The following is a 55889-nucleotide window of genomic DNA, read 5'->3' on the forward strand; positions in this document are numbered from 1 at the left end:
CTGCAGCGTCGCATCGGTGCTGCCATCGTCGACGACGATGATTTCGTAGGATTCATCGGCCAGCGCCACGCGGATTTCCTCAAGCAACGGCTTGAGGTTATTCGCTTCGTTTTTGGCGGGAATCAGTACGGATACAAAAATGTCTTGGCTCATGGAGTCACTCTCGCCTTTATTGAATTTCTTTTATCAGAGGCGAATGAAGGTGTAGTACACCGGCCGACTCGATGCAGGATTCAGCTGTTCAGGGCAATGACGCCAACAATGCCCGGCCCTATGGACGCACTCGCGCGCGACCCCGCATACGGTGCCCGGCCAATTGTAAAAATGGCGTTAATATTTCATGCAGTTTTTGTCCTTTCGCGCAGGGCGGCAACGAATTCGGTTGCCATTGGCGCCTGCCCATCTAAAGTGCACCCACGCAAGTGAAAAACATGAATCGGGTAAGGACGCAGAACCATGAGCGCTGAGCAAGAAACGACTTTCGATGAGCCCCGGCTCAATACCACGGAAATCCGCATCCTGGGCTCGTTGATCGAGAAACAGGCCACCAGCCCGGAAACCTATCCCCTGACCCTCAATGCCCTGGTGATTGCCTGCAACCAGAAAACCAGCCGCGAGCCGGTGATGAACCTCACACAAGGCCAGGTTGGCCAGAGCCTGCGCGCCCTTGAAGGACGCGGCTTCGCCAAACTGGTGATGGGCAGCCGCGCCGACCGCTGGGAGCACAAGGTCGACAAGGCCCTGGAACTGGTGCCCGCGCAGGTCATCCTGACCGGGCTGATGTTCCTGCGCGGCCCGCAGACCGTCAATGAACTGCTGACCCGCAGCGGCCGCATGCATGAGTTCGAAGATGCCGAACAGGTTGTGCATCAACTCGAACGCCTGATTGCCCGGGGCCTGGCCGTGCTGATTCCGCGTCAGGCCGGCCAGCGCGAAGACCGCTATACCCATGCCTTGGGCGACCCGGCGGATATCGAGGCGATCATGGCGGCACGGCACAACCCGGCCGAGCGTGGCGGCGGCGGGGTTTCGGTTGAACGGATCGAAGAACTGGAAGCGCGGATCGCGGCGCTGGAAGAGCGTTTGGCGCGGCTCGAATAGCCGGGATGATTGCCCGGCACAAAACCTGTAGGAGCAGTCGGTCGACGCTCGATTGCTCGCGAAGAACCTGAGGGCGGCGCGTTCATCCAGACAGCATGCGCCGTCATTGACGTCCATCGTCGGAACGCCGCCCGGAGCAAGCTCGCTCCTACAGGGGTTTGACGGTGCCTGTGGTTACTCGCCGTCCCAGTAATCCACCCCATCGGCCTGCCGGGCCACCGCCACAAAACCCGAGGCATTACCCTCGGCATCCACCTTGAAGTCGTCCATCACGGCGTATTTGCCGGAATCGGGGTATTCACAGATCTCCGGTGATTGCTGGGTGCTGATGGCCAGGTAGCGTAACTCGCCGTTGCTGGTATTGATGATCTGGTGCGCCTTTTCAGGCCCGCCCGGTGGGCAGGCGATCACATCCCCGGCGCGGATTGGAAAACGTTCGGACCCCAGGCGGACTTCCCCTTGCCCGGCGACGACGTAGAACATTTCCTCATTGACCCGATGACTGTGAAACGGGCTGCCGCGCATGCCTGGTTCCAGCACATACAAGCGATAACCAAGCTTTTGCGCCCCCAGTTGCTGACCGACACGGGCCAGGCGTTGTTGATAGCGACCGGCGGTTTCACCCGTCGGCGCAAACGCTTCGGGCAGCGGTTCAAGCTCGACCGAATCCAGATTGAGAATGGGCGGATGCATGGAACCTCCTAGCTGCGGGCAAACGCTACTGCCTTGTGGAATTGCTCGTCTGTCGGCCGTACGCCGGTATAGAGCACAAATTGCTCCAGTGCCTGGATCGCGATCACTTCCAGGCCGGTGATGACCCGCTTGCCTTCGGCACGAGCACGCACGATCAACGGTGTTTCCGAGGGAATCGCCACCACATCGAACACAGTTTCCGCTTTTTCGATCACGTCAGGCTCAAAGGCCAGTTGATCGGCCTCCGGTCCTCCCGCCATGCCGATCGGGGTGACGTTGACCAGCATCTGCGGGCGACGATTGCCCAGCTCGGCTTGCCACTCATACCCCAACGACTGCGCCAGCGCCCGCCCGGCGCGCTCGTTGCGGGCCACGATCAGGCCGTGCTCATACCCGCCATCGCGCAGGGCGCTCGCCACGGCCTTGGCCATGCCGCCGCTGCCGCGCAAGGCAAACGTCGAGTCCTTGGGCACCTGGTGTTTTTCCAGCAACCGGGCAACGGCGATGTAATCGGTGTTGTAGGCCTTGAGATGGCCGTCGGTGTTGACGATGGTGTTGATCGATTGAATGGCGGCGGCAGAGGCGTCGAGCTCATCCACCAGGGCGATGCAGGCTTCCTTGAACGGCATCGACACGCCACAGCCACGAATCCGCAGGGCGCGAATGCCGGCAACGGCACCCGGCAGGTCCTGGCTGGCAAAGGCCTTGTAGTAAAAATTCAGGTCCAGCTGTTCATACAGATGATTATGAAAACGCAGACCAAAGTTCCCGGGACGCCCTGAAAGGGACATGCACAGTTGGGTGTCTTTGTTGGGGTTCATCTGCATGGGGAAGCTCCTTCAAATGCACTTTTCGGATGGACGGGATTAGCCCCCCATCGGGTTCTGATCGATCATATAAGCCTGTGCGCAAGGGCTTGAACAGGTCGGTAAGAAAGTCGGTACAGACCTTACACAAAATTTACCCAACGGCCGTGCTGTTTTTCAGAAAAACGCTGTCTTAGAAGTATCCCCGCGACAATCCTTGGGTCTATTGCAGACACAAGCGCCGGGCTGAAGAACCGAGGAGCTATCATGATCCGTAAAGTCCCCACAGTAGCCTTGCTGATCGGCGCCCTTGCTATCGCAGGACAGGCGCAAGCCCATGGTGGTGGTAATTACTGGCAAGGCCCGGCGGTGTTTGGCGCGATTGTCGGTACTGCCATTGTCGGCTCGGCCCTGATCAACGCGAACCGACCGGTCTATGTCGCACCGCAACCGGTCTACTACCAGCCCGCGCCGGCTTATTACGCGCCACCGCCTCCGGTTTACTACCAGCCGGCTCCGGTTTATGTCCAACAACCGGTCTACTACGGCCCGGCTCCGGTTTATTACGGTCCACCCCGTGGCTACTACGGCCCTCCTCGTGGCTACTACGGTCATCACTACGGCCGCTGGTAACGGACTCGTCAGGCCCCGCTGAAACAGCGGGGCTTTTTTTGCCCGTTTGTCGGTGCTGGTCTGGAAAAATCTCGCCAAGGTCGCTATCGGGACAGTACGCGCGGTGGAAATTGGCAAGATGGACTGACCCGTTTTCTGCCGCGCGGCGAAAAACGGTCATATTTTTGTCATGACAGTTCCGCAAGCTCGGGACTGTCCGTCGATAACAGGTTGATAACAACAAGGACGACCACATGCCAACGCAAAATCCGCACCGCATCGTCGGTCTGTGCACCTCCAGCAAGGTCTACAACGCACTGACCGAACTCAAGCACCTGGAAGGTCATCGCAGCGCCAAGTTTCTCTCGCTGCTGACGCAAAACCTGGTGCGCAAGGGCCTGCTCAACGAGCAGGAAGTGGTTCATATGCTCGACCAGGTGGTCAACTGACCGACCAACGGTCGTTTGCCCCTGCTGGCATCAATGACCACTATCGAAAGCGTTGATTACCCCTCGAGGCACCCGGACCTTAAAGTAACTCCACAGATTGATGGAGGTACTTATCATGTCCCAGGTTCAGATCATGTCCGTTATCGGCAGCGCAGTCCCCGCACAGCTCAGAGAGCTGGGCATGCTCGCCTGCTGGTATCTGGTACAGGACGGCGTGCAGATCAGCGGCCCGCTCACTTCGCTGCCCGCTGCCCAAGAGCTGTCGCAACGCATCGGCATCGGCCAGTCCGGCAGGCTCAGCGCTTAAGGCAACTGCACCCGCGGTTTGGTTTCGACGAAAATGGCCCAGCTCGACATGAACAGGGCCGCGATCAACGGCCCGATGACAAAGCCGTTCAAGCCGAAAATCGCCAGGCCACCAAGGGTCGAGATCAGGATCATGTAGTCCGGCATCCTGGTGTCCTTGCCCACCAGCAACGGCCTGAGCAGGTTATCCACCAGCCCGATCACGAAGCCCCCGAACAGCCCCAGCACCACGCCCTGCCAGATCGCCCCGGTGAGCAGGAAAAACACCGCCACCGGCGCCCAGACTATTCCCGCCCCCACCGCCGGCAGCAGCGACAGAAACGCCATCAACACTGCCCAGAGCAACACGCTGGGAATGTCCAGAAACCAGAAGACCAGGCCGCCCAGCACGCCTTGCGTGATGGCCACCAGCAAATTGCCCTTCACCGTAGCCCGCACCACACGATTGAACTTGAGCTGCAAACGGCGTTTTTGCTGTTCCTGCAACGGCACCGCCATGCGCACCTTGCGCGCCAGTTCCGCACCGTCGCGCAGGAAGAAGAACAGCAAGTACAGCATGATGAAGAAACTGACGATGAACTCGAACGTGCCCTGGCCGAAACTGAACGCCTGAGAGGCCAGCACCTGCCCGCCGGTCATCGCGCTTTTAACGATTTTCTCTCGCACCCCATTCAACTCGCCCATGCCGAAGCGATCCAGCAGGTGCTGGAAATACGGCGGCAGGCTGTGCTTGAACTGCGCCACGTACCCGGCAATGTCGAGCTCGCCGCTCTCAATGCTTTTGTAGAGCGCCACGCCCTCCTGAACCAGCAAGGCACTGGTGATGATCACCGGCAGAATCGCAATCACCAGGCAAATGCTCAATGTACACAGCGATGTGAGGTTGCGTTGCCAGCCGAACTTCAGTTGCAGCCGACGCTGCAGTGGCGCAAAGACGATGCCGAGGATCACCGCCCAGAACACCGCGCCGTAGAACGGCAGCAGGATCCAGATGAAGGCCGCGCTGACCAGCACCAGCAAAACCGTCAGCGATTTGTCCTGCAGGATCGTCTCGTTCATGTCCGTTCCGTGCCAGCCTGGACGAAAAACTTCCGCCCTGATGTTTAGTCCGCTGCGTCTCGCGCGAGTGCCATCGGTTTGTTGATCAGGCATAGATCCAGGTCAATAAATCCCTGGCACAGGGCATTTACCCTAGGCGGCTTTTGCGACCGACACCGCCATGAACCTCACCGCGCCAGAACTGCTCGCCCCCGCCGGCACCCTGAAAAACATGCGTTACGCCTTCGCTTACGGCGCCGATGCCGTGTACGCCGGCCAGCCGCGCTACAGCCTGCGGGTGCGCAACAACGAATTCGACCACGCCAACCTGGCCCTTGGCATTCGCGAAGCGCAGGCTCAGGGCAAGCGCTTCTACGTGGTGGTGAACATCGCGCCGCACAACGCCAAGCTCAAGACCTTCCTCAAGGACCTTGAACCGGTGATCGCCATGACCCCGGATGCGCTGATCATGTCCGACCCCGGCCTGATCATGCTGGTGCGCCGGCACTATCCGCAGATGCCGATCCACCTTTCGGTGCAGGCCAACACGGTGAATTGGGCGAGTGTCGAGTTCTGGCAGCAGCAAGGCCTGAGCCGGATCATCCTGTCGCGGGAGCTGTCGCTGGAGGAAATCGCCGAGATTCGCCAGCAAGTGCCTGCCATGGAACTGGAAGTGTTCGTGCACGGCGCATTGTGCATGGCCTATTCCGGGCGTTGCCTGTTGTCGGGCTACATGAACCGGCGCGATGCCAATCAGGGGACATGCACCAATGCCTGTCGCTGGAAATACTCGGCACAGCCGGCTACGGAAAACCAGCTCGGTGAGATCGTCCGGACATTCGAACCCGAGCCGACCCTGGGCATCGGCGCACCCACCGATCAGGTGTTCCTGTTGCAGGAAGCCAACCGTCCCGGCGAACAGATGCCCGCCTTTGAGGACGAGCACGGTACTTACATCATGAACGCCAAGGACCTGCGCGCCGTGCAGCACGTCGAACGCCTGACACACATGGGCGTGCATTCCCTGAAAATCGAAGGCCGGACCAAATCCCACTTCTATTGCGCGCGCACCACCCAGGTTTATCGCCGGGCTATCGACGACGCGGTAGCGGGCCGGGCCTTCGACCGCGGCCTGATGACCGACCTGGAATCCCTCGCCCAGCGCGGCTACACCGAAGGTTTTCTGCGTCGACATGTGCATGACGAGTACCAGAACTACCAGAACGGCAGTTCAGTGTCGGAGCGACAGCAGTTTGTCGGTGAATTGACCGGGCGACGGCAGGATCGCCTGGCCGAAGTCAAGGTGAAGAACCGCTTCGGCCTGGGCGACCACATGGAACTGATGACACCAAAGGGCAACTTCCACTTCGATCTGCATCAGTTGCAAAACGCCAAGGGTGAAGCGATCGACGTTGCACCGGGCGACGGGCACACCGTGTATTTGCCGATACCGGATGCGGTGGATCTGAGTTTTGGCCTGCTAATGCGAGATATCAACATGCCATAACCCCTGTGTCAGGCGAACTCCTCGCGCAGCATCGCCACAAACGCCTCTCGCGCCGGGTGAACCCCGGCGTTTTCGTGCCAGTAAAACAGGTTGTCGACGGCGGTCAGCTCAGGAAATTCAAACCCCGCACACCCCGCGCCTTTGGCGTATTGGTCAAAGATCCCCTTGGGCACCAGCGCCACGCCGGCCCCGGCGCTGACGCAACCGACAATCGCGCCATAACTGGCCAGGCTGACAATCGGCAGTGCCTGTCCCTGTCGCAACAACCAATGCTCCAGCGCCGCCCGGTATGGACAACCCTGGGGCCACATGAACACGGTCTGATCCTGCAAATCGCTGATGTCCCGCAGCGGCCCCAGGGATGTCGAGGCAATCAGCAGCAAATCTTCGCGGTACATCGGCGTGCGCTTGAGGTGCGACCGCTCCACATCCACCGCCACTATTGCGCCGTCGAGCTTGTGATTGAGCGTGTCGTCGAGCAACTGCCCCCAGGAACCGGTGGTCAGCTCCAGTGCTACCTGCGGAAAACGCTTGTGGAATTTCGCCAGCAGACGCGGCAAACGCCCGGTAGCCGACGACTCGATAGCCCCGATGCGCAACGGCCCGGAGGGTTCGGCCGAAGGATCAACCGCGCGTTTGGCCTCGGCGGTGAGGGCGAGAATTTTCAAGGCGTAGGCCAGGAAGGTCTGCCCCGATGGGCTGATGCGCAGCCCTCGCCCCTCGCGTAGAAACAGTGCCACACCCAGTTCGGCCTCAAGGGCCTTGATCCGTGCCGTGATGTTCGACGGCACGCAATGCAACAGCTCGGCTGCACGGGCGATGCTGCCGACCTCGGCCACGGTCTTGAACATGCGAATCTGTGCCAGCTCCATACATCACCAAAAATGAACGGTTTACGCAGTATAAGTCAGTTGTGGCGAACGATGCGCTTTCTGATACTCGACGCATCCACCCACAGGTGCACGACCATGACGCCGCTCAAACCCTCCCCCGTTTCACCCTGGAAAATCATCCTGGCCATGGCGTTTGTCGTGGCCTGCTGGGGATACTCCCCGACCGGCATTCATATCGGCTTGCAGGCCTACGACCCCGTGCACCTGGCACTCCTGCGCTTCCTGCTGGCCTCCGCGTTCATGGCCGTGATCGCGATTTTCAAGGGCATCCGCCTGCCCAGCCTGCGAGACCTGCCGCTGATGTTCGGCCTGGGGTTCTTTGCCGTGAGCCTGCACCACGTGGCGATCAACTTCGGGCAACAGGGTGTCAGCGCCGGCGCTTCGAGCGTCCTGGCCCAGACCACGCCGCTGTTCAGCACGCTGATCGCGCGCTTCGTGCTCAAGGATCAGGTAAGCCTGTGGCGCTGGGGTTGTGTGCTGCTCGGGTTGTCTGGCGTGGTGATTGTGGTGACGGGCGATCATGGCCTGGGCAGCCTCGATGCCCACGGCTTGCTGATCCTGCTCGCGGCGGTGTCCTGGAGTCTCTACTTTGCCCTGCAAAAACATCACACCGGGCGTTACGACGGGCTGACACTGGTGTGTTACACGGTGTGGTCGGGGACGGTGCTGTTGCTGATCTATCTGCCCGGTCTTGTGGATCAGATCACCCTGGCGCCGCTGCACGTGCAGTTTGCGGTGATTGCCCTGGGGATTTTCCCCAGTGCCCTGGCGTACCTGGCCTGGGCCTATGTACTGGCGCATGTCGATTTGAGTCGGGCAACGATGACGCTGTATCTGACACCGCCGACGGCGATGGTGATTGCGTCTTATGCGCTCGGCGAACGGCCGACGTTGATGATCGTGGTCGGCGGGCTGGTGGTGTTGGCGAGTGTGCTGGCGTTGAATCTGGAGCGGCGGGCTGTGGTTGTTCAGGTTGCTCGGGCCTGATCCATGTTTTTTTGCTGCCTGGACTGACGTCTTCGCGAGCAGGCTCGCTCCCACATTGATTGTGTGAACAATACACATCTCCTGTGGGAGCGAGCCTGCTCGCGAAAAACGAAGACTCGGTGCTTCTGAAAAACAGACAACCTCAGCTTGCCGAAAACCGGTCGCGACTATTGGTCAGGTGCAGCCACATGGCCGCCCGCGCCGCGTCCGGGTCCTGGCGCTTGATGGCATTGAGGATCGCCTCGTGTTCGAGGTTGGCCAACTCGCCGAGCTTGCTCAAGTCCACTGCACCACGCTCAGCGGCATTGACCCGGGTGCGCGGGATCATGGCACTGCCCAGGTGCTGCATGATTTCGGTGAAGCACAGGTTGCCGGTGGCTTCGGCAATCAGCAGATGAAAACGCCGGTCCGCTTCGACACAACTGTCGTTGTTGGCCAGCAGGCTTTGATAGTCATCCAGCGCTTCACGCATCTGCACCAGTTGCAGATCGGTACGGCGAGTTGCCGCCAGCGCGGCCGCCTGGGTCTCCAGGCCCATGCGCAACTCCAGAATACTGCGCACTCCCAACGCCGTATCGACATTCAGCCGCAGCCCCTGCTCCGGTGCGCGCTCGATCACAAAGGTGCCAATGCCGTGCCGGGTTTCCACCAGCCCCGAGGCCTGCAACTTGGAGATCGCCTCACGCACCACCGTACGACTGACCCCATGCTCCTGGACGATGGTGTTTTCCGACGGCAACTTGTCACCGGGCAACATCTGGCCGAGCAGGATGCGCTGGGTCAGTTTCTCCACCAGGTCATGGGCCAGGTTGTGGCTGCGCTTGCGGGTGGGTGCTTCGAAGTCTTCTTGCATGAGGGCGTCCGGGAATCAGGGCTATCGAATCGTAGCACCGCGCCTGACGGGAATCCTGAAAAATCTCACTCATCTTGTATGACAACACTCAACATTAATCCCATATCCAGCTGCCAAAAAGGCCACAAGACATCATCACCGGAATAAAAACTCTCTGAATACACGTTATTTTGTTGGGTAAACGTGGTTGCACGATGAAAAAATCTAGTTGTATGATGTCTATCAACAACGCAACACCTAGTCTTACCCCCGCATAAAAATAACGAGTGGGAGAAAACGCAGTGAATACATCCATCTCCGGGATGCACGACGACGCCAATTCAGCGCTGAAGTCCGCCATCGCCAAAGTCAAACGTCACGTCTTGCCGCTGTTCGTCATCATGTTCATCGTCAATTACATTGACCGCGTGAACATCGGCTTCGTCCGCGCCCACATGGAACACGACCTGGGCATTGGCGCTGCCGCCTATGGCCTGGGTGCCGGTCTGTTCTTCATCGGTTATGCCCTGTTCGAAGTGCCCTCCAACATCCTTCTGCAAAAAGTCGGCGCGCGTATCTGGCTGACCCGCATCATGCTGACCTGGGGCCTGGTCGCCGCGGGCATGGCGTTCATCCAGAACGAAACCCACTTCTACATCCTGCGTTTTCTGCTGGGCGTGGCCGAAGCCGGGTTCTTCCCCGGGGTGATCTACTACTTCACCCGCTGGTTGCCCGGCGCGGAGCGTGGCAAGGCGATTGCCATTTTCCTCAGTGGCTCGGCGGTCGCCTCGCTGATCTCCGGCCCGCTATCCGGGTTGCTCCTGCAAATCGAAGGGCTGGGCCTGCACGGCTGGCAATGGATGTACTTCATCGAGGGCATGTTCTCGGTGGGGTTGTGCGTGTTCGTCTGGTTCTGGCTGGACTCCAGGCCCCATGATGCCAAATGGCTGAGCCGTGAGGAGCAGGACGCGCTGGTCAAGGCCATCGACGACGAACAACTGGCCCGCGAAGCCGCTACGCCGATCAAGCCGTCGCTGGGCAAATTGCTCAAGGATCGCCAGATCATCCTGTTCTGCCTGATCTACTTCTTTATCCAACTGACCATCTACGCCGCGACCTTCTGGCTGCCAAGCATCATCAAGAAGATGGGCGACCTGAGTGACATCCAGGTCGGGCTGTTCAACTCGATTCCGTGGTTGCTGTCGATTGTCGGCATGTACGCCTTCGCTTCGCTGTCAGCCAAATGGAAACACCAGCAAGCCTGGGTCGCCGTGGCCCTGCTGATCGCCGCTGCCGGGATGTTCATGTCCACCACCGGCGGGCCGGTCTTCGCTTTCGTGGCGATCTGCTTTGCCGCCCTGGGTTTCAAATCGGCGTCATCGTGTTTCTGGCCGATTCCCCAGGCCTATCTGGATGCACGCATCGCCGCTGGCGTCATCGCACTGATCAACTCGGTGGGCAACCTCGGCGGCTTCGTGGCGCCAACCACCTTCGGCCTGCTCGAAGAGCACACCGGCTCCATCCAGGGTGGGCTGTACGGTCTGGCCGCGACCTCGATCATCGCCGCCATCATCGTGTTTGCCGCCCGTAACACACCGAAACCTGCACCTGCCGTGGCACTGGGCAAACCCACGCCCAACCACGCCTGAATTCTGCTTTTTAAGGATTGGAAAATGAACGCACAAGACACCGCAAAAGCCCCGGTCATCACCAGCATGCAAGTGGTTCCGGTGGCCGGCCATGATGGCATGCTGCTCAACCTGAGCGGCGCCCACGGCCCGTTTTTTACCCGCAATATCGTGATCCTCAAGGACAACGCCGGGCACACAGGCGTCGGCGAAGTGCCGGGGGGCGAGCGTATTCGCCAGACCCTCGAGGACGCGCGCAGCCTGGTGGTCGGCAGCCCGATCGGCACCTGGCAGAAGATTCTCAATCAGGTACGCCAGACCTTCTCCGACCGCGATGCCGGTGGCCGTGGTTTACAGACCTTCGACCTGCGCATCACCATCCATGCAGTCACCGGCCTGGAAGCCGCACTCCTCGATCTGCTCGGCCAACACCTGGACGTGCCGGTGGCCGCCCTGCTCGGCGAAGGTCAACAGCGCGATGAAGTGAAGATGCTTGGCTACCTGTTTTATGTCGGTGATCGCAACGAAACGGACCTCGCCTACCGCAACGAGCCGGACGCCGACAATGACTGGTTCCGCGTGCGTCACGAAAAAGCCATGACCGCCGATGCCGTGGTCCGACTGGCCGAGGCAGCCCACGCCCGTTACGGTTTCAAGGATTTCAAACTCAAGGGCGGCGTGCTCAGCGGCGATGCCGAAATCGAAGCGGTCACGGCCCTCGCCGAACGCTTCCCCCAGGCGCGCATCACCCTTGATCCAAATGGTGCCTGGTCACTGAAAGAGGCCATCCGCCTGTGCCGCGATCAGCATCGCGTCCTGGCCTATGCCGAAGACCCGTGCGGGGCGGAAAACGGTTACTCGGGACGCGAAGTCATGGCCGAATTCCGCCGGGCCACCGGCCTGAAAACCGCAACCAACATGATCGCCACCGACTGGCGGGAGATGGGCCACGCGATCCAGCTGCAATCAGTCGACATTCCCCTGGCCGACCCGCACTTCTGGACCATGCAAGGCTCGGTGCGCGTGGCGCAGATGTGCCACGAATGGGGGCTGACCTGGGGCTCGCACTCCAACAACCACTTCGACATATCCCTGGCGATGTTCACCCATGTCGCGGCGGCCGCGCCGGGCGAGATCACCGCCATCGACACCCACTGGATCTGGCAGGACGGTCAGCGCCTGACCAAGACCCCGCTGCAAATCGTCGACGGCTGCGTGCAGGTGCCACAGAAACCGGGGCTGGGAGTCGAACTGGACATGGATCAGGTCGCCAAGGCTCATGAACTGTACAAAGGCATGGGCCTGGGTGCCCGGGATGACAGCGTGGCAATGCAGTTCCTGATTCCGGGCTGGAAGTTCGACAACAAGCGGCCGTGCCTGGTGCGTTGAAATCAGATGTCGCGCAAAGTCTGGCTTTGCGCGGCGTCGACCAGCCAACTGCGAAATGCGCTCATCGCCGCGGTTTCCGGGCGTGATTGCAAGCGGGTCAACCAATAGCTGCCGGTGATGATGCCAAGGGTAAACGGCTGACGGATCTTTTGTTCTGCCAGTTGCCGGGCAAACATCAATGGCGGCGCCAGCGCCACGCCGACACCTTGAAGGGCCGCCTCCATCATCGCCAGCGACGAATCGAAAACGATGCTGTGCGGCGGTGTCACCGGGGCCGCAAGCCCAGCCGCCTGGAACCATTGTGACCACTCATCCGCGCGGTACGAGCGCAACAATGTTTGCTGCAGCAGATCGGCCGGCACATGGAGTTGTCGGGCGATTTGCGGTGCACAGAGCACCGACAGAGGCGCGTCGATCAAGCGCAGCGCCTCAATCCCGTGCCAAGCCCCCGCGCCGAAACGGACGGCGTAATCCAACCCTTCGGCGGCCACGTCCACCCGGTTGTTGTTGGTCGACAAACGCAGATCGATAAAGGGATAGCGCGCCTGGAAATCCGCCAGTCGCGGCAGCAGCCAACCTACCGCAAAGGTACCCACGGCCCCCACCGTCAACACTTCACGCTGATGCCCACTCTGCAGGCGCTCAAGGGTGTCGGCGATACGGTCGAAACATTCGCGTAACACCGGCAACAGGTTTTCGCCCTCGCCGGTCAGCATCAGCCCGCGTGGCAATCGCTTGAACAACGTGACGCCGACCTGAGCCTCAAGACTTTTGACCTGATGACTGACCGCCGCCTGGGTCACGCACAGCTCCACCGCCGCCCGGGTGAAACTCAGGTGCCGTGCCGATGCTTCGAATGCGCGCAATGCGTTCAGCGGCAGATGCGGTCGAATCATGCTGACTCCATAATTTTTCTAATGGCTCGTCCGAGATATGCTCGTTTGTCGATTATCAACAAACTGCCTAGATTTGGCTCGCCCAACAGCAGGCGCATCGGTGAACTGCCGCGAGTGTAACGCTGGACACCCCACAATCGGATGGAGCGACCCCCATGACGGATACAACCAAACTCAATAAAATCAAGTCTTTGGCGGCCTGTGTGGCAATGCTCGCGGCCGGCCAGGCAGTTGCGCAGGATCACATCGAGGCGATGATCAACGACGCCGTCCGCCCCGTCATGCAAGCTCAAGGCATTCCCGGCATGGCCGTGGCGATCAGCGTCAACGGTAAGCAGCAATACTTCAACTATGGCGTGGCCTCAAAAGAATCCGGCAACCCTGTCACGCAAGACACCCTGTTCGAGATCGGCTCCGTCAGCAAAACCTTCACTGCCACCCTCGCCGCTTACGCCCAGTCCACGGGTAAGCTGTCGCTGTCGGACAAGGCCAGCCAGGTCCTGCCGGCCCTGCGCGGCAGTGCGTTCGACCATATCAGCGTGCTGCAACTGGGCACCTACAGCGCTGGTGGCTTGCCGCTGCAATTTCCTGCTGAATCCGATTCGGCCGAAAAAATGCTCGGCTACTACAAACAATGGAAACCGCTCTACGCCCCCGGCAGCCACCGACTGTATTCGAACCCCAGCCTGGGCCTGTTCGGCTACCTCACTGCGCAAAGCATGGGCCAGCCGTTCGATGAACTGATGGAGAAAACCCTGCTGCCGAAACTCGGCTTGCAGCACACCTATGTGCATGTGCCGCAGGATCAGATGGCACTGTACGCCCAGGGTTACAACAAGGACGGCAAGCCTGTGCGGGTCAGTCCGGGCGCACTGGATTCCGAGGCTTATGGGGTGAGAACCAGCGCCACAGACTTGCTGGCCTATGTTGGCGCAAACATGAGACCGGCGTCTCTGGAAAAGCCATTGCAGCAAGCCATCGCCCTGACTCACAGCGGTTACTACACCGTAGGCAATATGACCCAGGGCCTGGGTTGGGAGATGTATCGCTATCCGATCACACTGGAAGGTTTACTGGAAGGCAACTCCACACCAATGGCCATGGAGGCGCATACAGTCCAGTGGCTGAATCCGCCACAAACGCAGCCGGAGAACGTGCTGATCAACAAGACAGGTTCAACCGGCGGCTTCGGGGCTTACGTGGCGTTCGTGCCATCGAAGGGCATCGGCATTGTGATTCTGGCCAACAAGAATTATCCCAATGCAGAGCGGGTCAGGATCGCTCATCGGATTTTGAGTGCCCTTCCCCAATAGTTCCTGATCCGCCTGCTCACCACCGGCATTCAGTGCCGGATCAATCATCCGGCATTTCAGGCGGTTTGGCGGGTTTGGCGGATTTCGCCGGTTTGCTGTTTTTCCCGGCCTTGGTGCCTTTGGCCGCCGGCTCTTCTTCAGCGACGGGTGCGGCCACGGTCGCCGTAAATTCTTTCTCGGCCACCGGCAGTTGATCGACAGTATTGAAAATCTCGTCCAGCTTGATGGCGTCCGATCGTTCCAGTTTCTTTTCGCCGTCCTTGCCGACCAGTATGACCCTGGTCCTGGCGCCGGCACCCAGCTTGAGCGAGCGGATCAGCGCCATCGTATCTTGCGGCCCGAGGTCCTTGCCGTCGCGCTGGCCCATCTGATTGAGCACGGTGTAGAGCACCAGGTTGCGGTCGGTGAATCCCTTGCGATTGGCCGGCTCGTCCAGCGACTTTTTCAGGCTGACCCAGGTCGGATCGACAGTGCTCGGAGCGATGACAATCAGTGGCCGGGCCCTGCCCTTGTCCATGTCCAGCGGTGAGCCGTCATCAGCGGCGAACAAGGGGCCGGCAATCGCCAGCAAAGTAGCCAGGGTCAATGACCTGATGAGCATGCGCATCTCCTTTTTGATATCCACGCTCTAATGATTGCGCATCGCGGCGGTCGACGTACCGCAAATGTTTTTCGCCTTGTCCCAAGCTTAGGTCAGGGCGGTCATAGCGCAACAGGCTGAGCTAATCTGAAGACCATGACAACCCGCCTGATCCGTCGTGAGGACCTGCGCATGAGCGCCCAGTTGAACCACACCATCGTCTGGTGCCGGGACAAGCAGGTTTCGGCGAATTACCTGACCGGCCTCCTTGGCCTGCCCGCCCCGCAGCCCTTCGGGCCAATGCTGATCGTCAAATTCGATAACGGCGTGTCACTGGATTTCTACGACAACGACCCGCCGATAGCGTCTCAGCACTACGCATTCCTGATGGGCGACGAGGATTTCGATACGGCCTTCGCACGCCTGCAAGCCAACGGTCAGCCGTGGTGGGCCGACCCGTGCAAGCAGCGACTGAGGGAGATCAACGATTACGCGGGAGGGCGGCGGGTGTATTTCGATGACCCGGACGGGCATCTGCTGGAAATATTCACCCGCGAATGAAGCTGGCGTGGCGACTTGAATCAGAACGCCAGTTTGTAACCGATCAACACCAGCATGGTTGCCAGGCAAGGGCGCAGCAGTTCGTCGGAGATGCGCCCGGTCAGGTGGCTGCCCAGGTAAATCCCCGGCAACGAGCCCACCAGCAAGTAACCCAGCACGTGCCAATCCATGTTGCCCATGCTTGCGTGGCCAAGGCCAGCGACCAGGGTCAGCGGCACGGCGTGAGCGATTTCAGTCCCCACCAGGCGGCGGGTCGGTAGCATCGGATAGAGAATGAACAGCGCCACGGTGCCCAGTGCACCGGCGCCGATGGACGTCAGCGCGACCATGGTGCCAAGGACCAGCCCGGTGACGACCGTCATCGCATTGAGGCGCAATCCGCTGGGGTTGTAGTTGCCGCCCGCACGTTTGTGGGCGAAGTCGAGCAGGCGCTTCTTGAACAGGATCGCCAGTGCCGTGGCGAACAACACAAAACCGAGGGCCTGTTTGATGATCGCGTTCATCGCCTCGGGGGAGCTGTGCAGGGTGCTGAGAAACCACAGTGTCAACGCCACCGCAGGCACGCTGCCCAGGGTCAGCCAGCCGGTAATCGCCCAGTCGATGTTGTTGTTCTTTCGGTGAACCAGTACACCGCTGGATTTGGTGATGGCGGCGTACAGCAGATCGGTACCGACCGCGGTCGCCGGGTTGATGCCAAACCATAGCAGGATCGGAGTCATGAGCGACCCGCCACCCACGCCCGTCATGCCGACGATGAAGCCGACGACCAGCCCGGCGACGACCAACCCGATGTTCACTAAATCCATGAATACTTCCACAAAGATCGCAGGGGAAATCCGGCTCGCAGCATAGCGATATTTCTTATAACCAGTTATATCGATACGATCTATCTTTATACCTTGAACACCCCCCCTTGCAGGAGCGAGCTTGCTCGCGATGGCGGTGTATCAGTTGGCATCAATATCGACTGAAAGTCCGTCTTCGCGAGCACGGCGGGGAACCGATGGACTATTCTGCTGCCCATCGAATTGACCATCGGCATTCATAAGGAGGTTTGCATGCGCACGCTTGAGTTGGCTGGCGCCAGGGTCCCGGTTATCGGCCAGGGGACCTGGCAGTTGGGCGAAGACCGCTCACGGCACAAGGAAGAAGTCGCGGCACTGCGCCTGGGCATCGAACTGGGCATGACCCTGATCGACACCGCTGAAATGTACGCCGAAGGTGGCGCCGAGGAAGTGGTCCGCGATGCCATCGCCGGCCGGCGCGACAGCGTCTTTCTGGTCAGCAAGGTGTACCCGCACAACGCCAGCCGCCAGGGCATTCCCCAGGCGTGCGAGCGAAGCCTGCGCAGGCTTGGTACCGAGTATATCGACCTGTATCTGCTGCATTGGCGCGGCCAGTATCCCCTGGAAGAAACGGTCGAAGCCTTCGAGCGCCTGCGCGAAGCCGGCAAGATCGGTCGTTGGGGCGTATCCAATTTCGACCTCGATGACATGCGGGAGCTGAACGCCCCGGCCTGTGCCACCAATCAGGTGCTCTACAATCTGGAACAGCGTGGCATAGAATTTGACTTGTTACCCTGGAGCCAACAGCAGCGGCTGCCGGTCATGGCTTATTGCCCGATCGGTCAGGGTGGAAAAATGCTCGCCAACGCCACCCTCAAACAGGTGGCAGCCCGACACGACGTGACGCCAGCACAAGTCGCGCTGGCATGGATTCTGCGTCAGGACGACGTGATCGCCATCCCCAAAGCGGTCCGCCCCGAGCATGTGCAGCTCAACGCCCAAGCCGCCCGATTGCAGCTTGAAGCCGGGGATATGGAGGCGCTGGACCAAGCGTTTCACGCGCCACAACGCAAACAGCGGCTGGCCATGGTCTGAACCACCGCAGTCAGTCAGAGAGCTTCGCCATGAGAAGCACCGACCACCTGGACCCGTTCAATCTGCAACGCTTTCTCCACGCTCAGGAACCGGTATTCGACCGGGTTCAAACCGAGCTGAACAATGGGCACAAGCGCAGTCACTGGATGTGGTTCATCTTTCCGCAGTTTGCCGGGCTCGGCGACAGCGAGATGTCGCGCCGCTATGCCATCCACTCGCGGGAGGAAGCCCTGGCCTACCTTGAGCATCCGTTGCTGGGCACCCGGCTACGCACCTGCACCCAGGAAGTGCTGAACATCCGGGAGCGTTCGGTGGCCGGGATTTTTGGTCATCCCGACGACCTGAAATTTCATTCCTCGATGACCCTGTTTGCCCAGGTCGCCGCCGACGACAGCCTTTTCCAGCAAGCCTTGAACCAGTACTTCCACGGCATCCTGGATGACTGGACCTTGTCGCTGATGGACTCAAAACAGGCCCAGTTGCCCCCCAATCAGGGTTGAGAAGTCGTCGTCGACAAACGGCAGTATCGCGTCCGCCACCGGTTGCAGTTGCCGGGTGATGTAGTGGTCGTAATCGATGGGGGCGCTGCGCACTTCCAGCGGTTCAGGGCCGGCGACGGTGATCACGTAGCTGATCCAGCCGCCGTTCTGGTATTGCCGCGGGCGACCCTGCCGGTCGTTGTACTCGTCGGCCAGGCGTGCCGCGCGAACATGGGGTGGTACGTTACGCTGATAGTCGTCAAGGCTGCGGCGCAGGCGTTTGCGGTAGATAAGCCGGTCATCGAATTCACCGGCCAGGGTCTTGCGCACGTAGTCACGCACATAATCCTGGTACGGCTTGCGCAGGAAGATCAGCGAATAGAGCTCTTGCTGGAATTGCCGGGCCAGCAGCGACCAGTCGGTGCGCACGGTTTCCAGGCCCTTGTAGACCATTTCGTCGCTGCCATCGGCACGGGTGACCAGTCCAGCGTAGCGCTTTTTACTGCCTTCTTCGGCGCCGCGGATGGTCGGCATCAGGAAGCGCTTGTAGTGGGTTTCGAACTGCAGTTCGAGAACACTTTGCAAGCCATACTCCTGCTGCACATGCTCGCGCCACCACTGATTGACGTGCGCCACCAGCGCCTGGCCGATCTGCGCCGCCTCCTGCTGACCATGGGCGCGACGCAGCCAGACGAACGTCGAATCGGTGTCGCCGTAAATCACTGCATGCCCCTGGGCCTCGATCAACTGGCGGGTGCGCAGCATGATCTCGTGCCCGCGCAAGGTGATGGACGAAGCCAGGCGCGTGTCGAAGAAGCGGCACCCGCTGGAGCCGAGCACACCGTAGAACGCGTTCATGATGATTTTCAGCGCCTGAGACAGCGGTGCGTTGTGTTCGCGCTTGGCGGCTTCCCGGCCTTCGGCCACCCGGGCGACGATGGATGGCAGGCAATGCCGGGTGCGAGAAAAGCGCGCGCCACGAAAACCCGGTACCGACTCGCTATCGTCCGGGTGTTTGAGCCCTTCAATCAGCCCCACGGGGTCAATCAGGAAGGTTCGGATGATCGACGGATAAAGGCTTTTGTAGTCGAGCACCAACACCGATTCGTACAGCCCCGGTTGCGAATCCATGACAAAACCGCCTGGGCTGGCTTCGGGGGGCTTACCACCGAGGTTCGGCGCAACGAACCCCTGACGGTGCATCAGCGGCATATACAGGTGAGTGAACGCCGCCACCGAACCGCCCATGCGATCGGCCGGCAAACCGGTGACGCTGGCCCGCTCCAGCAGAAAGGTGAGCAACTCGGTCCTGGCGAAAATCCGCGTGACCAGTTCGCAATCCTTGAGGTTGTACTTGGCCAGTGCCGGTTTGTCCTCGGCGAACATGCGATTGATTTCGTCCATGCGCTGGTACGGGTTGTCGATGGACTTGCCCTCGCCGAGCAAGGTTTGCGCGACGTTTTCCAGGCTGAACGAGGGGAAACTCCAGGTCGCCGAACGCAGGGCCTCGATACCGTCGATGATCAGGCGGCCAGCCGCAGAGGCGAAGTAGTGATTGCCGCTGCCGTGTTCGCGCCACTGCATTTCCTCGCCGTCACGCCCCAGTTTCAACGGCACCGCCAGGCGTCGGGCATGTTCGTGAAGCACCCGCAGGTCGAACTGCACGACGTTCCAGCCGATGATTGCGTCGGGGTCGAACCGGGCAAACCATTCGTTGAGTTTTTTCAGCAACAGGGTCCGCGAATCGCAGTATTCGAGCTGGAAATCCACCTGGCTATCGTCGCCATTGGGCGGACCGAGCATGTACACCTGACGCTCGCCGCAGCCTTCCAGGGCGATGGAATACAACTCGCCCTGGGCCGTGGTCTCGATGTCCAGGGACACCAGTTTGAGGCTCGGCCGGTAGCCGGGGTCAGGTTTCATCTGTGCGTCGAGCAGCAGGCCCTCGGCATTCGGTGTGCCACTGAAGCGCACCGGCGCGGTGATGAAGCGTTCCATCATGTAGCGCTCCGGCGGACGCACGTCGGCTTCGAACACCTCGACACCGGCCCGGCGCAGCGCGGTTTCCAGGCGCATCAACTGGCCATGTTGCTGGCAGTAAAGTCCGAGGACCGGGCGATGTTCGAAATCCCGCAGGGCCAGGGGCCTGAGCTCGACGTTCTTCTCGTCATGCAGAACGCTTTCGGCCGGCTGACGCTGCCCGGCAGGGATGAACGCCACCGACGGTTGATGCGGCAGGCGGATGCGCCGGGGACCGCTGTCGGTCGCCAGCCAGAACTCGACTTCCGTACCGGCCGGGGTATCGCGCCAATGCCGGGTCAGGACGAAGCCCTGCTGTAGATCCACCACTGCAACCTCAACGTTGATTCAGAGGGGGATTCTACCCGTCATCGGTCGGGATAGCGCGCTTGCCGCCGGTATCAGCGGTCAACATCAATCCTGTGGCCTGAAATGAGGGTTTGCCAAAGAAAAACCGCCAATTGACGTTTTTTGCGTGTTATCTGCCGCTTTCGCCCTTGCCCTGAACGCTTGTGTCTACGATTCTTCAAGAACAACGACAACACCCGAGTAACCACCATGAAAACCGTCGCCCAACTGCTCAAGCTCAAAGATCAGAAGAATCAGGAAGTGCACCAGATCAAACCCGATCACATGGTGCTTGAAGCGCTGATGAAGATGGCCGAGAAAAACGTCGGCGCCTTGCTGGTGGTGGACAATGATGAAGTGCTGGGCATCATCAGCGAACGGGACTATGCGCGCAAACTGGTGCTGCACGGCCGCTCTTCGGTGGGCACGCCGGTGCGCGACATCATGGTGTCACCGGTGATTACCGTCGACACCCATCAAACCGTGGATACCTGCCTGGGCATCATGTCCGATAAGCGCCTGCGTCACTTGCCGGTGGTGGAAAATGGCAAATTGATCGGCCTGCTGTCGATTGGTGACCTGGTGAAGGAAGCCATTGCCGAACAGGCTGAACTGATTCGCCAGCTGGAACAGTACATTCGCGGGGAGTGAGACCCAGACACAACATTCACCCAAAAAACCTGTGGGAGCGAGCTTGCTCACTCCCATAGGGTAAGTGGTGTTCTCAGGCTGGCCAATGCCTGGCGAACACCGGTGCCAGTGCCGGGTGGCGGTCGATGCGTTCCAGCCAGGCGAAAAAACCCGGTCGGGCATTGCGCAAATGTTCCCGAGTGCCCGCCCATCGCGAGATCACCGCCGCCAGCACATCCAGGGCCCCTGGCTTCTCGTTGCCCAGATACAACTCGCCCGAGAACTGATCGGCAAACACTTCCCAACTCCAGTGCAGGCGCTGGCGGGCTCCCGCCATGAGGTTCTGCCTGGTCGCCTCATCCGCCTCGGCCAGCCAGCGTTCGGGGTAATCAATGATGCCGATGGCCGCATAGCAATTGCTGACGATGTAAGCCAGGCCACGAATGGCCTGGTCCCGCTCGGCCGGATCTTGCGGCAACAATCCCGATGCGGGGAAGGTCAGCCCGAGGTGGATCAGGATCGCCGCACTCTCGGTCAGGACGCCGCCATCGGGTAGCTGCAAGGTCGGAATCTGTTTGAGCGGATTGAGTTTCTCCAGCGCCTGGGCCGCCTCTGCAGACGTCTCGACATCGATGAAGCGATAAGGAATATCACAGAGTTCAAGGGCGGCCTCGATGGCCGCCGCCCCGGAGTTCCGATAACCGTAGAGCTGGTACATGAACGTCTCCTTGTACACCGCGATCTCTGTGGCGCCTCATCGACCGTCCCGGTAGACGAACACGCCAGCTATCCAGTGTAGAAGCCGCCACCCGCCACGCAGCGACCGGCCGACGATCGCACCATCACGCTCGCAAGAGGTATGGCGTCGCACCTATCATTGCCGTCGATGTTCACCATCACTTCAATGAAGTTCTCTTAAAAAATCCCCGGCGTAACATCTGCTCCATACCAACCCATCAGCACCCCGGAGCACACCATCATGAAACGCCAGACCCTTCTCGGCATCGCTTTCTCGGTTTTCGCAGTTAACGCTTTTGCCGCAACTTCTGCTCAACCTGTGGTCGCTGAAGGCGGCTCGGATCGTCTGATTGAAAGCCGTGTGGCCGAGGGTGGTTCCGATCGCCTGATCGAGAATCGTGTGGCTGAAGGTGGTTCGGATCGTCTGCTGGAGAAACGTGTTGCCGAAGGCGGCTCCGACAAACTGCTGCAGAACCGCGTCGCTGAAGGCGGTTCCGACAAGCTGCTGCAGAACCGCGTTGCCGAAGGTGGTTCCGACAAGCTGCTGCAGAACCGCGTTGCCGAAGGTGGCTCCGACAAGCTGCTGCAAAACCGCGTCGCCGAAGGTGGTTCTGACCGCCTGATCGAAAGCCGCGCTGTCTGAATGCAGTGCTTTAGCGCAGGACTCATCGAAAACCCGGCCTCACCCGCCGGGTTTTTTATGTTTTTTTACGCCCCGATTACTTCCCTGCCCGCGCCATGCAGCGCTGGTAACGCTCATCGACCCGCTTGGCGAACCACGCGGTGGTGAGTTTGCGAGTGATTTTCGGGCTTTGCAGCATGATCCCGGGCAACACTTCACGGGGTAACGGCCGCCCCTCGGCCCGTTCCGCCAGCTCGAAAACCCGCCGATAGAGTTTGCTGTCTTCGAACGCCAGGGTGTTCCCCTCTTCCAGTTGCTCCCGGATCGTCGGATTGCGCATGTCCAGTTGCTTGCCGAGGGTACGCACGGCCAGCTCCGTGGTGCCGGGCATGATCGAACCGTAGCGCACCAGGTCGCCATCCAGCGCCAACGGGATACCGGACGCCCGGCTCACCGCGTTCTGAAACGCGGCGTTACGGCTGGCGTACCAACCGGCGTTGAAGTCCGCAAAGCGGTACAGCGGCTGCGGATAACTCACCGGATAGCCAAGCAAATGCGCGATGCCGAAATACATGCCGCCGCGCCGGGTAAACACTTCATGGCGAATCGAGCCCTTCACCGGGTACGGATAACCCTTGGCCTGCTGCTCGGCAAAGTCAATGCTGACCTGCATCGGCCCGCCGGTATGCACCGGGTTGAAGCCGCCAAACAGTTTTTTGCCCATCGGCACCATACCGATGAAGTCGTCGAAAATGGCGCTCAGCTCCTTTTCGCTGCGCGCGGCATTCAGACGGTCGCTGTAGCTTTTGCCATTGGGCGAATCGAGCTTTAACGCACCGCTCACCAGCAGGCCTGGAATGTGCGCCTTGGCGGCGCGACGGTCGATCTCGTCGCGGGCGATCTTGCCCAGCCCCGGTACGCTCGGATCGACCTGAAAGGTCGACTCCTGTTCGGTCACGGCCAGCACCGAGCACAGGTTTTTCGTGGTCGGCGAGATGTCTTGCGCGGTAAACGCCACCTGGATATCCGTGGCCCACCCCTGGGGATCGGCAGCTTTCGCCGGCAGCAAACGCACAATCTCGGCCTTCACTTCGGCCGGACTACGCGCCTCCGGCTCCTGGGTTCGTTGACTGCCGCAACCGGCCAGTACCAGCAAGGCGGCGATGCTTGAGATCAATCTATTGGCTTGCATGTCGTTCCATCTGATCCGTTGGTCGGGGTCAACCATACGACCAATGGCATGCCAGCGGCTACGGCCGCGGTAGTCCGATGGTTGCCGCCCTCCCCGACTGGACCATACTTTATCCACGTAGCGAGGAGGACAGGCTCATGCACCGCAGCGATGTGTTGATCATCGGCGCCGGCCCGACCGGGCTGGTCCTGGCGTTGTGGCTGAGCAAACTGGGCGTGCGCGTGCGGATTGTCGACAAAACCTCCGCCCCCGGCACCACGTCCCGAGCGCTGGCCGTCCAGGCACGGACACTGGAGTTGTATCGCCAGCTCGGACTGGACGACGCCGTGGTGCAAAACGGCCACCGGGTGGTGGCCGGCAACTTCTGGGTCAAGGGGGAGCCCGTGGCGCGCCTGCCCCTGTCTCAGATTGGCGAGGGCCTGACCCCTTACTCGTTTCTCGAGATTTTCCCGCAGGACGAACACGAACGACTGCTGATCGAGCGCCTGGAAGCCTTCGGCATTACGGTGGAACGCAACACCGAACTGACAAGCTTCGAGCAAACCGCAGACGGCATCACGGCCACGCTGCACCTGCCCGATGGTCAACAGGAAATCTGCCAGACCTGTTACCTGGCCGGGTGCGACGGTGCGCGGTCGATTGTGCGCAAGACCCTGGATACCGGGTTTCCCGGCGGGACTTACCAACAGATTTTCTACGTTGCCGACGTGCAGGCCAGCGGCCCGACATTCAACGGCGAACTGCATGTGGATCTCGACGAGGCGGACTTCCTCGCCGTATTCCCATTGGGAGGCGGTGGTCGTGCCCGTCTGATCGGCACAGTGCGCGACGAGCGCGCCGAACACGCCGAGACCCTGCGCTTCGAGGACGTCAGCAGCCGGGCCATCGAGCACATGAAGGTGAAGATCGAGCAACTGAACTGGTTTTCGACCTATCGCGTGCATCATCGGGTGGCGGATCACTTCCGCAAAGACCGGGCGTTTTTGCTGGGTGATGCCGCCCATGTGCACAGTCCGGCGGGCGGTCAGGGCATGAACACCGGGATTGGCGATGCCATCAACCTGGCCTGGAAACTGGCGGCCGTGTTGAGCGGTGGTGCCGAGGCCAGATTGCTCGACACCTATGAAACCGAGCGTATCGCCTTCGCCCGCAGACTGGTGGCCACCACTGACCGGGTATTCAACTTCATCACCGCCGAGGGGCGGATGGCCGATTTGCTGCGGACACGCCTGGCACCGCTCTTGATACCGAAAATAACCTCGTTCGAAACCTCCCGCGAGTTCCTGTTTCGCACGGTGTCGCAGATCACCCTGAATTATCGGGGCATGCCCTTGAGCACAGGCGTTGCCGGGCACGTGCATGGCGGTGATCGCCTGCCCTGGGCCCATGACAGTGAGGGGGATAATTTCGATTCGCTCAAGTGCCTGACCTGGCAGGTGCATGTCTATGGCGACACCAGCGACGAGATGATTGCCTGGTGCCACGAGCACCATTTACCGCTGCACGTGTTCGACTGGCGGCCGGCGTTCGAAGCAGCGGGACTGGGGCGCAACGGGTTTTACCTGTTACGGCCCGATACCTATGTGGCAATCGCCGAGACCTGCTCGGACCCGAAAGTGATCGAACGGTACTTGCGTGATCACGGTATCCGGCCGTTTTTCGGCGCACCCTGAGAACACCACATCCCCCCTTGTAGGAGCGATATGCGCTGATGCCTAGATCCCGGCCAGCGCCAGATCCATCGCAAAGTAAGTAAAGATCAGGTCGGCCCCGGCACGCTTGATCGCCCCCAGGCTCTCGCGCACCACGCGGTCCTCATCGATGGCCCCGGCCTGGGCGGCAAACTTGATCATCGCGTACTCACCGCTCACCTGATACGCCGACAGCGGCAGGCGCGAGGCTTCGCGAATGTCGCGGATGATGTCCAGGTACGCACCGGCAGGCTTGACCATCAATGCATCGGCGCCCTCCTGTTCGTCGAGCAATGATTCGCGCACCGCTTCGCGGCGGTTCATCGGGTTCATCTGGTAGCTTTTACGATCGCCCTTGAGCGCACTGCCACCCGCCTCGCGGAACGGGCCATAGAGCGCCGAGGCGAATTTGGTCGAATAGGCCATGATCGCCGTCTGGGTGAAGCCGGCATCATCGAGGGCCCGGCGAATCGCCTGGACCTGCCCGTCCATCGCCGCCGACGGGGCGATCACGTCGGCACCGGCACGGGCCGCCGCCACCGCTTGCCTGCCGAGGTTGATCAGGGTCTGGTCGTTGTCGACTTCATGGTCGTGCAACACGCCACAATGGCCGTGGTCAGTGTATTCGCAAAAACAGGTGTCGGACATCACGATCATTTCCGGCACCGCGTCCTTGGCAATGCGCGACATGCGCGAGACCAGGCCGTCATCTCGCCAAGTGTCGCTGCCGCTGCTGTCCAGGTGATGGGACACGCCGAAGGTCATCACCGACTTGATCCCGGCGCGGGCGTAGCGCTCGATCTCGCCGGCCAGTTTCGACTCGGGGATGCGCATCACACCGGGCATGCTCTTGATCGGCACGAAGTCGTCGATTTCTTCTTCGACGAAAATCGGCAGCACCAGATCGTTCAAGCTGAACTCGGTCTCCTGGAACAGGCTGCGCAGGCTCGCATTGCGGCGCAGACGGCGTGGGCGTGCTTCGGGGAACTGACTGGACATGGGTATTCCTGAATTTCAGAGGACGGAATGTGGGAGCGGTGGATCAGTTGGAGACGGGACTTGGAATCTGCAACCCGCGGACCACCGCCGGCCGCGCCAGGAAGCGTTCCAGCACCCGCGTGACGTTAGGGAAGCTCTGAATGCCCACCAGGTCGCCGGCTTCATAGAAGCCGATCAGGTTGCGCACCCACGGGAAGGTGGCGATGTCAGCGATGGTGTAGCGCTCGCCCATGATCCAGTCGCGCCCTTCAAGGCGGCCGTCGAGCACCTTGAGCAGGCGTTTGCTTTCCTCGACGTAGCGGTCACGGGGACGTTTGTCTTCGTAGTCCTTGCCGGCGAATTTGTTGAAAAACCCGAGTTGGCCGAACATCGGGCCAATGCCACCCATCTGGAACATCAGCCACTGAATCGTTTCGTAGCGCGCTGCCGATTCCTGGGCCAGCAGTTGTCCGCTCTTGTCGGCCAGGTAGATCAGGATCGCTCCCGACTCGAACAGCGCCAATGGCCGGTCGTCCGGACCGTGGGGGTCGAGGATCGCCGGGATCTTGTTGTTGGGGTTGAGTGAAAGAAATTCCGGGGACATCTGGTCGTTGGTGTCGAAGCCTACCCGGTGAGGTTCATACGGCAGGCCGATCTCTTCAAGCATGATCGAGACCTTGACGCCGTTGGGGGTCGGCAAGGAGTACAGCTGAATCCACTCCGGGTATTGGGCAGGCCATTTGCGGGTGATGGGGAATGCGGATAAATCGGTCATGGGCTGGATCCACGAAGACATTGAGAGTGACGATCATAATGGAGATAGCGGCTCAGCGATCCCTTGCAGCCATTAATCTCGCTGATAGACGAGATCAAAAGAGATCACGACTGTTTCAACCCCATCAGGTGTAGCGTGTCCACAATTTCGCAACATCCTGTCGATAACCTTCACTGCAACCCGTTGACGGTTACCGGTACATTGCTGCGCTTTCGACCGGAATCGAACCAAACGGACTGAGAGGACTCTGAGCACCCCCCCTTTTGAGAACGGACCGGTTTCAACGACATGGAAAACACCCGACGCAGGAAAATCGTGGTGTAAAGGTTTGTCAGCCTTAACCGAATTGCGCTGAAGAACTCTTTACTCATGAATTTGTTCAATATTGCCAACCGCTTCAGACATCGCGCCTACCTGCTGTTGCCCGCTTTGCTGGCGGTCAGCGCACTGTTTCTGTCGCTGGAGGCCAGCCAAAGCCGCGCCCAGCCGATGGATGGCATCCAGACGCTGGTTTTCCTGCGCCACGGGGAAAAACCCGCCGGCGGCTTGGGCCAGCTCAATTGCCAGGGGCTGAACCGCGCCATCGACCTGGCGACGCTGCTGCCGGAAAAGTTTGGCAAGGCCAACTATGTGTTTGCGGCGAACCCGACCCGTAACGTCGAGGAAGGCGAGTTCGACAACTCCTACAGTTACATCCGCCCCCTGATGACCATCAGCCCCAGCGCGATCAAGCTGGGCCTGCCGGTGAACATCGATTTTTCCGCCAATGACACCAGCGACCTGGCCGAAGAACTGCTTCACGACAAATATCACAACTCGGTCATCTACACCGCCTGGTCACACGGCTACCTGCCGGAGCTGATCAACACGGTGGCCGGTGAAGCCACCGGCAAGAAAATGACCCTCATGCAAGACTGGGAATCCAGCGATTATGACTCGCTGTATGTGCTCACCTTGACCTGGCACAACGGCAAGGCCAGTGTGCAGAGCCATGTGTACAAGCAAGGCCTGAACAATGGCCCGGAAACCTGCCCGACCTGAGGTTGTGCATTGCTTGATCGGGCCCCATCGCGAGCAGGCTCGCTCCCACACTGAATCTGCGTCGAACACAAAAACTGTACTCAATGAAGATCTACTGTAGGAGCGAGCCTGCTCGCGAAGGGGCCAGTAAAACCTACATCACTTTCGTTGATTCACTCGCTCGCGCAGATACTCGAGAACCGCCCCTCGCTCCCCGGCAAACTCGATCCGCGCGTCCTTCTTCTCCCGCTGAAACGCATACATCGGATCGTAATACTCGCGCAGCAATCCTTCGATCCAGCCGCGGTGCAGATCCACCGCGCCGCTGCGGGCCTGCTCCGCCAATGCCTCTTCCATCAAAACCAGCATGCGCCGATGACGTTCGCCGCCCAGGCGTTTCTGCACATTGTTCAGGCTCGTCAGCAACCGTTCGGAAAACAGCGCAAAGCCCTCCTCGCCATGCACGTCGATGAATTCTGCGCATAGATCCACCACGTAATCGCGCAGGATCCGCTCGACCCGACCTTCCAGGCTGTCTTCCAGCCACACCATCGGAAACTGCTGCATGCCCTGGTACAGCGGCAATGGCAACGCACAACTGCCGACTGCGCGGCTTTCGTCTTCCAATACGAACTGCTCGATGCCCCTGGCGCGTTTTTTCAGTACATCCACGGCCAAACGGTTTTCGAAGTCGATGTTCGATGGCTGACCCGTGGCGCGCTTGCCGAAACTGGAGCCGCGATGGTTGGCATGACCTTCAAGGTCCACGCTGTTGCCCAATTGCTTGAGCACCTCGGTCTTGCCCGTGCCGGTCATGCCGCCCAACAGGACGAAATCGCACTGGGTCACGGCTTGATCGAGGGTGTCCAGCAGGAAGGTACGCATGGCCTTGTAGCCGCCGCCCACCCGAGGGTAATCGATGCCCGCCTCGTCCTTGAGCCATTGCTGGACTATCTGCGAGCGCAGGCCGCCGCGAAAGCAGTACAGCAGGCCATCGGGATGCGCCCGGGCAAAATCGGCCCAGGCCTGGATGCGTTCGGCCTTGACCGCGCCCGACACCAGTTGATGCCCCAGCACGATGGCCGCCTGCTGGCCATGCTGCTTGTAGCACGTGCCGACCCGCTGGCGTTCAAGGTCATTCATCAACGGCAGGTTGATCACTCCGGGAAACGCGCCCTTGTTGAATTCGACTGGCGCGCGGGTGTCCATCATGGGCCGGTCGTTGAGGAAGATGTCGCGGTAATCGGTGCAGTCGACAGACATCAAATCACCTCGACCGCGTTGCTCTGTCGCTCGACCAGTTCACCGATCGGTTCCAGGCTCAGGCCCAGTTCGGCGGCCACCGAGAGAAACTGCTCGTTGCCTTGCGGCGTTACGGCAATCAGCAGGCCGCCGCTGGTCTGCGGATCGCAGAGAACGCGTTTGTGCAGTTCCTGGAGCCGCCCGAGCTTGCTCGCGTAGCTGTCGAAATTGCGCAGCGTACCGCCCGGTACGCAGCCCTGTTCGAGGTAATACTCGACACCCGGCAAGCGCGGTACGCGGGCATATTCGATACGCGCCGTGAGCTGGCTGCCGTCGGCCATTTCTACCAGGTGCCCGAGCAGGCCGAAACCGGTGACATCGGTCATCGCGGTTACGCCGTCGAGCTTGCCGAAACGGCTGCCGGGTTTGTTCAGGGTGCACATCCAGTCCCGGGCCAGGCCGATGTCGGCATTGCGCAACTTGCCCTTCTTCTCGGCCGTCGTAAGGATGCCAATGCCCAGGGGCTTGGTGAGGTAGAGCAGGCAACCGGCTGTGGCAGTGTCGTTGCGCTTCATATGGCGCTTTTCCACCAGACCGGTGACGGCCAGGCCAAAGATCGGTTCTGGCGCGTCGATGGAGTGCCCACCTGCCAGCGGGATGCCCGCCTCGTCACACACCGAACGGCCGCCGCGTATCACTTCCCGGGCAATTTCCGGGGCCAGTACGTTCACCGGCCAGCCCAGAATCGCAATCGCCATCAACGGATCGCCGCCCATCGCATAGATGTCGCTGATGGCATTGGTGGCGGCAATTCGACCGAAATCGAAGGGATCGTCGACGATCGGCATGAAAAAGTCCGTGGTCGAGACCACTCCGCGCTCTTCGTCGATCGCATACACCGCCGCGTCGTCGCGCGAGGCGTTGCCGACCCAGAGTTTCGGGTCGAGGTTCTGCGCCCCGCTGCCGGCCAGGATCACTTCCAGCACCTGAGGGGAAATCTTGCAACCGCATCCAGCACCGTGGCTGTATTGGGTCAGGCGAATCGGCTCGCTCATGGGGGTACCTCATTGGGTCAATGAGGCCGATTCTAGCAGAGCGGGGCATGCGCAAGTCGTTGTGCGGCCCCTGTGGGAGCGGTTATGGCAGCAAAATCACCTTGTCACCGCTGCCCTGATTCACGTCGGCATAACGCTCCAGGCCTTCGGCCAATGGCGACTCGCACAAGCCCTGCGGCAACGGCAACAGGTCCTGATCGAAGAACCGGCCAAAGTGCTCGAGCATCGCCGCACACGCCTGTACCCCGTACAGCAACGAGTTGATCCCCACCACTGAGCCGCCCTTGCGATACAACGCCAGGGCCGGCAACTGCACATGACCGTCCACGGGTGCGGCGATGATCGCGATGCGGCCGAACGCGGCCAGGGCTGGCACCGAGGCCGGCAGCCAGAATCCGGTGGTGTCGAAAATCACGTCGGCGCCGCCGGCATAGACCGCGTTGACCTGGGCCCCGAGGTCTTCGGGTTTATCCAGTTGCAGGGCCTGGTAGCCCTGCTCCTGCAAGTCCTTGACCTGCTCGGGACGCCGCGCAGCTGCCAGCACCCGGGCACCGCGCACCTTGGCCAAGGCCAGCGCGGCACTGCCGACCGCCCCGCCACCGATGACCAGCAATCGGGTTTCGGCGGTCACCAGGCTGCGTTCCAGCGCATCCCACGCCGTGGTGTACGGCACGCCGAGGCTGGCGGCCTGGGCGAAGCTCAGGTGCGTGGGTTTGAGCGCTACGCCATTGGCCGGCAGCTTGACGAACTGCGCGTGGGAACCGTCGGCGAAAAAACCCAGTTCCCGGCCCGTGCCCCAGACTTCCTGACCGATCAGCGCCTGCGGGCCGGCCACGACCACACCGGCAAAATCACGACCGGGAATCCGCGGCAGGGTGGTGTAGGGAAAACGCCCAAGCACGTTCTTCACATCGCTTGGGTTCAGACCCGCGGCCTTGATCTCGACCAGCACTTCATCGGCGCCGGGAACAGGAGTCGGCACCTCGACGTAGCGCAGGGCCGAGAGATCACCGGTTTTATCGAATTGCAGAGCTTTCATGGGCGTATCCATCGAGTCAAAGAGGGTTCAGGAAATCCAGCCAGCCACCAGCTCCCGCCCCATTGGCCAGAGCTTTTCACCGGCGAGCATGCCGAGCAGACCAACCAACGCGATGGCCGGGGGTGCGGGGGAACGAAAGTCCAGGGCGCCGTAGAGCAGACCGACGCCCAGACCGATGGCCAGTGACATGAGGTAGTTCACGGCAGACTCCGGGGGCAATTGAGGTATGCGTTGAGTCTAGAGGGCGATGCTGGAGAGCATCGGCCAAGTGCTTCTGAATTTCGGCCAAAGCATGGCCCGGCGAATTCAGCCTTGGCGTTGCGTCGCCGGAAACTGTGAAGGGGCGACACCCAGCTCACGACGAAACATGTCACTGAAGCTGCTCGGCGAATAGCCCAGCTCCCGGGCAATCGCGCTGACCGGTACGCCCTGGATCAACTCGGCCACCGCCGTCGCCAGTTGCACCTGACGCCGCCACTCGGCGAAGCCCATGCCCAAACCGTCCTTGAACAGCCGCGCCAGGGTCCGCACGCTGGCACCGGCGGTTTCTGCGTGCTGTTCGAACGGAATATCCAGAGAAGGCGCAGACATGACCGCCTGACACAGGTTCATCAGCCGTCGATCGGAATCATCCGGCAGCGGGATTTTCAGCAGCGAACGCCTGGCGCGCCTGAGCTCCAGCAACGCCAGGCCCACCAGCGCGTCGTAATACTCGGGCGGCCCGTCGTTGCCCTGCTCCACCAGCCCGACGATCAGCTCGCGCAGCAAGCCGCCGACCTCGATGACTTGCACGCTGTCATCCAGGGTCGCAGCCAGGGACGGGCGCAAGTAGATATTACGCATTTGCAGGTCGGACACCACGCGAATCCCGTGGGGCACGCCGGGCGGCAACCACACCGCCCGCTGCGGCGGCACTACCAGCGCCTCGTGCGGCGTCTCGACCCACATCACCCCGCTCATCGCATACAGCAACTGACCCCAGACGTGCTCATGGGGCTCGATGTACAGCCCGCGCGGATAGGTGCGAGCCAGCGGCTGCACGGGCACATCGGTGTCACTCAGGTCAGGCGGTGCGGCGAGGGCCATGGTCTATGTTCATTGGGAGCGGGAAGATTGCATGGTAACGGGGCGTCGATTTTGTCGCCAGCAACCGCCGGAGTCCGACAATCCGAATGAATTTTCCCGGTGGCACGCGATCCTTCTATGTACAACAGGGAGGAACCGGCGGTTTATGAACAGTGCAAAGTTATTCGTCATCGAGTACACCCTCCATGGCGCTCCCAAATCATTCATTATCCGACTGGACAAAATGGATAATGCAGAAGCCTGGCATTGGGCGAGCTGTGACGCGGGGGTGGGGCGAATCCCCCGGTTTGGACGCGAGAAGGTGCAAAAGACCAGCAAGCCGATGGCTGAAAAATTCGGCGTGGAAAACGTCAAGTGGCGGCCGGCGAACTGATCTCCGGCAATCATCAGGTTCGAGGGGGAAGAGACATGAGCGCAACACCCATCAGCAGCCCTGCGCAACTGGACTACGTTCTGGACACATCGTTCGGCCGCACCACCAAAAGCGCCGAGTGCCGGATCGGACTGGAGCAGGTCGAAAATGACGCCTTTTGCTTCGCCATACGCATCCCGCCGCCACTGCCGGAAGATCTGGAGCATGCCAGGACCCTCGTGCTGCGGGTCGAAGGGCGGCGCCTGCAGGGCAGTGTCCGCCACAGCGAACGCCTGGAAGATGACAGCCTCAGGCTGGAAGTGGAGCCGGACTAGGCTCCACTTTTGCGTGTACCGTGGTTTCAGTGGGCGCACTTGCAGTCTTTATGAGCGCACTCCTCGCCGTGCTCATGGTGTTTGGCACAGGCTTCACAGCAGTAATGCTTGCCGTGACGGGCAATCGGATGTTCACCGAGTTTGCAGGTACATTTCGGACAATCGCAGATACTTTCACGGTCAATCATGGGGCTGACTCCTTTTGTGTGGTCGTCAGTGCTCAGATGCACACCGTAAGTGTAGGAGCTGCCGCAGGCTGTGATCTTTTGTGGCGAGGGAGCTTGCTCGCCACAAAAGCTTCAATCAGATACGGAACTGTCCGACCAGACTGCCCAGGCGCTGACCGAGGTCGGCCAGGCTACGGGAAGTTTGCGCGCCAAGTTGGGTTTCGTCGGCGACGTTATCCACCGCCACGGCAATCTGGTGCACGCTGCGATTGATCTCTTCGGCCACGGCGGTCTGTTCTTCGGCGGCACTGGCGATCTGCGCGTTCATCGAGTTGATGGTCGCGATCAGCTGGGCCATGGTGTCCAGCGAAGCCCCCGCCTCGTTGGCCTGGGCCGAGGTGCCGTCGCCCGCCTCGCTGGAGCGACGCATCGCCTCCACCGCCGACCGGGTGCCGGCCTGCAAGCGGTCGATCATGCCCTGGATTTCCTGGGTGCTGATTTGCGTGCGGCTGGCCAGCGCCCGCACTTCATCGGCCACCACTGCAAAACCGCGCCCGGCCTCGCCGGCGCGGGCGGCTTCGATTGCGGCGTTGAGCGCCAGCAGGTTGGTCTGCTCGGCAATCGAGCGGATCACCCCAAGCACGCTGACAATCGATGACACGTCTTTTTGCAGGCTGTCGAGGGACACGCCGCTGCTGCGGATGTCGTCCACCAGCGCATGGATCTTCTCGATGCTGCCGGCCACCACACGCTTGGCCGCCTGCCCTTCTTCGTCGGTCTGCCGGGCTGCCACCGCGGCGTTCTGCGCGCTCTTGGCCACTTCCTGGGCCGCCGCCGACATTTCATTGATAGCCGTGGCCACCTGATCGGTCTCATGGCGCTGACGCTCCATGGCCTGGTCCGAGCGATGGGCCTGGTCGGACACCTGACTCACCAGCCCGGTCAGTTGCGAGGTCATTTCGGTGATCTGGCGCACCAGCCCGTGAATCTTGTCGACGAAACGGTTGAACGAGCCAGCCAGTTCGCCGAGCTCATCCTGGCTGGTGAGCGTCAGGCGACGGGTCAGATCGCCCTCGCCTGCCGCGATGTCGTCGAGGTTGGTTTTCATCAGATGCAGCGGGCGCAGAATGGTGTTGGCCAGCAACATCCCGGCAGCGGCAATCACCAGCAGCACCACGACCGCCACGCCGACGATGCTCAGCACCATGCCTTGCATGCGCTCCTGGACCTTGGCTTCGACCACCGCCACTTGCGCTTCAATGCCGTCGAGGTTGACCGAGGTACCGACCGCCATGTCCCACTTCGACAGGTATTCGGTGTAGCCGAGCTTGGGCACCAGCACCTGGGTGTTGCCGGGTAACGGCGAGCTGTATTGCAGGTAGTGCGTACCGTCCTTGGCGACTTTCACCAGGTCGCGGTTGACGTAAACACCGTTCGGATCGCGGTTGTCCTTGAAGCTTTGGCCCACGCCTTCGGGGCTGCTGGCCTTGAACAGGCGCACGGTGTTGGAGTCGTAGCCGAAGAAGTAGCCGTCCTTGCCATAGGTGATGCTCGACAGCAGCTTGATCACCTGGGCCCGCGCCGCCTGATCGCCGGGGGCGGCCGCGTCGTAAAGCGGTTTGATCGTGGTCATGGCCACGGCCACGTAACTTTGCAAGGTCGCCTTGGCATCGCTGAGCAGGCGTTCGCGAGTCTGCTCGACTTCCTTGCGAGCCTGATCCTGAAGAATGAACAGCGTGGTCAGGCTGATGACCAGCGCAAACAGCAACACCGGGAGGACGGCAAGGGACAGGACTTTAGCCTTGAGGCTCATGCGCATGACGCTCACTCTTTTGATTTTGTTGGCGTGGTTAAAACCTTTAACGGCAGGCCGGATCAAAAGTTGAACGTCATGAAATGGACTAGCGCTCCCACAGGGTTTCAGGTGTTTAAAGGACCATCGCCGCCACCCAGCCGAACGCCAGCAGCGGCAGGTTGTAGTGCAGGAAGGTCGGGACCACGGTGTCCCAGATGTGATGGTGCTGGCCGTCGATGTTCAGGCCGGAGGTCGGGCCGAGGGTCGAGTCCGAAGCCGGCGAACCGGCATCGCCCAGGGCGCCGGCGGTACCGACGATGCACACGATCGCCAACGGGCTGAAGCCCAGTTGCACGCACAGCGGCACGAAGATCGCCGCCAGAATCGGCACGGTGGAGAACGACGAGCCGATGCCCATGGTCACCAGCAGCCCCACCAGCAGCATCAACAAGGCGCCGATGCCTTTGCTGTGATCGATGTACGACGCCGACGACTCGACCAGCGTCTGCACCTCACCGGTGGCCTTCATCACTTCGGCAAACCCCGAGGCGGCGATCATGATGAAACCGATCATCGCCATCATTTTCATGCCTTCGGTGAACAGGTCATCGGTGTCGCGCCATTTGACGATGCCCGACACCGAGAAAATCAGGAAGCCGACCAGAGCACCGATAATCATCGAATCGAGCAACAACTGAATGATGAACGCCGCCGCGACGGCCACGCCGGCCACCATCAGGCTCAGCGGGTTGTATTGCACCGCCACTTGCTCGACCTGTTCGATCCTTGCCAGGTCATAGACACGCTTCTTGCGGTAGCTGACAAACGCGATCAACAGGCCCGCCACCATACCCAGGGCCGGAATGCCCATGACGTGGGTCACATTGATGCCGCTGATGTCCACGCCGCTGCGGGCGACGTTGGCCAGCAGGATCTCATTGAGGAAGATGTTGCCGAAGCCCACCGGCAGGAACATGTAGGGCGTGATCAAACCGAAGGTCATGACACAGGCGATCAGTCGACGGTCCAGTTGCAGCCTGGTCAGCACATACAGAAGCGGCGGCACCAGCAATGGAATGAACGCGATATGGATCGGCAGGATGTTCTGCGAGGCAATGGCCACGACCCAGAGCAGGCCAATCAGCAGCCATTTGACCTGTCCACCGCCGCTGGCATGCTGGCGATCGACCATCGCCAGCGCCTTGTCGGCCAGCGCATGGGCCATGCCGGACTTGGCAATGGCCACGGCGAAAGCGCCCAGCAAGGCGTAGGACAACGCCACCGTCGCCCCACCACCGAGGCCACTGTTGAAAGCCTTGAGTGTCGCCTCGATCCCCAGGCCACCGGTCAGGCCACCGACCAGCGCACCGACGATCAGGGCAATCACCACATGCACGCGGGACAGGCTGAGTACCAGCATGATGCCGACCGCGGCAATGACTGCATTCATTTCTTTACCTCGATACAAACGAAAAGACTCCGTCCGGCAGTCTGCGAAGAGCCGCCAGCGGATTAAGGAATGGGTTTTATTAGAGGGCGCGCACTGTGCCGCAGCATCACCTCCTTGTCAAAGCACCCCGGCGCTGTCGATATGTAACGGCATGTGATGACCTGTAGGAGTGAGCTAGCTCGCGATGCACCTGAGAGCACCGGGGGGTATCAGGTTTCCATCGTCATCGTTGACGACCATCGCGAGCATGCTCGCTCCTACAAGGGGGAAGTGTTTGATAGCCGATAAACGGAATAAAGAAACCAAAATCCCGGCCGTTACAGTGCAAAGTCTCAGATATTTATCGAATAAGGACGTCTCCATGTCGCTCAGACAACTTTCCATTCAATGGAAAATCACCCTGCTGGCCGGGCTGTGCCTGGCGGGCATCGTGACCCTGCTGGTGGGTCTTTCCCTGTACCGCATGGAACACAGCTCCGGGATGGTGAAAGCCTCGAGCATGGAGATGCTGACCGAAGCGGCCCAGGCCCGGATCGAGTCCCAGGGCGAAAACCAGGCGCTGGGGATTCGCCAGCAGTTCATGGACGCCTACCAGTACGGCCACGGCTTCTCCCGGCAGGTGCTGTTCCTGCGTGAGCAGGCCGAGAAGCGCTTTCTCGATGCCTTCGACCTGCGCGAAGACCTGACGCGCCAGGTCAAATCGGCCCTGCAGGCCAACCCGGACCTGCTCGGCCTGTCCCTGGTGTTCGAACCCAACGGGCTGGATGGCAAGGACGACCTGTTCACCGGCCAAGCAGAACTGGGTAGCAACGACAAGGGCCGTTTCGCCCTCTACTGGTCGCAGCCGACGCCGGGCAAAGTGACGTCCATGGCCTTGCCGGAAAAGGACATGGCCGACACCAGCACCGGCCCCAGCGGCGAAGCGGCCAACGCCTGGTTCACCTGCCCGCGTACCACGCTCAAGCCGTGCGTGATCGAACCCTACTTCTATGAAATCGACGGCCAGAACGTGCTGATGACCAGCATCGTTTTCCCGCTGATGGTCAACGGCAAGGTCATCGCCTCGCTGTCGGTGGACATCAACCTCAACAGCCTGCAAGCGGTCAGCCTGGGTGCCAGCAAGAAACTCTACGACGGCCAGACCAGTGTCAGCATCATCAGCCCGGCCGGCCTGCTCGCCGGCTACAGCCCGGACGCCAGCAAACTCAGCCAGCGCCTGGAGGCCGTGGACAAGGCCAGTGGCGCCGAACTGCTGCGCATGCTTGCCGCCAGCAGCAAAACCGGCAGCCTGCACAACAATCAGCAACTGAAAGTGCTGGCACCCTTCCAGCCGATTCCCGACGGTAAATCCTGGGGCGTGCTGCTCGACGTGCCGGAGAAAGTCCTGGTCGGTCCCGCCGAAGCCCTGAAAAAGCAACTGGACGACAGCAACACCGCCGGTACGCTGGTCGAGCTCGGCCTGGGGGTACTCGCCGCGCTGCTGGGCCTGGTGCTGGTGTGGCTGATGGCCCGCAGCGTCACCAAACCGATCCTCGGCGTGGCGCACATGCTCGAAGACATCGCCAGCGGCGAAGGTGACCTGACCCGTCGACTGGCTTACGACAAGCAGGATGAGCTGGGCCAACTGGCTGGCTGGTTCAACCGTTTCCTCGACAAGCTGCAACCGATCATCGCCGAAGTGAAACGCTCGGTGCAGGACGCCCGCAGCACCGCGGACCAATCGTCCGCCATCGCCACCCAGACCAGCGCCGGCATGGAACAGCAATACCGTCAGGTGGATCAGGTCGCGACGGCGTCCCATGAAATGAGCGCCACCGCCCAGGATGTCGCCCGCAGCGCCGCGCAAGCGGCACACGCCGCCCGCGATGCCGATCAAGCGACCCGTCAGGGCTTGACCGTGATCGACCGCACCACCGCCAGCATTGATAACCTCGCCGCCGACATGAGCGCGGCGATGGTTCAGGTCGAAGGCCTGGCAGCCAACAGCGAGAAGATCGGTACGGTACTGGAAGTGATCCGTGCGATCGCCGAGCAGACCAACCTGCTGGCCCTCAACGCCGCGATCGAAGCGGCCCGTGCCGGTGAGGCCGGACGCGGCTTTGCCGTGGTCGCCGACGAGGTGCGCAACCTGGCGCGGCGCACCCAGGAGTCTGTGGAAGAAACCCGCCTGGTGATCGAACAACTGCAAAGCGGCACCCAGGATGTGGTGGGTTCGATGAACAACAGCCATCGTCAGGCCCAGGGTAGCGTCGAGCAGGTTGGCCAGGCCGTGACGGCGCTGCGCCAGATCGGCGATGCGGTGACCGTGATCAACGACATGAACATGCAGATCGCCAGCGCCGCCGAAGAGCAAAGCGTGGTGGCCGAGGAGATCAACAACAACGTGGCGACCATTCGCGACGTGACCGAATCGCTGTCGGGCCAGGCCAATGAATCGGCACGGGTCAGCCAGTCGCTCAACAGCCTGGCGAACCAGCAGCAGAGCCTGATGGATCAGTTCCGCGTTTAAACCCGGCAACATCCCCCTGTAGGAGCGAGCCTGCTCGCTCCTACATGTTTTCCCCTCTTTCCGACTTCAGCCGTGATGGCGAGTGGATATCTGCCACAAGGTGATTATGCTTCTAGGAACCTTGCAGCGTTTCAAGGCGTCAACCTGTATGCAAGACCCGTAATTCGATGACATCAGCCCCAGGGCCTGGGTAGGGTAAGTGTTAGTGGGAACTCCGGCCTACGACAAGAGCAAGACGGAGAATACTCATGGCAGCAATCGACAATGCAACCACAGGCAGCACGCCCAACCGCGGAATCACCCGGGAGGAGCGCAAGGTCATTTTCGCGTCGTCCCTGGGCACCGTATTCGAATGGTATGACTTCTACCTGTACGGCTCCCTCGCGGCGATCATCGCCAAGCACTTCTTTGCCGGTGTCAACGAAACGACTTCCTTCATCTTCGCCCTGCTCGCCTTCGCCGCAGGCTTCGCCGTTCGGCCTTTCGGCGCCATCGTGTTCGGCCGGCTGGGCGACATGATCGGACGCAAACACACATTTCTCATCACCATCGTGATCATGGGCGTCTCCACGGCCGTAGTGGGTCTACTGCCGGGCTACGCAACCATCGGCGTTGCCGCGCCGATCATTCTGATCAGCCTGCGCCTGCTGCAAGGCCTGGCGCTGGGTGGTGAGTACGGCGGCGCAGCCACCTATGTGGCCGAACATGCACCCAAGGGCAAACGCGGCTACTTCACCTCATGGATTCAGACGACCGCAACCCTCGGCCTGTTTCTTTCGCTGCTGGTGATCCTCGCCTGCCGCACCGTCCTGGGCACAGAAGCCTTCGAAGCCTGGGGCTGGCGGATTCCGTTCCTGCTGTCGATCCTGTTGCTGATTGTCTCGGTGTACATCCGCCTGCAGCTCAGCGAGTCGCCGGTGTTCCAGAAAATGAAAGCCGAAGGCAAGTCCTCCAAGGCACCATTGACCGAATCCTTTGCCCGTTGGGACAACCTCAAGATCGTGATCATGGCCCTGCTCGGCGGCACCGCCGGCCAGGCCGTGGTCTGGTACACCGGGCAGTTCTATGCGCTGTTCTTCCTGCTGCAGACGCTGAAGATCGAACCGCAGACCGCCAACCTGCTGATTGCCGGCTCGCTGCTGATCGGCACACCGTTCTTCGTCCTGTTCGGCAGCCTGTCCGACCGCATCGGTCGCAAGGGCATCATCATGGCTGGCTGCATTATCGCGGCACTGACTTACTTCCCGATCTTCCATGCGTTGACCCAATACGGTAACCCCGACGTGTTCGTTGCCCAGGAGAAGAATCCGGTCACCGTCATCGCCAATCCCGCCCAGTGTTCGTTCCAGTTCGACCCGGTGGGCAAGGCCAAATTCACCAGTTCCTGCGACCTGGCCAAGACCGTGTTGGCAAAACGGGCGATCCCCTATAAGAACGTGAACGCCGAGCCAGGCGCTGTTGCGCAGGTGCGCATTGGCGAGAAAATAATCGAGAGCTTCGAAGGCACCGGCATGCCGGGTGCCGACTTCAAGGCCAGAAACGACGCCTTTACCGCCACCCTGGCCACCGCCCTCAAGGACGCCGGCTACCCCGAGAAGGCCGACCCGGCCAAGACCAACTACCCGATGGTGCTGTTGCTCCTGACGATCCTGGTAATCTACGTGACCATGGTCTACGGGCCGATTGCCGCCTGGCTGGTGGAACTGTTCCCGGCGCGCATCCGCTACACCTCGATGTCGCTGCCCTATCACATCGGCAACGGCTGGTTCGGTGGCTTCCTGCCGACGGTGGCGTTCGCCATGGTGGCGGCCACCGGGGATATCTACTACGGACTGTGGTATCCGATCGTCATCGCGGTGATGACGGCTGTGCTGGGCATTTTCTTCATGCCGGAAACCAAGGATCGGGAGATTCGTCACACATAAACCTGACACCTCACCCTGTGGAACCCGGTGTGCTCATAATCGGCAGCCATGAAAAACCACTGTGGGAGCGAGCTTGCTCGCTCCCACAGGATTCCTGGTGTGACATCACGTGTGTTTGGGCAACTGGATGACGACCTTCAACCCGCCCCATTCGCTTTCCAGCAACGACAGCTCCCCTCCCCAGCTATCGACGATGTCGCGCACGATGCCCAGCCCCAGACCATGCCCATGGGTTTGTTCATCCAGCCGCGTACCTCGGCTGAACACCTGATCGCGACGCTCTTCGGGAATGCCCGGGCCGTCATCTTCGACACTCAGTTCAAACCCGTCGGCGGTCTCGATCACACTCACACGAACCTCGGCATCCGCCCATTTACAGGCGTTATCCAGCAGGTTGCCCAACAGTTCCAGCAGGTCCTCACGATCCCATGGCAATTGCAGGCCGGGCGGTGCGCGGTAGCTCAGCGCCAGGTGTTCGCCATGGATCATGTTCAGGGTTGCCAGTAATCCGGGGAGCTCGGCATCGCAATCGAACAGTGCGCCCGGCAACGCATCGCCGGACAACCGCGCACGATTGAGTTCCCGATTGAGCCGTTGTTCGACCTGCTGCAGTTGTTCCCTGAGGGTCTTGCGCAGTTGCGGCTGCGCCTCAAGCTGTTCGCTTGAGGCCAGGCTCAACAGCACCGCCAGCGGCGTTTTCAACGCGTGGCCGAGGTTGCCCAGGGCATTTCGTGAGCGCTTGAGGCTGTCCTCGGTGTGAGCCAGCAAGTGGTTGATCTGCGCCACCAGTGGCTCCAGCTCCACCGGCACCTGATCATCGAGTTGCGAGCGCTGGCCCCGCTGCAACTGCGCGATCTGCTCGCGCGCCTGTTCCAGCGGGCGCAAGGCCCGGCGCACGGTAATCCGTTGCAGCAGCAGAATCAGCAGCAGCCCTGTCAAACCGAGGCCCAACCCGAGCTGTTGCATCCGCCGGAAGCTTTCGCGTATTGGCGTGTAATCCTCGGCAACGCTGATGGAGATCGGCACCCCCGAACGTCGATAGTCCGTACGCAGCACCAGCAACTGCTGCCCTTCCGGCCCCAGTTGCAGGTTGTCGTGCAGGCCGGGCTGTTCGAGTGCCGGCAGCTCCTGATCCCATAAAGAACGGGAGCGCCAATGGCCGTCGGCAAAATCGATGCGAAAATAATGCCCGGAAAACGGCCGCTGATAGGCCGGCGACAGACGTCGTTCATCCAGTTGCAAGCCTTGCGGTCCGCGCACGAGGGCCGCCAGCAGGTTCTCGCTGTCATTGCGCAACCCGGCTTCGAGGTAGCGCTGCAGACCCATTTCGAACAGCCACAGACTGGTTTGCGCCAGCACCAGGCCAACGACCACCATCACGCCGATCAGGCCCAGGCTCAAGCGGCGCTGGATCGATCTCACCGGGCTTGCCCGCCGAGCAGATACCCTTGGCCGCGACGGGTTTCAATCACGCTTTTGCCGAGCTTGCGGCGCAAATGGTTGACGTGGACCTCCAGCACATTGGAGTCGCGCTCGGTTTCACCGTCGTAGAGGTGTTCGGCGAGGTGGCTTTTGGAGAGGATCTGCTCGGGGTGCAGCATGAAATAACGCAACAGGCGAAACTCCGCGGCAGTCAGTTGAATGTCCGCACCGTCGCGAACAACGCACTGGCGACTTTCGTCCAGATGCAGCCCGGCGGCCTTGAGCGTCGGCTGGTTGACCTGGCCATGGGAGCGGCGCAATAGCGCCTGGATGCGCAAGAACAGCTCTTCGGGATGAAAGGGTTTAGTCAGGTAATCGTCGGCGCCAGCCTTGAGGCCTTCGATACGCTCGGCCCAGGAATCACGGGCCGTCAGGATCAGCACCGGCGTGACCAACCCCGTCGTGCGCCATTGCGCCAGCACCTCAAGCCCCGGCAAGCCCGGCAAACCGAGGTCGAGGATGATCAGGTCGTAAGGTTCGGTACTGCCCTGATGCACCGCGTCGCGACCATCGGCCAGCCAGTCCACCGCATAACCCTGGCGGTTGAGACCAGCCAGCAGTTCGTCGGCCAGGGGTACATGGTCTTCCACCAGAAGCAAACGCATGGATCAGTCTTCCTTGTCTTTCAATAAGCGGCCGGTGGTGGCATCGATGCCCAGTTCGCGGACCACACCTTCAGGGGTCAGCAACTCGACTTCATAAATGTAGACATCGTGTTTTTCTTCGAGCTCGGCTTCCAGCAGTTTTGAGCCGGGGTAGCGATCCATTGCCTGCTGCAGCAGTTGCTCCAGCGGCAGGATCACGCCCTGTTGACGCAGGCGCAGGGCTTGATCCTGGTCCAGGTCGCGGGCCATCACCGCCGAGCAAAATGCCAGAAGCAACAGCGCCATCCGGCCGCCGGTGCATCGATTGAGTAGAAACACCTTCATTACCAATCCTGATGATCCTTGAGAACCTGCCCGCTGACAGCGTCTAATTCCAGATCCCGGTCGATATCCAGCTGCCGATCACCGGGATACCTGGCCGACGCGAGTGGTGTGAGCTTCTCGAAAGCCACAATGGTATCAGCGTCGCGCTATCTCAGCGCTTGATCCGGGCCAAGTTCCCGGGCGTGGGCGACACCTTAGCTGGATGAACTTAATTGAAGCTGAATGGCCACTATTGGATGCTGCAATTCAAATCCTGTGGGAGCGAGCCTGCTCGCGAATGCGGTATGTCAGTCGACATCGATGCTGACTGATCCACCGCCTTCGCGAGCAGGCTCGCTCCCACATTGTTCATGTTTATAATTTCTGCTGGCCCGACATCGAGACCTTAATGACCGCCATCCACATCAAGTTCCCTTCCCTGACCCTCAAGGCCGGTCCGCGCGCCTTTGCACGCATCCGCGCCAACGGCCTGAATGCGGCCGAGGTCGGCACCTTGCCCGGTGCGGCCGGCGGTCCGAAGGCGCTGGGGATTCAAGGGCTGGACCTGGCGCTGTTCGGCCAGTGGCTGCCGGCGGCACCGCGGGAACGCTCGCTGATCGGTGCATCGGTGGGTTCCTGGCGCTTCGCCAGCGCCTGTCTGCCGGACGCCGCCGAAGGCATCCGGCGTCTCGGGCAGCTGTACACCGAGCAGAATTTCGCCAAGGGTGTGACCATGGCCCAGATCAGTCAGAGCTCCAGGCGCATGCTCGATGACCTGCTCGACGGTCGCGATGCCGCGATCCTCGACAACAGCGATTACCGCCTGAACATCATGGTGGTCAAAAGCCACGGCCTGCTCGCCGACGATCATCGCGGCCGCCTCGGGCTGGGCCTGTCCTCGGTCATCGCCGACAACCTGCGCGGCCGGGCGCGGCTGGCCCGGCACTTCGAACGCCTGATCATCCACGACCCGCGCCTGGCGCCGCCGGTCGATGCCTTGAACGACTTCCCGTCGCGCTTCGTCGCCCTCAACGCCGGCAATCTGCGTCAGGCCCTGCTGGCTTCGGGCTCGATCCCGATGGTGATGGAGGGTGTGCGCGACCTGCCGGGCGCTGGCGCCGGCACCTTCCGCGACGGCGGCTTGCTGGACTACCACCTGGACCTGCCTTACAGCGGCAACGACATCGTGCTCTACCCGCATTTCACCGACCGGGTGATTCCCGGCTGGTTCGACAAGACCCTGCCGTGGCGCCGCGCCTGCCCGGCGCGCTTGCAGAACGTGTTGCTGCTGGCGCCGTCGAAAGAGTATCTGGCGCGCCTGCCCTACGGCAAACTGCCAGACCGTAACGACTTCAAGCGCTTCATGGGCGACGCCCCGAGCCGGCAGAAATACTGGCGCACGACCATGGACGAAAGCCGCCGCATGGGCGACGAATTCCTCGAACTGGCCGCCAACGGTCGCCTGGGCGAGCGCTTGCTGACCCTTTAGTCAGGACAAACTGGTAAACTCGCCACCTGCCCGAATCGCTGCGGCGAACGCCACCTGAACAGAGCTGAAGATACCGTGGAAATTTTCAAAGAGTTTACCTTCGAATCCGCCCACCGCCTGCCCCACGTACCGGACGGCCACAAGTGCGGGCGCCTGCACGGTCACTCGTTCAAAGTGGCAATCCACCTGAGCGGCGACCTCGATCCGCACACTGGCTGGATTCGCGATTTCTCGGAGATCAAGGAGATCTTCAAGCCGCTGTACGAGCGTCTGGACCACAACTACCTGAACGACATTCCTGGCCTGGAAAACCCGACCAGCGAAGTGTTGGCCAAGTTTATCTGGCAGGAATTGAAGCCTCTGCTGCCGGAACTCAGTGCGATCCGCATCCACGAGACCTGCACCAGCGGTTGCATCTATCGCGGTGAATAAAAACACAGCCCCCCTGTAGGAGCGAGCCAGCTCGCTCCTACAGTTTGTCAGTGAAATAAAGAACAGCCTTCATCGGCTGTTTTTTTATGCCTATGCTCTTTGCCTCTCCCCCTGCCAAGAGGACAAGCCCATGACTGACTGGCCGCTGGATCAGGTCTTCGACTTCGAAGGACATCAGGTGCGCTACGCCATACACGGCGAAGGCCCGCCGCTGGTGTTCGTGCATGGCACGCCATTTTCTTCCTGGGTGTGGCACCGGATAGCGCCGCACTTCATCACCACACACCGCGTGTACTACTTCGATTTGCTGGGTTACGGGCAATCCGCACAGCCGGATGGCGATGTGTCCTTGGGCGTGCAAAACCAGTTGTTGGCGCAACTGCTGGAGCATTGGGGCGTGGATTGCCCCGACGTGGTGGCCCACGACTTCGGCGGCGCCACCGCCCTGCGCACGCATCTGCTCAACAGCAAGGACTACCGCAGTTTGACGCTGATCGACCCGGTGGCGCTGACGCCCTGGGGCTCGCCGTTCGTGCAGCATGTACGCCAGCACGAGGCCGCGTTCAGCGGGCTGCCCGACTACATCCAGCGGGCAATCGTGCCCACCTATATTCGCGGAGCAATCAAGCGGGACATCCCGGACAACGAACTCGCCCCCTACGTGCAACCCTGGCTGGGTGATCCGGGGCAAGCGGCGCTCTACCGGCAGATCGCACAGATGGACGAGCGTTACACCCTTGAGGCACAGGGGTTGTACCCGACGATTCGCTGCCCGGTGCAGATTCTCTGGGGTGAAGACGATCAGTGGATTCCCGTCGAGCGTGGGCGGGCCTTACACAAGATGATTCCCGGCGCGCAGTTCCATCCGATACCCAACGCCGGGCATCTGGTCCAGGAAGACGCGCCTGAAGCCATTGTCGCGGCGCTGCTGCGGTTTTTGCCCCTGCAGCACTCTTTCTGAACAAACCCGCTCCCACATCTATTTGGATGATGCTGGCCAATGTCACTGGCATGAGTTGCCACCAGCGAGCTAACGTAGAAGTATTGCCTATACGATTCGTTAAAAGGATCCGCCCGATGCACATCATCAACGCCCGTCTGCGCAACCAGGAAGGCCTGCATGAGTTGTACCTGGAGAACGGCCGGATCAGCAGCATCTCCCGCCAGATCGAAGCCCCGACCCTGGGCCCTGACGACCTGGATGCTGGCGGTAATCTGGTGGTACCGCCCTTTGTCGAGCCGCACATCCACCTCGACGCGACCCTGACCGCCGGCGAACCGCGCTGGAACATGAGCGGCACGCTGTTCGAAGGCATCGAGTGCTGGGGCGAGCGCAAGGCGACCATCACCCTGGAAGACACCAAGGCCCGTGCCCGGAAAACCATCCAGGCCCTCGCCGCCCACGGCATCCAGCATGTGCGTACCCACGTCGACGTCACCGACCCGCAACTGACTGCGCTCAAGGCGATGCTCGAAGTGCGTGAGGAAAGCCGGCACCTGGTCGACCTGCAAATCGTCGCGTTCCCCCAGGAAGGCATCGAGTCCTACCGCAATGGTCGCGAGTTGATGGAAGAAGCCATCCGCATGGGCGCGGATGTGGTGGGTGGCATTCCACATTTCGAATACACCCGCGATCAGGGCGTCAGTTCGGTGAAGTTCCTCATGGACCTGGCCGAACGCACGGGTTGCCTGGTGGACGTGCATTGCGACGAAACCGACGACCCGCATTCACGCTTTCTCGAAGTGCTCGCCGAAGAGGCCCGCAGCCGTGACATGGGTTCACGGGTGACGGCCAGCCACACCACGGCCATGGGCTCCTACGACAACGCCTACTGCGCCAAGCTTTTTCGCTTGCTTGGGCATTCGGGGATCAGCTTTGTCTCCTGCCCCACTGAAAGCATCCACCTGCAAGGGCGCTTCGATAATTTCCCGAAACGCCGGGGCGTGACCCGGGTCAACGAGTTGCTGGAAGCGGGCATGAACGTGTGTTTCGGCCAGGACTCCATCGTCGATCCGTGGTATCCGCTGGGCAATGGCAACATTTTGCGGGTGCTCGAAGCCGGTCTGCACATCTGTCACATGCTCGGATATCGCAACCTGCAAAGTGCGCTGGACCTGGTGACGGACAATAGCGCCAGAGCCATGAACCTCGGCGAACGCTATGGCCTGGAGCGCGGGCGACCGGCGAACCTGCTGATCCTGTCGGCGGAGAGTGACTACGAGGTAATCCGCAGCCAGGGCTTGCCGCTGTACTCGGTGCGCAATGGCAAGGTGTTGATGAAGCGGACGATGCCGGTGGTGGAGTTCAGTGGGCTGAGCTGAGTTTGGTGTTGTCTGGTCTGGCCCCATCGTCGGATCGCCGCCCGGACCAAGCTCGCTCCCACAGTGGCTTTATGTCGTTCACAAAACCTGTGAGAGCGAGCCTGCTCGCGAAGGCTGTTTCGAAATCAATCGATCATTCGAGCCGTACCAAACAGGCTGACCCGACTCAACTCCCCCTGCTCTTCCTCCAGCAAGATCGGCGCCGTGCCACCCGGCATCGTCACCTTGACCTCCCCGGCGCTGACCCAACCTACCCGCCACGCCGCACAGGCCACTGCACTGGCGCTGGTCCCCGACGACGCCGTCGGCCCCTCGCCCCGCTCGAACACCCGTGCAGCGATGTGCCCTTCGGACAAGCGCATCGCCCATTGCAGATTGATCCCCGCCGGGCAGGGCTTGCCTGCGCCGCTCGGCATGGCATAGGCGATTCGCGTCAGCCCTTCGCCCAACGCCGGTTCGCACATCTGCTCGTTGCTCGGCAAGGCATCGGCGCCGTCGACCAACGTCACGCAATGGGGATTGCCGAGCCGCACGAACTGGCTGCGCGACCATGCGCCATTGAGCGCTGACAGCTGTTTGACGTGACTGAGTTCGCGGCCATTCAACAGCGCCCTTTCAACACCCACGGCACTGACTGCCGACGGCCCGAATCCAGGCTGGCCAAGGTCAAGCCAGAAACCCTTCACGCCCTCGACTTGAGCGGTTTGCACCGAAGTCTGCCCCGGTGAAGGCGTGTCGGTTTTATCGTGATGCACCCTGAGTTCACAGGTTCCGCCCTGCGCGAAAAGCCCCTGGTCGCTCAGCGCCTGAGAAAAGATCGTCAGCCCGTTACCGCTGCGCTCGGCCAGCGTGCCATCGGTGTTGACGATCAGCAGATCGAAGGGGGACGACGACTGAAACGGTCCGACCAGCAATCCGTCGCTGCGATGATCCTTGCTGCCGGCCGGCTGCGTGCCGGGTGCCCAGCTACAGCAAGCCTCGATGGCCGCCACGGCCCATGCCTGACGGGTTTGTGCGGCGTGGTCGGCCTGATGGGGCAAGTCGATACCCTGGCGGCGCAGTTCTTCGGGCGCTACCACGATGTAAATATTGCCCCGTGCATCGTACCTCTGCGCCATGGCGCCCTCCGTGTGTCATTGGAATGGCTCAACATATCGCGAAACACACCGGCGCTGTGCAACGATGTCGCCCTGTTTGACCGCAAAACTTTCCGGGCACTGATCGAACCCACGCCGGCCGATCACTGTCCGTTGAGGACGTGACGTTTTTTGCCAGGGATAGATATGACCAGCCTCAACAGCCAAACCACCTTCGTTCCCGGCCGCCTGGAACAGATGTCCACACGCATCGCCTTTTTCATCGCCGGGTTCGGCATCGCCGCGTGGGCGCCGCTGGTGCCCTATGCCAAGGCCCGGGCCGGGCTGGATGAAGGCACCCTGGGCCTGTTGCTGCTGAGCCTGGGTGTGGGTTCGATTCTGGCGATGCCGTTGGCCGGGATCCTGGCCACCCGTTTCGGCTGCCGGCGCGTGGCGACCGGCGGGACCCTGCTGATCTGCGCTGCCCTGCCGCTGCTGGCGACGGTATCGTCGATTCCTGCCCTGATCGCAGCCTTGTTCATGTTTGGCGCGGGTCTCGGCACGGTGGATTCGACGGTCAACCTGCAAGCGGTGATCGTCGAGCGCGCCAGCGGCAAGCACATGATGTCGGGGTTCCATGGTCTGTTCAGCCTCGGTGGCATTGTCGGCGCGGCAGGTGTCAGTGCCTTGCTCGGGCTCGGCATTTCACCACTGGGCGCGACGCTGGTGGTGATCGTGCTGCTGTTGATCGCGCTGGCGAAGGCGGTGCCACACCTGTTGCCCTATGGCAGCGAGAGTTCGGGCCCGGCGTTTGCCGTTCCCCATGGCATCGTCCTGTTCATCGGCGGCATGTGCTTCATCGTGTTCCTGGCCGAAGGTGCGGCGCTGGACTGGAGTGCGGTGTTCCTGGCGCAGGAGCGCGGTATCGACACGGCGTATGCAGGCCTCGGGTATGCGGCGTTTGCCTTGACCATGACCGTGGGACGCCTGACCGGTGACAAAATCGTACGGCGATTGGGGGCGACCCGGGTGATTGTGTTCGGCGGGCTGACAGCCGCCGCAGGCTTGTTGCTGGCGACATTCGCGCCGGGTTGGGAGGCGGCGCTGGTGGGTTACGCGCTATTGGGCGCCGGTTGCTCGAACATCGTGCCGGTGTTGTACACCGCCGTGGGCAAGCAGACGGTCATGCCCGAGAGCATCGCCGTGCCGGCCATTACTACCCTGGGTTACGCGGGCATCCTGGCGGGACCGGCCGTGATCGGTTTCATCGCCCATGGCAGCAGCCTGAGCTTTGCCTTTGCCTTGATGGCAGTGCTGCTGATGGCAGTGGCGATTGGCGGGAAGGTGTTGAGGGTCTGAAAAGCTTCGCGAGCAGGGCTCGCTCCCACAGGTATAGGTGAACCTGTGAGAGCGAGCCTGCTCGCGAACGGGTCCACTCGGTCTATCAGAACCCGACACTGGCCTGCACAAAGAACGTGCGCGGCGCGCCGACGTACATGCCCGAGTTGTTGTCGCTGGAGCGGGTGAAGTACTGCTTGTCGAAGATGTTTTTCACCCCCGCCCCCAGTTTCAGGTTCGATACCTGCGGCCCGAAGTCATAGCCGCCACGCACGTTCCAGGTCACGTAACCCGGAATGTCACCGAACTGGCCGTCGGCGGTGCCTTCGGTGATGTAGTTACCGTTGAAGCTGCCGTCGGCGTTCACGCCGGTGCCCGGCGAGCGCTGCTTGGACTGGGCGAACGCGTCGAGATTCCAGGTCCAGCGGTTGATGTCGTAACGCAGGCCGGCAGTGGCCACCTGACGGGAGTAGAACGGCAGGTCACGGCCCTTGAAGCCCGGGATGTCACCTTCGCTGGTGGCGCGGGTGTAGGTGAAACCGGCGTTGGCGGTCAGGCCGTCAAGACGTGGGTCCAGCGCGGCCAGATCGTAGTGCACCGACGTTTCGATGCCCTGGTGCCTGGTTGCGCCGAGGTTGGTCCAGCCCACATCGTTGCTGATGTATTGCAGTTCGTCGTCGAAGTCGATGTAGAACAGCGTCACCTCACCGCCCCACACGTCATCGTTGTAGCGCGTACCGATTTCGTAGGTCTTGGCTTTTTCCGGCTCCAGACCGTTGGCGGTGTTGTCGCCGATACCGCCCTGCCCCAGCTGGAAGTACTGCAGCGCGCCAAACGAGGTTTCGTAGTTGGCGAACAGTTTCCAGGCATCGGACACGTGATACATCACGCTCAGGGCCGGCAGCGGCTCGTTGCTTTCGATGCTGCGGTTTTTCTCCGGCACCCGTTTACCGGCGTTATCGAGCACCGGGCGGTCGTGCCAGTCGGTGCTGATGTGCTCGAAGCGAATACCCGGGGTGACGGTCCAGTTGCCAACGTCAATCTTGTTGTCGACGTAGACCGAATTGGCCTCGGTTCCACCGGTGCGGTCCTGATAGACATGGCCGTCCGCCCCGGGACGTACGACTGGCTCGTTGTTGACCAGCGCCACGCGGCTGGCCTCTTCGTGCATGGCTTCCTTGAGGTAGCGATAACCGACGCTGACTTCCTGGGTGGTCGGGCCCACATCGAAAACGTGAGACACCCGTGGCTCGATGCCAAAGGTGTAGTAGCTGCGCGGATACGAGCTGAGGGTCTTCAAGTCACGGGAGGCGATGGTGCTGCCACGAAAACTGTCGGTGTAGTAGGTCAGCACTTCGGCCTGTGTGCGATCGTCGATCTGCCGCACCCACTTGAACGACACATCCTTGCGGCGGCCGCTGAAGTTGTCGTGGTCGCGCACGGACTGGAACGGGTCGGCGTCGTACTGCGCCTGGGTCAGGCCGCCGGGCATGTCGGCCTTGGCGTCGTAGTAGTGAAAGTTGAGGCTGAAATCGTCGACATCGGTCGGCGCCCAATGGGTCTTGAGGATCACGTCGTCGATGTCGTTGCCGTTGTTGCTTTCACGGTAACCGTTGCCGTTCACCCCGGAGTACAACAGCGCCACGCCCATGCCGTTGTCGGCGGTGCCGCCCATGAATGCCGTGTCGATGTGCTTCCAGCCACCGTGCTGCGACGTTTCCAGGGTCGTGCCGATTTCTGCGGAGGCCTGTTCCGGGATCGCGCGGGTCACGAAGTTGATCACACCACCGACGTTTTGTGGTCCGTAGCGTACGGAACCGGCACCGCGCACCACGTCGATGCTGTCGAGGTTGCCGGAGGAAATCGGCGCCATGGACAGTTGCGGCTGGCCGTAAGGCGCGAACGCCGCCGGGATGCCGTCGATCAGCACGGTGGAGCGAGGCGACAGGCGCGAAGTCAGGCCGCGCACGCCGACGTTAAGGGAAATATCGCTGCCACCGGTGCCGTTGGCGTCCTGCACTTGCACCCCAGGAACGCGCTTCAACACGTCGCCGACGTTCATCGCGCCCTGCTCGACCATGGCTTCGCGGCGGATCACGGTTCGTGCGCCAGGGTGGTTCTGCACCACAGCGGCATCGGCATCGCCGAGCCAGTCACCAACGACCTTGATGTCAGTCACGCCCAGTTCCAGTGGACCGCTGGCCGCCGACGCTGGCGCCGGCATCAGCGTCACCGAACCTTCATCGATCTGGTATTGCAGGCCGCTGCCTTGCAGCAACTGGCGCAGAGCGTCTTCCGGGGAAAGGTTGCCATCCACCGCCGGAGCCTGCTTGCCGGCGACCAGTTCAGGGCTGAAGAACACCTGAAGCGAGGTTTGCTGGCCCAACTGGCTCAGGGCTTGTCCCAAAGGTTGCGCCGGGATGTGGATGCCGTCGGCCGCAAAGGCCTGGGGCAGCGCAACGTTGACCGCCAGCGCGAGGGCCAGCGGCAACCAGGGGAGTTTGTTGTTTTTAGCGGTGGAGATTTTCACGTCGAACGTAATCCTGTGGATCGCAAGAGTGTGCGCTTGTTAATGCAAACCAGTTGCAGTTGAACAGGAAGACGATGAACTCGAAAAAAACCTGAATTTTATTTTGAAATTATTTCCTGGCTGCCGTCGCCAAGGGTGCGCACGGCCACCGGCAGGATGCTCGGCAAGGCCTTGAGCAGCGCGTCGGTGTTGTCGGATTTGAACACGCTGGTCAGGCGTAGATTGCCCACCGCTGCATTGCCGACCTTCAGCGGTTTCTCCCGATAACGCGAGGCCTGCTCGGCGACTTCGGCCAGGCTGGCGTTGTTGAACACCAGCTTGCCGCTGCGCCAGGCGGTCATTTCCGCCGAGTTGACCGCATAGGCGGCGGCAACGTTGCCCCGGGCATCGACGTGGGTGCCAAGGCCTGCTGTCAGATTGATGAACTCGCTGTCGACGGCGTCGCGCCCTTGAACCTTGACAGTGCCCTGCTCCACGACCACCCGGGTTTCGCTGGCGCCGCGACGCACATCGAAGCGGGTGCCGGTGACCGTGACCTTGCCGCTGCCTGCCGCGACCACAAAAGGCCGGCTGGTGTCATGCTCGACGCTGAACATCGCTTCGCCTTCGCTCAGCTCAACGTTGCGTTGCCCTTTTTCAAAGCGCACTTGAATCCGGCTGCGGCTGTCCAGATCGACCACCGAGCCATCCGGCAGCGCCACATGGCGTCGCTCATTCAGGGCCGTTGAAAACTCCGCGGTGTAAGGCACAGGTTGATTCAGGCCGCTGAACAGGCCCAGGCCGAGCGCTACCGCCAGCACGCTGGCGGCCACCGCATAACGCAGCACGGGACGACGTTTTTTCAGGGCTGGCGGGGTTTCACACAAGGCGCGCAAACGCGCCGTCGGCACCAGGTCGGCGGCGCTCCACAACCCCTGGAGCACTTCGAATTCGTGTCGGTGTTGGGAGTGTTCGTCCAGCCAGGCCTGAAACCGGCGACGCACTTCAACATCGACGACAGGCTCCTGCAAACGCACGAACCACTGCGCCGCCTCATCGCGAACCGTTGTTTGCCCGCACGCACAATCACGAGTATCCATCATGGAAGTTCCTGTTTGGCTGGGGAGGAGAAGGCGCGGTCGGTCATGACTGCAACCCGTCCAGGCGATCACGCAGGTGCCGAAGCGTGCGGATCATATACTTTTCCACCATGTTCCTGGACAGCCCCAGGCGCTCGGCGATTTCGGCCTGGGTCAGGCCCTCGATTTTCTGCCAGACAAACACCTTGCGGCAGTTGACCGGCAGCTCGGTGAGCGCCCGTTCGATGGAATCCGCCAACTGGATCGCGTGCATGAAATGCTCCGGGTCACCGGTCGGCGACTCACTGAGATCAATCGCCTCTGACTCCATGGCGCCCCGCCGGTCCTCACGCCGATAACCATCCACGGCGATGTTGCGCGCGGTCTGGTGCAAATACGCCCGAGGCTGTTCCACCCGCGCCGAATCGGACTCAAGCACCCGCACGAAAGTATCGTGGGCCAGGTCCTCGGCCTGCTGACGGTTTCTCAGGCGACGGGTCCAGGTGCCAACCAACTCTTCGTAATGCTCGAAAAAGCCGTGTCTGCGGGGCAGCTTGAGGGTCATTGCGGTGTGCTGTGGAGACGGGGGTGTGAATAGTAATGCTTCCTATTAACTTGAAGCAATGGTTTGCGGCCCCCACACCGGGCACTTTGTCCGCTTGCCAGGGTGCATTTCGTCAGCAAAGCTGGATGGCGGCACGGAACCAAAGAAATCTGGCAGGCATTCAAATGCAACCGTTGACGGGTTGTAACACAGTGCAGAAATGCCCGTACCCGGCTTTTCCCCAGGAATTCACACATGTTCAGCTCCAAAGCATTGCCTAAAAGAACACCGCTTGCCCGCCTGGCCCTGGCCATCACCCTGAGCACCCTCGGCCTGCCTTTCTGGGCGAACACTGCCCAGGCCCACGGCGGTCATGCCGACATGGTGCCGCTGCAAGCGGGTCTGGAGGCCTTTGGTGCCACGGTGAAATGGGACGACTACGCCAACCTGTTCACCATTGCCAAGGACGGGGTCTATCTCAAGGTCAAGCCCGACAGCAAGGTGGCGATGCTCAACGGCAAGCGTATCGAGCTGACAGTGCCAGTGGTGTTCAAGGACCACACGGCGTTCATGTCCACGGACTTCATCAACCAGGTGTTCCAGTCCGGGCTGGACAAGACCTTCGTCGTCGAGACCCGCCCCAACCCGCTCAATCCCCTGAGCGCCGCCGAAATCACCACGGCCGTGGACATCGTCAAGAAATCGGAAAACTACAAACCCGGTTTCCGCTTTACCGAAGTCTCGGTCAAGGAGCCGCCCAAGGATCAGGTGTGGAACTTCGCTCTGACCGGGCAGAACGTCGCCCAGCCGCGCCAGGCCTCAATCGTGGTACTCGACGGCAAGCACGTGATCGAGGCGCTGGTCGATCTCGACAGCAAACAACTCAAGTCCTGGAAGCCGATCGAAGGCGCCCACGGCATGGTGCTGCTGGACGATTTCGCAACGGTGCAATCGGCCGTCGAGGCCAGCCCGGAATACGCCCAGGCCCTGGCCAAGCGCGGTATCAACGATGTGAAAAAGGTCGTGGCCACGCCGTTGACCGTCGGTTACTTCGATGGCAAGGACGGCCTGGCACAGGACAAGCGCCTGCTGAAAATCGTCAGCTACCTCAACACCGATGACGGCAACTACTGGGCGCACCCGATTGAAGGGCTGGTGGCGATTGTCGACCTGGAACAGAAGAAGCTGATCAAGATCGAAGACGAAGCGCTGATCCCGGTGCCGATGAAGCCGACGCCCTATGACGGGCGCGGACGCAAAGGCGTTGAGGTCAAGCCGCTGGAAATCACCGAGCCCGAGGGCAAGAACTACACCATCAGCGGCAACAGCATTCACTGGCAGAACTGGGATTTCCACGTTCGCCTCGATTCGCGGGTCGGTCCGATCCTGTCCACCGTCACCTACGACGACAAGGGCAAGAAACGCAAAATCATGTACGAAGGCTCGCTGGGCGGCATGATCGTGCCTTACGGCGACCCGGATATCGGCTGGTACTTCAAGGCCTACCTCGACTCCGGCGACTACGGCATGGGCACCCTGACTTCACCGATTGCCCGCGGCAAAGACGCCCCGGAAAACGCCGTGCTGCTGGACGCCACCATCGCCGACTACACCGGCGCACCGACTGCGATCCCGCGCGCCATGGCGGTGTTCGAGCGCTACGCCGGCCCGGAGTACAAACACCAGGAAATGGGCCAGCCCAACCTCAGCACCGAGCGTCGTGAACTGGTGGTGCGCTGGATCAGCACCGTGGGCAACTACGACTACATCTTCGACTGGGTCTTCCAGCAGA

Annotated in this window: 54 protein-coding genes and 4 pseudogenes (1 of these 58 running past the window's edge); 27 read left to right on the plus strand and 31 right to left on the minus strand. The window is 61.1% G+C overall.

Features of this window, described 5'->3' with window-relative positions; genetic code table 11:
- Nucleotides 1-153 (minus strand): glycosyltransferase (locus CAF65_RS26295; protein WP_143492140.1); only part of this gene is annotated, 153 nt, incomplete at its 3' end.
- A gap of 303 nt (nucleotides 154-456) precedes the next feature.
- Here CAF65_RS26295 and CAF65_RS26300 point away from each other — a divergent pair.
- Nucleotides 457-1101, plus strand: a complete 645-nt coding sequence (locus CAF65_RS26300; protein WP_085718909.1) for a YceH family protein — start codon at nucleotides 457-459, stop codon at nucleotides 1099-1101.
- 174 nt (nucleotides 1102-1275) lie between these two features.
- Here the strand turns inward: CAF65_RS26300 and CAF65_RS26305 are convergent, their stop codons facing one another.
- Both CAF65_RS26305 and CAF65_RS26310 read right to left on the minus strand, forming a co-directional pair.
- Entirely contained in the window at nucleotides 1276-1794 is a 519-nt protein-coding gene (locus CAF65_RS26305) for a cupin domain-containing protein (RefSeq protein WP_085718910.1), read from the minus strand.
- A gap of 8 nt (nucleotides 1795-1802) precedes the next feature.
- Entirely contained in the window at nucleotides 1803-2621 is an 819-nt protein-coding gene (locus CAF65_RS26310; protein WP_085718911.1) for a shikimate 5-dehydrogenase, read from the minus strand.
- A 246-nt stretch (nucleotides 2622-2867) separates the two neighbouring features.
- Between CAF65_RS26310 and CAF65_RS26315 the strand changes: the two genes are divergently transcribed.
- The 3 genes from CAF65_RS26315 (at nucleotide 2868) to CAF65_RS26325 (ending at nucleotide 3968) form a co-directional block, all read left to right on the plus strand.
- Complete coding sequence (locus tag CAF65_RS26315; RefSeq protein ID WP_085718912.1) at nucleotides 2868-3233, plus strand: hypothetical protein; 366 nt, start codon at nucleotides 2868-2870, stop codon at nucleotides 3231-3233.
- Nucleotides 3234-3466: 233 nt separating this feature from the next.
- The gene (locus CAF65_RS26320; RefSeq protein ID WP_085718913.1) at nucleotides 3467-3661 is read left to right on the plus strand and encodes a hypothetical protein; all 195 of its coding nucleotides are present in this window, start codon (nucleotides 3467-3469) and stop codon (nucleotides 3659-3661) included.
- Nucleotides 3662-3776: 115 nt separating this feature from the next.
- Complete coding sequence (locus CAF65_RS26325) at nucleotides 3777-3968, plus strand: hypothetical protein (protein ID WP_085718914.1); 192 nt, start codon at nucleotides 3777-3779, stop codon at nucleotides 3966-3968.
- Here CAF65_RS26325 and CAF65_RS26330 read toward each other — a convergent pair.
- Nucleotides 3965-5026, minus strand: a complete 1062-nt coding sequence (locus tag CAF65_RS26330) for an AI-2E family transporter (protein ID WP_085718915.1) — start codon at nucleotides 5024-5026, stop codon at nucleotides 3965-3967. The genes CAF65_RS26325 and CAF65_RS26330 overlap by 4 nt on opposite strands.
- 160 nt (nucleotides 5027-5186) lie before the next feature.
- Here CAF65_RS26330 and yegQ point away from each other — a divergent pair, with 160 nt between their 5' ends.
- Nucleotides 5187-6512 (plus strand): tRNA 5-hydroxyuridine modification protein YegQ, encoded by a 1326-nt coding sequence (gene yegQ, locus CAF65_RS26335; RefSeq protein ID WP_085718916.1) that lies wholly within the window; start codon nucleotides 5187-5189, stop codon nucleotides 6510-6512.
- Nucleotides 6513-6520: 8 nt separating this feature from the next.
- On the opposite strand, the gene CAF65_RS26340 is transcribed toward yegQ, so the two are convergent.
- On the minus strand, nucleotides 6521-7384 hold the full coding sequence (locus CAF65_RS26340) for a LysR family transcriptional regulator (RefSeq protein ID WP_085718917.1): 864 nt from the start codon (nucleotides 7382-7384) through the stop codon (nucleotides 6521-6523).
- Between the two features lie 96 nt (nucleotides 7385-7480).
- Here CAF65_RS26340 and CAF65_RS26345 point away from each other — a divergent pair, with 96 nt between their 5' ends.
- Nucleotides 7481-8392: a DMT family transporter gene (locus CAF65_RS26345; RefSeq protein WP_085718918.1), complete on the plus strand. Its 912-nt coding sequence runs from the start codon at nucleotides 7481-7483 to the stop codon at nucleotides 8390-8392.
- Between the two features lie 142 nt (nucleotides 8393-8534).
- On the opposite strand, the gene CAF65_RS26350 is transcribed toward CAF65_RS26345, so the two are convergent.
- The gene (locus CAF65_RS26350; RefSeq protein ID WP_085718919.1) at nucleotides 8535-9245 is read right to left on the minus strand and encodes a FadR/GntR family transcriptional regulator; all 711 of its coding nucleotides are present in this window, start codon (nucleotides 9243-9245) and stop codon (nucleotides 8535-8537) included.
- Between the two features lie 281 nt (nucleotides 9246-9526).
- On the opposite strand from CAF65_RS26350, the gene CAF65_RS26355 reads away from it, so the two are divergent.
- Together CAF65_RS26355 and gudD are read left to right on the plus strand one after the other, a co-directional pair.
- Nucleotides 9527-10873: an MFS transporter gene (locus CAF65_RS26355; protein ID WP_085718920.1), complete on the plus strand. Its 1347-nt coding sequence runs from the start codon at nucleotides 9527-9529 to the stop codon at nucleotides 10871-10873.
- Nucleotides 10874-10897: 24 nt separating this feature from the next.
- Entirely contained in the window at nucleotides 10898-12241 is a 1344-nt protein-coding gene (gudD, locus tag CAF65_RS26360) for a glucarate dehydratase (protein WP_085718921.1), read from the plus strand.
- 2 nt (nucleotides 12242-12243) lie between these two features.
- Here gudD and CAF65_RS26365 read toward each other — a convergent pair whose 3' ends face one another.
- Nucleotides 12244-13137 carry a LysR family transcriptional regulator gene (locus tag CAF65_RS26365; RefSeq protein WP_085718922.1) on the minus strand — a complete coding sequence of 298 codons (894 nt, stop codon included), beginning with the start codon at nucleotides 13135-13137 and terminating at the stop codon, nucleotides 12244-12246.
- A gap of 155 nt (nucleotides 13138-13292) precedes the next feature.
- Here CAF65_RS26365 and ampC point away from each other — a divergent pair, with 155 nt between their 5' ends.
- Nucleotides 13293-14450: a class C beta-lactamase gene (gene ampC, locus CAF65_RS26370; protein WP_085718923.1), complete on the plus strand. Its 1158-nt coding sequence runs from the start codon at nucleotides 13293-13295 to the stop codon at nucleotides 14448-14450.
- 40 nt (nucleotides 14451-14490) lie between these two features.
- Here the strand turns inward: ampC and CAF65_RS26375 are convergent, their stop codons facing one another.
- Complete coding sequence (locus tag CAF65_RS26375; RefSeq protein ID WP_085718924.1) at nucleotides 14491-15051, minus strand: DUF4174 domain-containing protein; 561 nt, start codon at nucleotides 15049-15051, stop codon at nucleotides 14491-14493.
- 171 nt (nucleotides 15052-15222) lie between these two features.
- Here CAF65_RS26375 and CAF65_RS26380 point away from each other — a divergent pair, with 171 nt between their 5' ends.
- Entirely contained in the window at nucleotides 15223-15591 is a 369-nt protein-coding gene (locus CAF65_RS26380) for a VOC family protein (RefSeq protein ID WP_085718968.1), read from the plus strand.
- Nucleotides 15592-15611: 20 nt separating this feature from the next.
- On the opposite strand, the gene CAF65_RS26385 is transcribed toward CAF65_RS26380, so the two are convergent.
- Complete coding sequence (locus tag CAF65_RS26385; RefSeq protein ID WP_085718925.1) at nucleotides 15612-16397, minus strand: sulfite exporter TauE/SafE family protein; 786 nt, start codon at nucleotides 16395-16397, stop codon at nucleotides 15612-15614.
- A 252-nt stretch (nucleotides 16398-16649) separates the two neighbouring features.
- Between CAF65_RS26385 and CAF65_RS26390 the strand changes: the two genes are divergently transcribed.
- Entirely contained in the window at nucleotides 16650-17471 is an 822-nt protein-coding gene (locus CAF65_RS26390) for an aldo/keto reductase (RefSeq protein ID WP_085718926.1), read from the plus strand.
- 29 nt (nucleotides 17472-17500) lie between these two features.
- Nucleotides 17501-17971 carry a DUF1810 domain-containing protein gene (locus tag CAF65_RS26395; protein ID WP_085718927.1) on the plus strand — a complete coding sequence of 157 codons (471 nt, stop codon included), beginning with the start codon at nucleotides 17501-17503 and terminating at the stop codon, nucleotides 17969-17971.
- Here CAF65_RS26395 and CAF65_RS26400 read toward each other — a convergent pair.
- On the minus strand, nucleotides 17936-20296 hold the full coding sequence (locus CAF65_RS26400; protein ID WP_178076749.1) for a DNA polymerase II: 2361 nt from the start codon (nucleotides 20294-20296) through the stop codon (nucleotides 17936-17938). The genes CAF65_RS26395 and CAF65_RS26400 overlap by 36 nt on opposite strands.
- Nucleotides 20297-20527: 231 nt before the next feature.
- On the opposite strand from CAF65_RS26400, the gene CAF65_RS26405 reads away from it, so the two are divergent.
- The gene (locus CAF65_RS26405; protein WP_008021710.1) at nucleotides 20528-20968 is read left to right on the plus strand and encodes a CBS domain-containing protein; all 441 of its coding nucleotides are present in this window, start codon (nucleotides 20528-20530) and stop codon (nucleotides 20966-20968) included.
- A gap of 73 nt (nucleotides 20969-21041) precedes the next feature.
- Here CAF65_RS26405 and CAF65_RS26410 read toward each other — a convergent pair whose 3' ends face one another.
- Nucleotides 21042-21665, minus strand: a complete 624-nt coding sequence (locus tag CAF65_RS26410) for a glutathione S-transferase (RefSeq protein WP_085718929.1) — start codon at nucleotides 21663-21665, stop codon at nucleotides 21042-21044.
- A gap of 261 nt (nucleotides 21666-21926) precedes the next feature.
- On the opposite strand from CAF65_RS26410, the gene CAF65_RS26415 reads away from it, so the two are divergent.
- Nucleotides 21927-22328 carry a hypothetical protein gene (locus CAF65_RS26415; protein ID WP_085718055.1) on the plus strand — a complete coding sequence of 134 codons (402 nt, stop codon included), beginning with the start codon at nucleotides 21927-21929 and terminating at the stop codon, nucleotides 22326-22328.
- A gap of 76 nt (nucleotides 22329-22404) precedes the next feature.
- On the opposite strand, the gene CAF65_RS26420 is transcribed toward CAF65_RS26415, so the two are convergent.
- The gene (locus CAF65_RS26420; RefSeq protein WP_085718930.1) at nucleotides 22405-23499 is read right to left on the minus strand and encodes a DUF1615 domain-containing protein; all 1095 of its coding nucleotides are present in this window, start codon (nucleotides 23497-23499) and stop codon (nucleotides 22405-22407) included.
- A gap of 137 nt (nucleotides 23500-23636) precedes the next feature.
- On the opposite strand from CAF65_RS26420, the gene CAF65_RS26425 reads away from it, so the two are divergent.
- Nucleotides 23637-25172, plus strand: a complete 1536-nt coding sequence (locus CAF65_RS26425) for an FAD-dependent oxidoreductase (protein ID WP_085718931.1) — start codon at nucleotides 23637-23639, stop codon at nucleotides 25170-25172.
- A gap of 42 nt (nucleotides 25173-25214) precedes the next feature.
- On the opposite strand, the gene hemB is transcribed toward CAF65_RS26425, so the two are convergent.
- Nucleotides 25215-26189 carry a porphobilinogen synthase gene (gene hemB / locus CAF65_RS26430; protein ID WP_085718932.1) on the minus strand — a complete coding sequence of 325 codons (975 nt, stop codon included), beginning with the start codon at nucleotides 26187-26189 and terminating at the stop codon, nucleotides 25215-25217.
- A 43-nt stretch (nucleotides 26190-26232) separates the two neighbouring features.
- Nucleotides 26233-26943, minus strand: coding sequence for a glutathione S-transferase family protein (locus CAF65_RS26435; protein WP_085718933.1), 711 nt, complete (start codon nucleotides 26941-26943; stop codon nucleotides 26233-26235).
- Between the two features lie 369 nt (nucleotides 26944-27312).
- On the opposite strand from CAF65_RS26435, the gene CAF65_RS26440 reads away from it, so the two are divergent.
- Nucleotides 27313-27984 (plus strand): histidine phosphatase family protein, encoded by a 672-nt coding sequence (locus CAF65_RS26440; RefSeq protein WP_085718934.1) that lies wholly within the window; start codon nucleotides 27313-27315, stop codon nucleotides 27982-27984.
- Nucleotides 27985-28122: 138 nt separating this feature from the next.
- Here CAF65_RS26440 and mnmH read toward each other — a convergent pair whose 3' ends face one another.
- The 5 genes from mnmH to CAF65_RS26465 form a co-directional block, all read right to left on the minus strand.
- The gene (mnmH, locus tag CAF65_RS26445; protein ID WP_085718935.1) at nucleotides 28123-29226 is read right to left on the minus strand and encodes a tRNA 2-selenouridine(34) synthase MnmH; all 1104 of its coding nucleotides are present in this window, start codon (nucleotides 29224-29226) and stop codon (nucleotides 28123-28125) included.
- Complete coding sequence (gene selD / locus CAF65_RS26450) at nucleotides 29226-30260, minus strand: selenide, water dikinase SelD (RefSeq protein ID WP_085718936.1); 1035 nt, start codon at nucleotides 30258-30260, stop codon at nucleotides 29226-29228. Before selD ends, mnmH begins: the two co-directional genes overlap by 1 nt.
- Before the next feature lie 82 nt (nucleotides 30261-30342).
- Nucleotides 30343-31299, minus strand: a complete 957-nt coding sequence (locus tag CAF65_RS26455) for a zinc-binding alcohol dehydrogenase family protein (RefSeq protein WP_085718937.1) — start codon at nucleotides 31297-31299, stop codon at nucleotides 30343-30345.
- Nucleotides 31300-31326: 27 nt separating this feature from the next.
- On the minus strand, nucleotides 31327-31500 hold the full coding sequence (locus CAF65_RS26460; RefSeq protein ID WP_007982408.1) for a DUF1427 family protein: 174 nt from the start codon (nucleotides 31498-31500) through the stop codon (nucleotides 31327-31329).
- A 105-nt stretch (nucleotides 31501-31605) separates the two neighbouring features.
- Nucleotides 31606-32385 (minus strand): helix-turn-helix domain-containing protein, encoded by a 780-nt coding sequence (locus CAF65_RS26465; RefSeq protein ID WP_085718938.1) that lies wholly within the window; start codon nucleotides 32383-32385, stop codon nucleotides 31606-31608.
- A 145-nt stretch (nucleotides 32386-32530) separates the two neighbouring features.
- Here CAF65_RS26465 and CAF65_RS26470 point away from each other — a divergent pair, with 145 nt between their 5' ends.
- Complete coding sequence (locus CAF65_RS26470; RefSeq protein WP_007982405.1) at nucleotides 32531-32758, plus strand: DUF6555 family protein; 228 nt, start codon at nucleotides 32531-32533, stop codon at nucleotides 32756-32758.
- 35 nt (nucleotides 32759-32793) lie between these two features.
- Entirely contained in the window at nucleotides 32794-33072 is a 279-nt protein-coding gene (locus CAF65_RS26475) for a hypothetical protein (RefSeq protein ID WP_085718939.1), read from the plus strand.
- A 26-nt stretch (nucleotides 33073-33098) separates the two neighbouring features.
- Here the strand turns inward: CAF65_RS26475 and CAF65_RS26480 are convergent, their stop codons facing one another.
- From CAF65_RS26480 to CAF65_RS26490, 4 genes and pseudogenes are all read right to left on the minus strand, one after another.
- Nucleotides 33099-33260 (minus strand): metallothionein, encoded by a 162-nt coding sequence (locus CAF65_RS26480; protein ID WP_085718940.1) that lies wholly within the window; start codon nucleotides 33258-33260, stop codon nucleotides 33099-33101.
- A gap of 115 nt (nucleotides 33261-33375) precedes the next feature.
- The gene (locus CAF65_RS29160) at nucleotides 33376-34197 is read right to left on the minus strand and encodes a methyl-accepting chemotaxis protein (RefSeq protein ID WP_371919030.1); all 822 of its coding nucleotides are present in this window, start codon (nucleotides 34195-34197) and stop codon (nucleotides 33376-33378) included.
- Nucleotides 34198-34233: 36 nt separating this feature from the next.
- A pseudogene (locus tag CAF65_RS29165) lies at nucleotides 34234-35058 on the minus strand (cache domain-containing protein); the annotation flags it as partial.
- Nucleotides 35059-35167: 109 nt separating this feature from the next.
- Nucleotides 35168-36484 (minus strand): Na+/H+ antiporter family protein, encoded by a 1317-nt coding sequence (locus CAF65_RS26490; RefSeq protein ID WP_085718942.1) that lies wholly within the window; start codon nucleotides 36482-36484, stop codon nucleotides 35168-35170.
- A 580-nt stretch (nucleotides 36485-37064) separates the two neighbouring features.
- On the opposite strand from CAF65_RS26490, the pseudogene CAF65_RS29170 reads away from it, so the two are divergent.
- The 3 genes and pseudogenes from CAF65_RS29170 to CAF65_RS26505 form a co-directional block, all read left to right on the plus strand.
- Nucleotides 37065-38135 (plus strand): annotated as a pseudogene (locus tag CAF65_RS29170) (HAMP domain-containing protein); the annotation flags it as partial.
- A 264-nt stretch (nucleotides 38136-38399) separates the two neighbouring features.
- Nucleotides 38400-38993, plus strand: a pseudogene (locus tag CAF65_RS29175) (methyl-accepting chemotaxis protein); the annotation flags it as partial.
- Between the two features lie 248 nt (nucleotides 38994-39241).
- A complete protein-coding gene (locus tag CAF65_RS26505) occupies nucleotides 39242-40918 on the plus strand; it encodes an MFS transporter (protein WP_085718945.1) in 1677 nt (558 codons plus the stop codon).
- 105 nt (nucleotides 40919-41023) lie between these two features.
- Here CAF65_RS26505 and CAF65_RS26510 read toward each other — a convergent pair whose 3' ends face one another.
- From CAF65_RS26510 to CAF65_RS28925, 4 genes and pseudogenes are all read right to left on the minus strand, one after another.
- Nucleotides 41024-42340 carry a sensor histidine kinase gene (locus CAF65_RS26510; RefSeq protein WP_085718946.1) on the minus strand — a complete coding sequence of 439 codons (1317 nt, stop codon included), beginning with the start codon at nucleotides 42338-42340 and terminating at the stop codon, nucleotides 41024-41026.
- Nucleotides 42337-43005, minus strand: coding sequence for a response regulator transcription factor (locus CAF65_RS26515; RefSeq protein WP_085718947.1), 669 nt, complete (start codon nucleotides 43003-43005; stop codon nucleotides 42337-42339). The genes CAF65_RS26510 and CAF65_RS26515 overlap by 4 nt, the downstream gene beginning before the upstream one ends.
- Before the next feature lie 3 nt (nucleotides 43006-43008).
- Nucleotides 43009-43329, minus strand: coding sequence for a PepSY domain-containing protein (locus CAF65_RS26520; protein ID WP_085718948.1), 321 nt, complete (start codon nucleotides 43327-43329; stop codon nucleotides 43009-43011).
- Nucleotides 43329-43520: pseudogene (locus CAF65_RS28925) on the minus strand (peptidase); the annotation flags it as partial. The pseudogene CAF65_RS28925 and the gene CAF65_RS26520, both read right to left, overlap by 1 nt.
- A gap of 197 nt (nucleotides 43521-43717) precedes the next feature.
- Between CAF65_RS28925 and CAF65_RS26530 the strand changes: the two are divergent.
- From CAF65_RS26530 to codA, 4 genes are all read left to right on the plus strand, one after another.
- The gene (locus CAF65_RS26530) at nucleotides 43718-44797 is read left to right on the plus strand and encodes a hypothetical protein (RefSeq protein ID WP_085718949.1); all 1080 of its coding nucleotides are present in this window, start codon (nucleotides 43718-43720) and stop codon (nucleotides 44795-44797) included.
- Between the two features lie 75 nt (nucleotides 44798-44872).
- Nucleotides 44873-45229 carry a 6-carboxytetrahydropterin synthase QueD gene (queD, locus tag CAF65_RS26535; protein WP_008021670.1) on the plus strand — a complete coding sequence of 119 codons (357 nt, stop codon included), beginning with the start codon at nucleotides 44873-44875 and terminating at the stop codon, nucleotides 45227-45229.
- Between the two features lie 130 nt (nucleotides 45230-45359).
- Complete coding sequence (locus CAF65_RS26540) at nucleotides 45360-46190, plus strand: alpha/beta fold hydrolase (protein ID WP_085718950.1); 831 nt, start codon at nucleotides 45360-45362, stop codon at nucleotides 46188-46190.
- A 116-nt stretch (nucleotides 46191-46306) separates the two neighbouring features.
- On the plus strand, nucleotides 46307-47551 hold the full coding sequence (gene codA, locus CAF65_RS26545) for a cytosine deaminase (RefSeq protein ID WP_085718951.1): 1245 nt from the start codon (nucleotides 46307-46309) through the stop codon (nucleotides 47549-47551).
- A gap of 125 nt (nucleotides 47552-47676) precedes the next feature.
- Here codA and CAF65_RS26550 read toward each other — a convergent pair whose 3' ends face one another.
- A complete protein-coding gene (locus CAF65_RS26550; RefSeq protein WP_085718952.1) occupies nucleotides 47677-48669 on the minus strand; it encodes a diaminopimelate epimerase in 993 nt (330 codons plus the stop codon).
- 165 nt (nucleotides 48670-48834) lie between these two features.
- Between CAF65_RS26550 and CAF65_RS26555 the strand changes: the two genes are divergently transcribed.
- On the plus strand, nucleotides 48835-49986 hold the full coding sequence (locus CAF65_RS26555) for an MFS transporter (protein ID WP_085718953.1): 1152 nt from the start codon (nucleotides 48835-48837) through the stop codon (nucleotides 49984-49986).
- Between the two features lie 85 nt (nucleotides 49987-50071).
- Here CAF65_RS26555 and CAF65_RS26560 read toward each other — a convergent pair whose 3' ends face one another.
- The 3 genes from CAF65_RS26560 to CAF65_RS26570 all read right to left on the minus strand — a co-directional run bounded on the left by CAF65_RS26560 (nucleotide 50072) and on the right by CAF65_RS26570 (nucleotide 54118).
- Nucleotides 50072-52495: a TonB-dependent receptor gene (locus CAF65_RS26560; RefSeq protein WP_085718954.1), complete on the minus strand. Its 2424-nt coding sequence runs from the start codon at nucleotides 52493-52495 to the stop codon at nucleotides 50072-50074.
- Between the two features lie 98 nt (nucleotides 52496-52593).
- Nucleotides 52594-53577 (minus strand): FecR family protein, encoded by a 984-nt coding sequence (locus CAF65_RS26565; protein WP_085718955.1) that lies wholly within the window; start codon nucleotides 53575-53577, stop codon nucleotides 52594-52596.
- 40 nt (nucleotides 53578-53617) lie between these two features.
- Entirely contained in the window at nucleotides 53618-54118 is a 501-nt protein-coding gene (locus CAF65_RS26570) for a sigma-70 family RNA polymerase sigma factor (protein ID WP_057396075.1), read from the minus strand.
- A 234-nt stretch (nucleotides 54119-54352) separates the two neighbouring features.
- Between CAF65_RS26570 and tynA the strand changes: the two genes are divergently transcribed.
- Nucleotides 54353-55889 carry the 5' portion of a primary-amine oxidase gene (tynA, locus tag CAF65_RS26575; protein WP_085718956.1) on the plus strand. 752 nt of this gene lie beyond the right edge of the window, so the window shows 1537 of its 2289 coding nt (coding positions 1-1537); its start codon is at nucleotides 54353-54355; its stop codon lies beyond the right edge, outside the window.

This window comes from Pseudomonas sp. B28(2017) (assembly GCF_002113025.1).
In the GTDB taxonomy this organism is placed as follows: Bacteria; Pseudomonadota; Gammaproteobacteria; order Pseudomonadales; family Pseudomonadaceae; genus Aquipseudomonas.

What these genes read in the sequence shown, in the direction of transcription:
- CAF65_RS26395 (WP_085718927.1), top strand. Translation starts at nt 17,501, where the DNA reads ATGAGAAGCACCGACCACCTGGACCCGTTCAATCTGCAACGCTTTCTC.
- selD (WP_085718936.1), bottom strand. Translation starts at nt 30,260, where the DNA reads ATGAGCGAGCCGATTCGCCTGACCCAATACAGCCACGGTGCTGGATGC.
- hemB (WP_085718932.1), bottom strand. Translation starts at nt 26,189, where the DNA reads ATGTCCAGTCAGTTCCCCGAAGCACGCCCACGCCGTCTGCGCCGCAAT.
- CAF65_RS26435 (WP_085718933.1), bottom strand. Translation starts at nt 26,943, where the DNA reads ATGACCGATTTATCCGCATTCCCCATCACCCGCAAATGGCCTGCCCAA.
- CAF65_RS26315 (WP_085718912.1), top strand. Translation starts at nt 2,868, where the DNA reads ATGATCCGTAAAGTCCCCACAGTAGCCTTGCTGATCGGCGCCCTTGCT.
- CAF65_RS26455 (WP_085718937.1), bottom strand. Translation starts at nt 31,299, where the DNA reads ATGAAAGCTCTGCAATTCGATAAAACCGGTGATCTCTCGGCCCTGCGC.
- CAF65_RS26550 (WP_085718952.1), bottom strand. Translation starts at nt 48,669, where the DNA reads ATGGCGCAGAGGTACGATGCACGGGGCAATATTTACATCGTGGTAGCG.
- codA (WP_085718951.1), top strand. Translation starts at nt 46,307, where the DNA reads ATGCACATCATCAACGCCCGTCTGCGCAACCAGGAAGGCCTGCATGAG.
- CAF65_RS26305 (WP_085718910.1), bottom strand. Translation starts at nt 1,794, where the DNA reads ATGCATCCGCCCATTCTCAATCTGGATTCGGTCGAGCTTGAACCGCTG.
- CAF65_RS26385 (WP_085718925.1), bottom strand. Translation starts at nt 16,397, where the DNA reads ATGGATTTAGTGAACATCGGGTTGGTCGTCGCCGGGCTGGTCGTCGGC.
- ampC (WP_085718923.1), top strand. Translation starts at nt 13,293, where the DNA reads ATGACGGATACAACCAAACTCAATAAAATCAAGTCTTTGGCGGCCTGT.
- CAF65_RS26520 (WP_085718948.1), bottom strand. Translation starts at nt 43,329, where the DNA reads ATGAAGGTGTTTCTACTCAATCGATGCACCGGCGGCCGGATGGCGCTG.
- CAF65_RS26410 (WP_085718929.1), bottom strand. Translation starts at nt 21,665, where the DNA reads ATGTACCAGCTCTACGGTTATCGGAACTCCGGGGCGGCGGCCATCGAG.
- CAF65_RS26375 (WP_085718924.1), bottom strand. Translation starts at nt 15,051, where the DNA reads ATGCTCATCAGGTCATTGACCCTGGCTACTTTGCTGGCGATTGCCGGC.
- yegQ (WP_085718916.1), top strand. Translation starts at nt 5,187, where the DNA reads ATGAACCTCACCGCGCCAGAACTGCTCGCCCCCGCCGGCACCCTGAAA.
- CAF65_RS26530 (WP_085718949.1), top strand. Translation starts at nt 43,718, where the DNA reads ATGACCGCCATCCACATCAAGTTCCCTTCCCTGACCCTCAAGGCCGGT.
- CAF65_RS26565 (WP_085718955.1), bottom strand. Translation starts at nt 53,577, where the DNA reads ATGATGGATACTCGTGATTGTGCGTGCGGGCAAACAACGGTTCGCGAT.
- CAF65_RS26340 (WP_085718917.1), bottom strand. Translation starts at nt 7,384, where the DNA reads ATGGAGCTGGCACAGATTCGCATGTTCAAGACCGTGGCCGAGGTCGGC.
- CAF65_RS26415 (WP_085718055.1), top strand. Translation starts at nt 21,927, where the DNA reads ATGAAACGCCAGACCCTTCTCGGCATCGCTTTCTCGGTTTTCGCAGTT.
- CAF65_RS26480 (WP_085718940.1), bottom strand. Translation starts at nt 33,260, where the DNA reads ATGATTGACCGTGAAAGTATCTGCGATTGTCCGAAATGTACCTGCAAA.
- CAF65_RS26555 (WP_085718953.1), top strand. Translation starts at nt 48,835, where the DNA reads ATGACCAGCCTCAACAGCCAAACCACCTTCGTTCCCGGCCGCCTGGAA.
- CAF65_RS26310 (WP_085718911.1), bottom strand. Translation starts at nt 2,621, where the DNA reads ATGCAGATGAACCCCAACAAAGACACCCAACTGTGCATGTCCCTTTCA.
- CAF65_RS26475 (WP_085718939.1), top strand. Translation starts at nt 32,794, where the DNA reads ATGAGCGCAACACCCATCAGCAGCCCTGCGCAACTGGACTACGTTCTG.
- CAF65_RS26390 (WP_085718926.1), top strand. Translation starts at nt 16,650, where the DNA reads ATGCGCACGCTTGAGTTGGCTGGCGCCAGGGTCCCGGTTATCGGCCAG.
- CAF65_RS26465 (WP_085718938.1), bottom strand. Translation starts at nt 32,385, where the DNA reads ATGGCCCTCGCCGCACCGCCTGACCTGAGTGACACCGATGTGCCCGTG.
- gudD (WP_085718921.1), top strand. Translation starts at nt 10,898, where the DNA reads ATGAACGCACAAGACACCGCAAAAGCCCCGGTCATCACCAGCATGCAA.
- CAF65_RS26325 (WP_085718914.1), top strand. Translation starts at nt 3,777, where the DNA reads ATGTCCCAGGTTCAGATCATGTCCGTTATCGGCAGCGCAGTCCCCGCA.
- CAF65_RS26300 (WP_085718909.1), top strand. Translation starts at nt 457, where the DNA reads ATGAGCGCTGAGCAAGAAACGACTTTCGATGAGCCCCGGCTCAATACC.
- CAF65_RS26515 (WP_085718947.1), bottom strand. Translation starts at nt 43,005, where the DNA reads ATGCGTTTGCTTCTGGTGGAAGACCATGTACCCCTGGCCGACGAACTG.
- CAF65_RS26505 (WP_085718945.1), top strand. Translation starts at nt 39,242, where the DNA reads ATGGCAGCAATCGACAATGCAACCACAGGCAGCACGCCCAACCGCGGA.
- CAF65_RS29160 (WP_371919030.1), bottom strand. Translation starts at nt 34,197, where the DNA reads ATGACCTCGCAACTGACCGGGCTGGTGAGTCAGGTGTCCGACCAGGCC.
- CAF65_RS26330 (WP_085718915.1), bottom strand. Translation starts at nt 5,026, where the DNA reads ATGAACGAGACGATCCTGCAGGACAAATCGCTGACGGTTTTGCTGGTG.
- CAF65_RS26320 (WP_085718913.1), top strand. Translation starts at nt 3,467, where the DNA reads ATGCCAACGCAAAATCCGCACCGCATCGTCGGTCTGTGCACCTCCAGC.
- CAF65_RS26365 (WP_085718922.1), bottom strand. Translation starts at nt 13,137, where the DNA reads ATGATTCGACCGCATCTGCCGCTGAACGCATTGCGCGCATTCGAAGCA.
- CAF65_RS26420 (WP_085718930.1), bottom strand. Translation starts at nt 23,499, where the DNA reads ATGCAAGCCAATAGATTGATCTCAAGCATCGCCGCCTTGCTGGTACTG.
- CAF65_RS26350 (WP_085718919.1), bottom strand. Translation starts at nt 9,245, where the DNA reads ATGCAAGAAGACTTCGAAGCACCCACCCGCAAGCGCAGCCACAACCTG.
- CAF65_RS26540 (WP_085718950.1), top strand. Translation starts at nt 45,360, where the DNA reads ATGACTGACTGGCCGCTGGATCAGGTCTTCGACTTCGAAGGACATCAG.
- CAF65_RS26570 (WP_057396075.1), bottom strand. Translation starts at nt 54,118, where the DNA reads ATGACCCTCAAGCTGCCCCGCAGACACGGCTTTTTCGAGCATTACGAA.
- mnmH (WP_085718935.1), bottom strand. Translation starts at nt 29,226, where the DNA reads ATGTCTGTCGACTGCACCGATTACCGCGACATCTTCCTCAACGACCGG.
- CAF65_RS26345 (WP_085718918.1), top strand. Translation starts at nt 7,481, where the DNA reads ATGACGCCGCTCAAACCCTCCCCCGTTTCACCCTGGAAAATCATCCTG.
- CAF65_RS26405 (WP_008021710.1), top strand. Translation starts at nt 20,528, where the DNA reads ATGAAAACCGTCGCCCAACTGCTCAAGCTCAAAGATCAGAAGAATCAG.
- CAF65_RS26490 (WP_085718942.1), bottom strand. Translation starts at nt 36,484, where the DNA reads ATGAATGCAGTCATTGCCGCGGTCGGCATCATGCTGGTACTCAGCCTG.
- CAF65_RS26440 (WP_085718934.1), top strand. Translation starts at nt 27,313, where the DNA reads ATGAATTTGTTCAATATTGCCAACCGCTTCAGACATCGCGCCTACCTG.
- CAF65_RS26470 (WP_007982405.1), top strand. Translation starts at nt 32,531, where the DNA reads ATGAACAGTGCAAAGTTATTCGTCATCGAGTACACCCTCCATGGCGCT.
- CAF65_RS26425 (WP_085718931.1), top strand. Translation starts at nt 23,637, where the DNA reads ATGCACCGCAGCGATGTGTTGATCATCGGCGCCGGCCCGACCGGGCTG.
- CAF65_RS26380 (WP_085718968.1), top strand. Translation starts at nt 15,223, where the DNA reads ATGAGCGCCCAGTTGAACCACACCATCGTCTGGTGCCGGGACAAGCAG.